Raw genomic sequence first — 44,202 nt, 5'->3', positions numbered from 1 at the left:
ATCAGCCATTACATCTGGTGGCTGACACACCGCCATCGGGAGCAAGCCCCCTCCCACATTTGAGATTCATTGTGGCTATTTGCGCGGTTTGATCCGGGCCGTTGGCTCGGCAATCAACGGATCATCCGGCCAGTAATGCTTGGGGTATCTGCCCTTCAGATCCTTCTTCACTTCGGCGTAGGTACTGCGCCAGAAATTCGCCAGATCCTGCGTCACCTGCACTGGCCGTCGCGCCGGGGACAGCAGGTGCAGCTTCACCACCTGACGCCCGCCGGCAATGCGCGGGGTGTCTGCCAGCCCGAACAATTCCTGCAAACGCACCGCCAGAATCGGCGGCTGTTCGCTGTAGTCCAAACGCACCGACGATCCCGAGGGCACTTTCACTTGCTGCGGCGCGAGTTCGTCGAGGCGCTGGGGCAGCGGCCACGGCAGCAGGTTGTGCAGGAAGCTGGAAATATCCAGGTGGGCAAAGTGGCTCAGCCGCGAGACTTTGCCCAGATAAGGCATCAGCCAGTGTTCGAGGCTGGCCAGCAACGCCTTATCGCTGATATCGGGCCACTCGCTGGTTTTGCCGGCGTCTAGTTGACGCAACAGCATCACGCGGGCCTGCCATTGGCGCAGCTCGGGCGTCCAGGGCAGCAGCTCCAGGCCTTTGCGCCGCACCAGGTTGACCAGCGCCTGGCTGCGTGCAGCCTCATCGAGGCCGGTGAGGGGCTCGCGGCTCAGCACCAACTCACCGACTTTGCGCTGGCGCTCGGCGCGCAGCACGCCTTCGCGTTCGTCCCAATCCAGCTGGTCGACAGTGCGCACCTGCTCGGCGAGCACGCTATCAAACAGCGCCGGGTCAAAATCCGCTGCCAGGTAGATGCGTTCTTCACGCTGGCCCTGGCGGCTGCCGAGGTCGGCGATCACCAGCCAAGGCTGCTTCATCAGGCTGTCGGCCTCGGCGAACAGCGCCGCGCGGCCATTGGCCAAACGGTATTCGGCGCCACCGGGGCGCCGTTGCTGGGCGACGCGGTCCGGGTAGGCCAGCGCCAGCAAGGCGCCGAGCCAGCGCGGGTGGTCGGGGTCGGCCACCGGCTGGGTGGCCTTGCCTCTTAAATAGCCCCGGTATTGCCGCGCCAACTGCTTGGCCCGTTGCACGCCGCCCTGGGTGCCGCGTGCGCGCTCTTCGCCGGACAGCAGCGCCAGGCGACTGTGCAAATCCGCGCCGCCGCCGCGCAAGATATCGCGCTCACCCAACAAGGCAGCAACGTCACACGCGGTGGCCGCCAGCCCAAGGTCCTGCCCGCGCAGCAGCAAATGGGCGATGCGTGGATGGGCCGGCAACTCGGCCATCTTCTGGCCGTGGGCGGTGAGTTTTTCATCATTCAGGGCATCGAGCCGCACCAGCAGATCCTGGGCCTGGGCATAGGCGGCCGTGGGCGGTACATCCAGCCAAACAAGCTGAGTGGGCGTGACACCCCAGCGCGCCAACTGCAAGGCTAAACCTGCGAGGTCGGCGGCGAGGATTTCCGCACTGCCATACGCAGCCAGGCCTTCATGCTGGTCCTCGGACCACAACCGATAACACACCCCCGGTTCCAGCCGCCCTGCACGGCCGGCGCGCTGGGTCGCGCTGGCGCGGGAGATGCGTTGAGTGTCAAGGCGGGTCATGCCGCTGCCGGGGTCGAAGCGCGGCACCCGCGCCAGCCCGGCGTCGATCACCACGCGCACGCCATTGATGGTCAGGCTGGTTTCGGCGATGTTGGTGGCCAATACCACTTTGCGTTTACCGGCGGGCGCCGGGTCGATGGCGGCGCGCTGGGCATTGAGGTCCAGTTCGCCATGCAGCGGGCACAGCAACACGTCACCGCGATCACCCAGGGCGTCAGCCAGTTGCTGGTTTACCCGACGAATCTCGGCTTGCCCGGGTAGGAAAACCAGCACGCTGCCGGTCTCATCCTGCAGGGCTTCAAGGAGGGTCTGCACCACGCGCGGCTCGATAAATTCGCCAGGCTGGTAAGGCCGACCCCAGCGCATCTGCACCGGGAACATGCGCCCTTGGCTGCGCAGGATCGGCGCGTCGTCCAGCAGCGCAGCCAGGCGCTCGCCTTCGAGGGTGGCCGACATCAGCAGGATTTTCAGCGGCTGCTCGTCGCGAAACAGCTCGCGGCCGTTGAGGCTCAGGGCCAGCGCCAGGTCGGCGTCGAGGCTACGCTCGTGAAATTCATCGAAGATCAGCAGGCCCACGCCGTCCAGCGCCGGGTCGTCTTGCAGGCGGCGGGTGAGGATGCCTTCGGTGACCACTTCGATACGGGTGTTGGGCCCGACTTTGCTGTCCAGGCGGATGCGATAACCGACGGTTTCACCGACCTTCTCCCCCAACTCGCTGGCCAGCTGCTCGGCGGCTGCGCGGGCGGCCAGGCGGCGGGGTTCGAGCATCAGGATGGTCTGCCCGGCCAGCCAAGGCTCATTCAATAAAGCCAAGGGTACGCGGGTAGTTTTACCGGCGCCGGGCGGTGCCTCCAGCACGGCCTCATGGCGAATCGCCAAGGCGTCACGCAGGGCGGGTAAAACATCATCGATCGGCAACAAATTCATACTGGCTCCAAAGCAGAGCGGCGAGTATAACGGCGAACTGCCGGATGCCGGTGACGGTCTCAAAAACGCCACTCGGTCCGCTTGGGAACACGGTTAAATGTGGGAGCAAGCCCCCTCCCACATTTGAACATCGGCGTCTGGCAGATTTGGCATATAGTCACTTTTCAACGCGTTCAGGAGATTTTTCATGCGTATTGCTTCCCGTGTCATCGGCGGTGTTCTGGCCGTCACCCTGCTGAGCCAACTGACCGCCTGTGGGTCGATTTTCTACCCGGACCGCCGTGGCCAGATCGACGGCAAGATCGACCCGACCATTGCCGTGCTCGACGCCATCGGCCTGTTGTTTTATGTGATCCCTGGCCTGATCGCGTTCGGCGTGGACTTCGCCACCGGCGCCATCTACTTCGAACCGGGCAAGACCGCACAGGTCGCGCCAGAGAAGCTGCAAGAAGCCATCGGCGCCGACGGCAAGGTCGACAACGCCAAGCTGCAAACCATCATCCAGAAAGAAACCGGCCGCACCCTGCCCCTGGACGACCCGCGCATGATCCAGTTCAAGGGCAGCGTGCAACAACTCGCGTCCCTGGGCCTGCAACCCGCCGCCTAAGGACTGCCCATGACCAGCAGTCCCGAACACGCAAGGCTCCTGCGCCTGGCCACCCGCGCCTCTGTCGGCGTGGCCTGTGTGCTGATTGTCACCAAAGCCATCGCCTGGTGGCTCAGTGGCTCGGTGAGCATGCTCGCCGGGTTGACCGACTCGCTGCTGGACGGCGTGACGTCGCTGCTCAATTTGCTGGCGGTGCATTACGCCCTGCGTCCAGCCGATGACGATCATCGCTATGGCCATGGCAAGGCGGAATCGCTGTCGGGCATGGCCCAGGCGTTGTTCATCGGCGGCAGTGCGGTGTTGATTGCGTTCCAGGCCTACGAGCGCCTGCAAAACCCGGAGCCAGTGGGCGCGCCGTGGTTGAGCATTGGCGTGATCGTGTTTTCCCTGGTGCTGACCGTGGCGCTGCTGATGCTGCAGCACCGGGTTGTGCGCGAAACCGGCTCCAACGCGGTGCGGGCGGACTCGCTGCACTATCGCTCCGACTTGATGCTCAACGGCAGCATCCTGGTGGCGCTGGTGTTGGCAGGCCTGGGCTTCCATCAGGTGGACGCCTGGTTCGGCCTGGGGATTGCCGCCTACATTTTGTGGAGCGCGATCCAGATCGCCCGGGAAAGCTTTGCGGTGTTGATGGATGAGGAACTGCCGGCAGAGGTCAGCCAACATATGCTGGAACTGGCCCGTGGCGTACCCGGGGTGCTGGGCGCGCATGATTTGCGCACGCGGATTTCTGGCAGCCACTGGTTTGTGCAACTGCACCTGGAGCTGCCGGGGGAGCTGACGCTGTCAGTGGCCCACGGCATCAGCGACCAGGCCGCCCATGCGATTCATCAAGCCTACCCGCGTGCCGAAGTGCTGGTGCACGCCTACCCGCAGGAAGTGGTCACAGGCACCAAGGCCTAGTACTGCACCTGGTAACCCCGACTGCTCAGGCAGTTGCCCTGGGCCTGGCGGTAGGTTTGCACCACCGCAGGGTCAGGGGCGTAGGTAACGGCCTGCGGGTCGAAGCCGCTTTGCTGCACCGCCCAGCGATAACAGTCGTAACCGTCCTGCTGCACCTGGGCCGGTGATTGGCCATTGGCGGGGTAGGCCACTACGTCATAACCATTGCCCTGCGGCGCGGGCTGCGGCGCTGGCACTTGTGTCGGCGGCTGCACCACCACGTACTGCTGGGAGCTGCTTTCGTAGGTGTAGTAAGAGCCTGCCGCGAGGAAGAACAACGCACTGCCGACCCAGACTTCCCGCGCATAGTCCGGCAGGTATTGCACGCGGATGCCATACGGCGGCCGAACCACGACATAGCGTGGACCTTGCGGGCGGTACCAGTAGCCACCGGAGAAGAAATAATCCTGGCCACGGTAGGGCACGCGGTAATTGCGGTCGGGGAAACGGTCGATGGTGTAACCGGGACGGTATTGCGGGCCTGGGCCCCAGCCATTGCCATGTCCGTCCGGACGGCCCGGCCAACGGTTGTCGCCTGGGTGGTTGTTATAGCCGCCATTATTGCCTGGACGTGAGCCGGGGCCGCCGGCTTCCCAATGCGGGTTGCCGTCGTTGCGGCGAGGTATGTCACGGTAGTAGCCCTGACGTGGCTCCTGGGTCTGGCGCACGGTATCCGGGCGACCCTGGATCGGCAGGTTGTTCGACGGTTGCGCTTGGGGCTGCTGCACTGGCCGCGCTTGCTCATTACCCTGCGGGCGAGCTTGCCACTGGCCACCACCGTTCTGGCCGCCGCGATCGAAATGCTGATTCTGTGGGCGAGGCTGATTGTGTTCCGTGCGCGCCGGGTTGTTTTCTGGCCGTGGCTGGTTGTTCTCCGGGCGCGGCGCGTTGTTTTGCGGTCGAGGCGCGTTGTTCTGCGGACGCGCTTGCTGCCCGCCCTGCTCGCCTCGTTCATGCTGACCGCCGCCTTCAGGGCGCGGTGCGTTATCACGTTCGTCAGCCATCACGTGTGTGCCGACGCCAACCATCAGCAAACCTACACCTGCCATACGCCAGATGCGCTTCATGCTATTCCTCACTGCGGATAAGGGCCTAGAACGCCCGGCCTCATAGATGAGACTGGAAATGCCTCGCCCGGTTCTGAGACAGGTTACCAGCCACGATAACTATTTTTTTAAGTAAACACGCGCGCAAAGAAAAAGGGGTGACCCGTCGGCCACCCCTTGAGATTTTCGTCCTGGCTCAACGCTTTTGGCGTTGGCTCACCTCACGCCGTCTTGTGGACAGTGTGCAGCCTGGAGGCCAACTCAACCCTGCTGGGGTGGCGGCCGCAGCGGGCCTGATTGGGCGAGCTGCTTTGGACTGTTGTCCAGGCGGTGATTCTGTTGATAACGATACCCGCCAGCACCCGACAGATGATTGCGAAGATTGCGTCAATAAACAGTGCTTGCGCAATTTTTAACCCTTCATAGATAATTCACCGCAATAGTTACGACAAAGGCCAACCCAATGAGCAAGCTTGACCGATACGACCTGAGTATTTTGGCGGAATTGCAGCGCGACGCGAGGATTTCCAACCAGGAGTTGGCCGAGCGTATCGGCCTGTCGCCGTCGCCCTGCTCACGCCGGGTCAAGCAACTGGAAGACGACGGCTACATCGCGCGCCAGGTCGCCCTGCTCGACCGCAAAATGCTCGGCCTGAGCCTCACAGCCTATGTGCTGATCGGCATGGACCGGCACACCCCGGAGCGTTTCGAGAATTTCGAAGCGGCCATCCGCACCCTGCCCCAGGTGCTGGAGTGCAGCTTGGTGACCGGGATGGACGCCGATTATCAGTTGAAAGTCGTGGTGCCGGACATGGACCACTACCAAAAGCTGCTGCTGGGGCATTTGACCCGTATTGAAGGCGTGACCAGCGTGCGGTCGAGTTTTGTGCTGAACCAAGTGCTGAACAGCACCGAACTGCCGCTGACTCACCTGCGTACTTAAGATCACTGCATATCAAATGTGGGAGGGGGCTTGCCCCCGATGGCAGTGGGTCAGCTACAGATAAGCTGGCTGATACACCGCAATCGGGGGCAAGTCGAATCGTCGCACCGCCCCTCCCACATTTATGATTGTGCTTCGACCCAGGTCAATGTTGCGTCTGTAACAACGCCGTATACTGCTCGCTTGTCTTGTTGGAATACCCCATGAACAACATCGACCCCGCCCTGTTTGAAGAATGGATGATGACCGGCCTGGTCACCATTCTGATCATCTTCATGGGCTTTATCGTCTGGGACCTGGCGAAAAAATCCAAGGCCGGGCGCTTTGGCTCGTTCATCCTGTTTTTCGTGCTGGGGCTGGGCGTGGCCGCGTTCATCATCAAGAGTGTGGTGATCGGCCTGATCGAGTCCGGCGCTCTATAGGCGCGCCGGCACTTCCTTCCACTGGCCTTGGTCGAGGCCCTCGATAGACCAGTCGCCAATGCGCACGCGCACCAGGCGCAAGGTCGGCAAGCCTACCGCGGCGGTCATGCGCCGTACCTGACGGTTACGCCCTTCGCGAATCACCAACTCCAGCCAGTGGGTCGGCACGCTTTTGCGAAACCGCACCGGCGGGTTGCGCGGCCATAGTTCGGGCTCGTCCAACTGCCGCGCTTCGGCGGGCAGGGTCATGCCGTCGTTAAGCTCCACGCCCTCGCGCAAGCGTTGCAGCTGCGCTTCAGTCGGTTCGCCTTCCACTTGCACCCAGTAGGTTTTCGCCAGTTTGTGCTTGGGGTCGGCAATCCGCGCCTGCAACTGGCCATCATTGGTCAGCAGCAACAAGCCTTCGCTGTCACGGTCCAGACGGCCGGCAGGGTAGATGCCGGGGATGTCGATAAAATCCTTGAGGGTCGCCCGCCCGCCTTCGTCGCTGAACTGGGTCAGCACGTCGAAAGGCTTGTTGAACAGGATCAGCTTGGGCTCGGCCGGCGGCGCCTTGGCCACGCGACGCGCTGCAGAGTACGGGGGTTTCACGCCAGGGCGGCGCGAATCGGGACGGGTGGCACGGGACATGGCAAAGGAACATCTAACGGTCAGGACCGACAATGCTAGTGGCCTGACCGTTAAATGACCATCCCAACCGCTTAGCGGAACGGCGGCTCGTCGAAACTGCGCAGTTTGCGCGAGTGCAGCGAGTTGAGTTCGGTGCGCAGCAAATCCACCGCCTCGATGCCGATCTTCAAGTGCTGGCTGACCGCACGCTCATAAAACGCGTTGGCCGAACCGGGCAATTTGATCTCGCTGTGCAGCGGCTTGTCCGACACGCACAGCAAGGTGCCATACGGTACGCGTAAACGGTAACCCTGGGCGGCGATGGTGCCGCTTTCCATGTCCACCGCCACAGCGCGGGACAGGTTGATCAACGGGCGTTCCTGGGCCCAGCGCAGCTCCCAGTTGCGGTCGTCGTAGGTCAGCACAGTGCCGGTGCGCAGACGTTTTTTCAGCTCTTCGCCTTTTTCGCCGGTGACGTTGGCCGCCGCTTGCTGCAAGGCCATCTGCACTTCAGCCAGGGCCGGGATCGGAATGTTCGGCGGCACCACGCGGTCGAGAATCCCGTCGCGGCGCATATAGGCGTGGGCCAATACGTAATCACCGATGGTCTGGGATTGGCGCAGGCCGCCGCAGTGGCCGATCATCAGCCAGCAATGCGGACGCAGCACGGCCAGGTGGTCGGTGATGTTCTTGGCGTTGGACGGGCCGACGCCGATGTTCACCAGGGTCACGCCGTGGCCGTCGCTGGCCTGCAGGTGATAGGCCGGCATCTGATAGCGATGCCACACCACACCGGCAGCAATCGCCGATGCTTCGCCGTGGTCCATGCTCTTGTCGATGACGACGTTGCCCGGCAGCACCATGCGGATGAAGCGCGGGTCACTGCGCAGTTGCTCCAGGCCATGCAGGATGAACTGGTCGACGTAGCGGTGGTAGTTGGTCAGCAGGATCCACGGCTGCACATGGCGCCAGTCGCTGCCGGTGTAGTGCACCAGGCGGCGCAGGGAAAAGTCCACGCGGGCCGCATCAAACAGCGCCAAAGGCAGCGGATCGGTGTTTTCCCAGTCGTACAGGCCATCGGCGATACCATCGGTGGCGGCCGACAGGTCGGTGCTCGGGAACACACGGGCCAGGGTCGCGGCCGTCACGCCGGAACCGGCCAGCTCGTCGCCCTGCTCCACCACGTACGGGTAAGGGATGTTCTGTTGGCTGACGCCCACTTCGACCGTCACGGTGAAGTCGTGCATCAGCGGCACCAGCTGTTCCAGCAGGTACTTACGGAACGCCGCAGGATGGGTGACGGTAACGCTGTAGGTCCCTGGCAACTGAACCTTGGCGTACGCCCGGGTAGTCTGTGGGACTTCGCCGTGGCAGTGGTAGGTCAGGCGCAGCTCCGGGTAGCGAAACAGCGCGCGTTGTTCGGCGTCGGGTTCGACGCGGTCCTTGAGGTACTGCTTGAGGGCCTGGTTGAGCGCGCCGGTAGCACGCTCATGCAGAGCCGCCAGCCGATCCACGGCTTCTTCAGCGGTTTGAACGACAACAAAAGCTTCGGTCACGGTAAGCATCCTGTGTTCTGACTTGCAGGCCTTTATCTTGCCTGTATCGCGGCCGCACTGAAACACCGGTGTTGGAATGCGGTAAATGTGGGAGGGGGCTTGCCCCCGATGGCTGAGTGTCAGTCACCAGATGTATTGGCTGACACACCGCTATCGGGGGCAAGCCCCCTCCCACATTTGACTGTATTTATTCAGGGGAATGGGGGTGTAGATCGCAGGACAATCGCCTCAACATCCACGCCGCGCGGCAAGGTGCCGTAAACCCGGCCGGACGACTCGCCCAGGCGGCTGGCAATGAAACCATCACTGACTGACGCATTCCCCGCCTCCAGCAGCAGCTTGGCTTGCAACGCCACGGCAATTTCCTCGGTCAACTGGCGTGCGCGGTATTGGATGTCCTGGGTGTCCATAAAGGCCGCTTTCAACTGCTCGATATGCCGCGCCAACAGCTTGTCGCCGTGCCCATCGCCCAGCTCGACGAACAGCGCTTCCAACACGCCTGGCTCCTTGGACAGTGCGCGCAGCACATCCAGGCATTGCACGTTGCCGGAACCTTCCCACGTCGAATTCACCGGTGCCTCACGGTACAGGCGCGGCAGAATGCTGTCCTCTACATAGCCGGCGCCACCCATGCATTCGGCGGCCTCGTTGATCATGGCCGGGGCGCGCTTGCAGATCCAATACTTGCCCACCGCCGTCACCAACCGCGCGAACTTGGCTTCCTGCTCATCGCCCAGGTGGTCCAGCGCACGGCCCATGCGCATGCTCAGGGCCAGCGAGGCTTCGCTTTCCAGGGCCAGGTCGGCGAGCACGTTTTGCATCAAGGGTTGCTCGGCGAGCACGCGCCCGCCCACCAGGCGATGGGCACAATGATGACTTGCCTGGGTCAGCGCCTGGCGCATCAGCGCGCTGGAGCCGACCATGCAATCAAAGCGGGTCATGGCGACCATCTCGATGATGGTCGGCACGCCACGGCCCTCTTCGCCGATCATCCAGGCCAGGGCGCCGCGAAACTCGACTTCGCTGGACGCGTTGGAGCAGTTGCCGAGTTTGTTCTTGAGGCGCTGGATATAGAACTCGTTGCGCGTGTCGTCCGGGCGGTGCCGGGGCAGCAGGAAACAGGTCAGGCCCTTGTCAGTGTGAGCCAAGGTCAGGAAACCGTCGCACATCGGCGCCGAGCAGAACCACTTGTGGCCCACCAGCTCATAGGCTTGCCCCGGGCCACCGGCGCCCACCGGGTAAGCACGCGTGGTGTTGGCACGCACGTCGGTGCCGCCTTGTTTCTCGGTCATGGCCATGCCAATGGTGGCGCCGGCCTTATGGGCGATACCGACGTTACGCGGGTCGTATTGAGTGCTGAGGATTTTCGGTAGCCAGGTGCTCGCCAAGTCAGGCTGCAGGCGCAAGGCCGGGACGCAGGCGAAGGTCATGGTCAGCGGGCAACCCGTGCCGGCTTCAGCCTGGCTGTGCAGGTAGGTCATGGCTGCGCGGGCCACGTGCGCGCCGGGCTGCGGATGGGCCCATGGCAGTGACGGCAAACCATGCTCGACAGCCGTGCGCATCAACGCGTGGTAGGCGGGGTGAAACTCCACCAGGTCGATGCGATGCCCATAGCGGTCATGGCTGCTGAACACCGGTTTGTTCTGGTTCGCCAGGAACCCGGCCTCCATCAACGGCCCACCGGCCAGTGCGCCATAGGCATCGATGCGCGCCTCTGCCCAACCGGCGCCCAAGCGGCGCGACCAGTCTTGCAGGGGCAGGTCGATGCGGTACAGGTTGGCGCCATCCAGCGAGGGCGGCTGATTGGTGACGTCGTGGGTTTCGGCGAATTGATGCAGGTTCATGAAGGGCCTCCTGAAAAGGCCACGGTCAAATGAGGCCTGAATTTCAGTTAAGCACCCTCACCGGCCTTAAAGAAGTGGCATACCCGCCGAATGCTCGGCGCTTTCGCCCTCTGCCAGCCCGAGCAAACGACGTTCCAACACCGCCTCCAAGGCCTCGAAACGCACGGGTTTGACCAGCCACTCGGAGGGCCCTACGCCGTGGCAGTGCTCACGCTCCGACACATTCAGTGACGCACTCAGGGCAATTACCGGCAACTCCGCACAGCCAGGCAGTGCACGAATCTGACAACACAATGAGAAACCGCCTTCCGGAACATCCAACAATACGGCGTCGAAACTTCCTCCCTGCAAGGCCGCCAACGCTGCCGGGCCGCTGTCGACGGTTTTCACGCGGTAGCCAAGCTTGAGCAACATGCCGCGCACCACCAGTTGGCCGACGCTGTTGTCATCCACCAGCAAGACCGCGCACTCCTGCGGTGCACGCTGCCGATTGAGCGCCTGCCTGGACTCGAACGGCGCGGGGCTGACTTTCAGTTCCAACTGGAAGCGGCTGCCCTTGCGGGGTTCGGAATGATGGGTGAGGCGCCCGCCCAGCAACTCGATCAATTGGCGGCAGATCGCCAGGCCGATGCCCAGGCCACCGTATTCGCGGGTGGTCGAGCCGTCGAGCTGGAAGAAGCGTTGGTACAGGGTGGCCTCGTCGAGGTAGGCAAAGCCGATACCGGTGTCGGTGACGATAAAACTCAGGCGCACGCCGCCGTCGCTGTGGGGCACACCCACCACGCGCAGGCGCACGGCCCCTTCGTGGGTAAACTTGAAGGCATTGTCCAGCAGGCAATCCAGGCATTGCAGCAGCTTATCGACGTCGCCGACCACCCGGTCCGGCAATTCGTCCGCGACGTCTATGGAAAACGCCAGGCCCTTGCTCTGGGCGCTGACGCTGAACTGCTGACGCAAGGTGTCGAGCGTGCCACGCAGGCTGAATGCCTGGGGCTGGGCACTGAGGCGCCCGGCTTGCAGCTCGGTGAGGGTGAGAATGCCGTTGACCATGCGCATCATGTCCCGGGCCGACCCGGCGGCGGTTTGCTGGTACTGCGCGAGGTCAGTGTCCAGAGGCACGGTTTGCATCAGCTCGAGGGAGCCGATCACCCCGTTCATGGGCGTGCGCAACTCGTGGGTCAGGGTGGCGAGGAACTCATCCTTGAGCCGGTTACTGCGCGCCAGTTGCTGGTTGAGCACTTCAAGCTTCTGGCTCGCGTCGAAGAGGATCTGCGCCTGTTGCTCGCGCATGGAGTTGATGCGGTCAGCCAAGGCCAGGGACAGCAGCGCCACTTCGATGGCCGAACCGATCTGGCTGGCGTACATGGTGAGGAACACGTTGGGCAGGTAGCCCAGCACCATCAGCGTATTCACCACCCCGCCCAGCAAAAATGCCGACCAGGCAATAATGAAATAGCGTGCCATGCGCTGGCCGCAGTACCAGGCCTTGATGGCGGCGACAAAGATAGTCACGGTGAACACCAGCGCCAGGCCGGTGGCCAGCCGCAGCGCCAGGGCGTAACTGGTCATCAGCGACAGCAGCATCACCACTGCGCCACACCCCACCAGCGCCAGCAGCAGGCGGTTGATCCAGCGACTGTGTTGCGCCGTGTGCAAAAAGCTGCGCGCGAACAGGCTGCCAAACAGCGCCGCCGAACCGATCAGGAACGGCACCGCCGCATTCGCCCACCACGGGTCGTTCGGCCAGAAAAATTCCACCGCCACGCCATTGACCGACAACTGGTACAGACCGAATGAGGCGATATACAGGATGTAATACAGATAGCTGGTGTCGCGCACGCTCAGGTAGATGAACAGGTTGTAGACCAGCATCCCCAGCAATACGCCATAAATGGCGCCGAGCACGTACAGGCGCAGCGGCTGCTGCTCCAGGTACGCGGTGCCGGCCCACAGCGTCAACGGTGCTTGGATCGAGCCTTGGCTTTGCAGGCGCAGGTACACGGTTTGCTGCTGATCCGGCACAAAATTGAGCTTGAACAGGTAATTGCTCTGGCTCACATCACGGCTGGAAAAAGGCAATGCGCTGCCGGTGCGGCTGGTTAGACGATAGGTGCCGCTGCCATCACGCTGGTACAGATCCAGATGGTTGAGCGGAGGGTAGGCCAGCTCCAAAAACCAGGTGCGCGGTGCCCGGACATCTTTGGCGGTGTAATGCAGGTCGACCTTGAGCCAGAACACCGAGCGCGAATAGCCGGCATTGAGGGTGTCTTTATCGTGGGGTTTGAACCTGGCAGCGGCAGATGGCGCGCTGACATCAGCAATTGTGAGGGTGTCGGTCGGGTCTTCGAGCACTTGCATGGCTCGGCCCAGCGGCAGGCTGCGCGTGTTCTGGTTGAACTCGATGGCGCTGGCGAGCATGGGCAGCCCGCACAACAATAAAATCAGCAAATAGCGCATAGAGCCCCAGCGTGGCCTGTCCGGTCATGTCAAAAAAGCCCCCCATTCCTTTTGAGAAGACGTACACCGGCGGTACAGTAAGTTGTTTGGATCCACTTTAGCATAGCCGCTAGAGGCCATTGGACACCATTGAATTAATTTTTTGAAAGGCTCTAGAACGAGGCTTTCAGGACCTTTCAGGGCCAGGCCAAACGCCAAAAAAACGGCGTAATCGAGGCAAAATTCAAGCATCGTCAGACGGCCACGCAAAAAGCGTTTGGTGGTAAGCTCGCGCACCATGAATATCTACAGCTCTCGCCCCGTTGTCCTCTGTCTCTCCGGCCATGATCCCAGTGGTGGCGCCGGCTTGCAGGCAGATATCGAAGCCCTGCTCGCCCAAGGCTGTCATGCGGCTCCGGCCGTCACCGCGCTGACCGTGCAGAACACCGTCAATGTCAGCGATTTCCGCGTGCTCGACCGCGAGTGGGTACTGGCCCAAGCCAATGCCGTGCTCAGCGACTCACCAGTGGCGGCGGTGAAGCTGGGCATGCTCGGTTCCACGGCGATGGTCGACACCGTGGTCGAGTTGCTGCAGGCGCACCCGCATCTGCCGGTGGTCTGCGACCCGGTGCTGCGCGCTGGCGGCGGGGGCAGCCTGGGCAAGGACGAAGTCGGCTATGCCATGCGCGAACGGCTGTTGCCGCTGTCGCTGATTGCCACGCCGAACCTGCCTGAAGCGCGCATCCTGGCCGAACTGCCGCAAGGCACCGCGGACCAATGCGCCGAGAAGCTGCTGCCGTATATCAAGCACCTGTTGATCACCGGCGGCCATGGCGATGAGCATGAAGTGCACAACCGCCTGTACAGCCGCGACGGCACGCAGCAGACCTTTACCTGCCAACGCCTGCCCGGCAGCTATCACGGCTCGGGCTGCACACTGGCCAGCGCACTGGCCGGTCGGATCGCCCAGGGCGAAGGCCTGGTCAGCGCCGTGCAATCGGCACTCAACTACACTTGGCGCACCCTGCGTGACGCCGAACAACTCGGCCAGGGTCAGTTCGTACCGCGCCGCTTGCCGCTGGATTTCTGCTCTTAACAGCACGAGGCCTGCCTGATGAAACTACGTGGCCTTTACGCCATCACCGACAGTCAATTGTTGGCCGGCAAATTCCTCGCCTACGTCGAAGCGGCGTTGGACGGTGGCGTGACCCTGCTGCAGTACCGCGACAAAAGCACCGACGAAGCCCGGCGCCTGCGTGAAGCGGAAAAACTGCGCGAACTGTGCTCGCGCTACAACACCCAGCTGATCATCAACGATGACGCCGAACTGGCCGCGCGCCTGGGCGTCGGCGTACACCTGGGCCAGACCGACGGCCCGCTGACCCCGGCCCGCGCGTTGCTGGGGTCCAAGGCCATTATCGGCGCCACCTGCCACAGCCAGATCGAACTGGCCGAGCAGGCCGCCAAGGAAGGCGCCAGTTACGTCGCCTTTGGCCGCTTCTTCAATTCCACTACCAAGCCGGGCGCCCCGGCGGCCACCGTTGAAATGCTGGCCCAAGCGCGCCAGCGCCTGCACCTGCCGATCTGCGTGATCGGCGGCGTTACCCTGGAGAACGCCGCCCCCCTGGTGGCCCACGGTGCCGACCTGCTGGCGGTGGTGCACGGCCTGTTCGGTGCCGACAGCACCCAGGAAGTCACGCGCCGCGCCCGCGCCTTCAACGAACTCCTCAAGTCTTGAATTCAGAGAGCCCGATCATGTCCCGTTCCGAAACCCTGTTTGCCAATGCCCAGAAACACATCCCCGGCGGTGTGAACTCCCCCGTGCGTGCGTTCAAGAGCGTGGGCGGCACGCCGTTGTTCTTCAAGCACGCCGAGGGCGCCTACGTCACCGACGAAGATGACAAGCGCTACGTCGACTATGTGGGTTCCTGGGGGCCGATGATCCTCGGCCACAGCCACCCGGACGTGCTCGATGCCGTGCGCCAGCAACTGCAACACGGTTTGTCCTACGGCGCGCCGACCGCCATGGAAACCGAGATGGCCGACCTGGTGTGTTCGATCGTGCCGTCGATGGAGATGGTGCGCATGGTCAGCTCAGGCACCGAAGCCACCATGAGCGCCATTCGCCTGGCCCGTGGCTTCACTGGCCGCGACAGCATCATCAAATTCGAAGGCTGCTACCACGGCCACTCCGACAGCCTGCTGGTAAAGGCCGGCTCCGGCGCGCTGACCCAGGGCGTACCCAGCTCGGCCGGTGTGCCGGCGGCGTTCGCCAAGCACACCCTGACCCTGCCGTTCAACGACATCGCCGCCGTCGAGCAGATGCTCAGTGAAGTGGGCCAGGACGTGGCGTGCATCATCGTCGAGCCGGTCGCCGGCAACATGAACTGCGTACCGCCAGCCCCGGGTTTTCTCGAAGGCCTGCGCGAGCAGTGCGACAAACACGGCGTGGTGCTGATTTTCGACGAAGTGATGACCGGTTTCCGCGTGGCCCTCGGCGGCGCCCAGGCGCATTACGGCGTCACGCCAGACCTGAGCACCTTCGGCAAGATCATCGGCGGCGGCATGCCGGTGGGCTGCTTCGGCGGCAAGCGCGAAATCATGCAACACATCGCGCCATTGGGCCCGGTGTACCAGGCCGGTACCCTGTCGGGCAACCCGCTGGCCATGGCCGCCGGCCTGACCACCCTGCGCCTGATCAGCCGCCCGGGCTTCCATGCCGAGCTGACTGACTACACCACCCGCCTGCTGGACGGCCTGCAACAGCGCGCCGACGCGGCTGGCATCCCGTTTGTAACCACGCAAGCGGGCGGCATGTTCGGCCTGTATTTCAGCGGCGCCGACGACATCGTCACCTTTGATGACGTGATGGGCAGCGATGCCGATCTGTTCAAGCGCTTCTTCCACCTGATGCTGGAAGGCGGCGTGTACCTGGCGCCAAGCGCCTTTGAAGCCGGCTTCACCTCGATCGCCCATGGCGAGGCCGAGCTGCAACTGACCCTGGATGCCGCCGAACGCGCGTTCGCAGCCCTGAAATAAACCGCAGAAAAATCGGACACCGCTTGGGCGGTGCCCGATTTGCGGTTTTCCTTACAGAGATTTCCTTGCTTTTAAGAGAATTTACCTGCAATCCGGCAGATAACTTGCCCAACCAGCAGAAAAACGAGTAAAGACTTTGTAAGCAGAGGCCTGCTTATTTCATAATGCGCGCTTATTGGATCCCTTGAGGGTCCGCGTGCCCCGTCAGAGGTAAGTCGATTCCCATGAAACGCACCGGCCGCACCCTGGTTCTGGGCTGCCTGTTGCTCCTTCAGCCGCTGCTGGCACATGCACAAGCAGGCGGCAACTCGTTGTTAATCCCAGCGATGGGTCGTTGCACCCTCAATACCCAGCCAGACAGCCAGGCCGAAGCGCTGAGCGCGTGCCAGAAACAGGCCGACGGCGGGGATGCGCAAGCGCAATACGAGTTGGGCGAGTACTTCCACGACAGCAACAACCCCGCCCGTGACCTCAACAAAGCCTTGAGCTACTTCGAGAAAGCCTCGTTGCAGGGTCACGCCCAGGCGCAATTCCAGCTGGGCACCATGTTCTTCCATGGCGAAGGCGTGCCGGCCAATAACGTTCAGGCCTACATCGTGCTGAAAATGGCCGCAGTCAACGGCGCTGAAGACGCGCTGGACACCGCCGACGAAGTCGCCGAGCACATGCAGCGCGATGAACTGGAAGTGGCTACCCAGGTGCTGGGCCAGATTTTCCGCAATTACCTGCAGGAATTGCAGAGTGCCGACGGGCGCTCGCCCTTCTCACCCCTGCCTTAACTCTTCTGTAAAGCCCGCCTGTGTACCCAGCGGGCTAATGTGCCCAGCGGACTAATGTGGCGAGCGGGCTTATGTGGCGAGCGGGCTTGCCCGCGTTGGGCTGCGCAGCAGCCCCAGTAACGCAATAGCGTTCTTTCAGACAGGCCGCAGTGGCAGCCTCAAGGGCCGCTTCGCAGCCCAACGCGGGCAAGCCCGCTCGCCACATAACCCCGCTCGTCCCAGGTCCCAGGTCACAGGTCACGGGTCACAGGTGAGGCGTATTACTTCTCAGGCATCGGCATCGGAAACGGCATGACATTGCTCACGCCCCGCGCCTCGCTGATCTTGGGTGTGCCCAAGCGCTCGACTTCATCGATGCGCACAATCGAATGCATCGGCACAAAACTGCGCACCACGCCTTCGAACTGCGCCTTGAGCTTTTCTTCGCCCGGGTCGACGACCAGCTGCGTGCGCTCGCCAAAGACGAACTCTTCCACTTCCAGGAAGCCCCACAGATCACTTTGATAGATCTGCTTGGCGTACATTTCGAACACCTGGCCCTGGTTAAGGAAAATCACCTTATAGATTGGAGCTTCACGTTTGGTCATGGTGGGCGAAACACATCGGGGATATAAAAGAGGGCGCGAACTATAGCATGGCACCCGATGCACAACGCTAGGAACCAATGGACATGCCCCCTATAATGCGCGGTTCTTTACCTCCAGTTGACGATTCCCATGGCCAAGAAGCTTTACATCGAAACCCACGGTTGCCAGATGAACGAGTACGACAGCTCGCGCATGGTCGATCTGCTGGGTGAACACCAGGCCCTGGAAGTCACCGCCCGCGCCGAAGATGCCGACGTGATCCTGCTCAATACCTGCTCGATCCGCGAGCGGGCCCAGGACCGTGTGTACTCGCAGCTGGGCCGCTGGCGTGAATTGAAACTGGCCAACCCGGACATGGTAATCGCCGTCGGCGGTTGCGTGGCCAGCCAGGAAGGCGCCGCGATTCGCGACCGCGCACCGTATGTCGACGTGGTCTTCGGCCCGCAAACCCTGCACCGCCTGCCGGAAATGATCGACGCCGCACGCTTCACCAAGCTGCCGCAGGTCGACGTGTCGTTCCCCGAAATCGAAAAATTCGACCATCTGCCCGAGCCACGTATCGATGGCCCGAGCGCCTATGTGTCGGTGATGGAAGGCTGCAGCAAGTACTGCACCTTCTGCGTGGTGCCCTACACCCGTGGCGAAGAAGTCAGCCGGCCGTTTGACGATGTACTGTCGGAAATCATCCACCTCGCCGAAAACGGCGTGCGCGAAGTGACCCTGCTGGGCCAGAACGTCAACGGTTATCGCGGCCTGACCGCCGACGGTCGTCTGGCCGACTTGGCGGAGCTGATCCGCGTGGTAGCTGCCGTAGACGGCATCGAGCGTATTCGCTACACCACGTCGCACCCGCTGGAGTTCTCCGACAGCCTGATCCAGGCCCACGCCGAGGTGCCGGAGCTGGTCAAGCACCTGCACCTGCCGGTGCAATCGGGCTCCGACCGCATTTTGTCTGCGATGAAGCGCAACCACACCGCGCTGGAGTACAAATCCAAACTGCGCAAACTGCGCGCGGCGGTGCCGGGCATCTGCATCAGCTCGGACTTTATCGTCGGCTTCCCGGGTGAAACCGAGAAAGATTTCCAGCAGACCATGAAGCTGATCGAGGACGTCGGTTTCGACTTCTCCTACTCGTTCGTCTACAGCCAGCGCCCCGGCACCCCCGCCGCCGACCTGCTGGACGAAACCCCGGAAGCGCTGAAAAAAGAGCGCCTCAATGCCCTGCAGCACCGCTTGAACCAACAGGGCTTCGAGATCAGCCGACAAATGGTCGGCTCGACCCAGCGCATTCTGGTGACCGATTACTCGAAAAAAGACCCTGGCGAATTGCAGGGCCGTACCGAGAACAACCGAATCGTCAACTTCCGCTGCGACAATCCAACCCTGATCGGCCAATTCGCCGACGTACACATTGATGCAGCGCAACCGCATTCGCTGCGCGGGTCGTTGATCGAGCAATAGTCAAATCACCGCTGCTCAACATGTGGGAGGGGCGGTGCGACGATTCGACTTGCCCCCGATGGCGGTGCATCAGTATCAAATGTACTGACTGACACTCAGCCATCGGGAGCAAGCCCCCTCCCACATTTGAACCGTGCAACATTCCGATGACGTAAGTGCTTTCGCACACCGGTCACTGGCGTTATCCTCTATTTCACTTAAACAGCCAAAGGGCGGCTAAAAGCAACCTTGAACGCACCCATAGCAGAACCCCATCGTTTTCTCCTCGAGCCCTTTGAGGCTCACCGTTTCGCCAATCTGTGCGGACAGTTCGACGAGCACTTGCGCCTGATCGAACAACGCCTGGGCATCGAGATCCGCAACCGCGGCAATCAGTTCGAGCTGATTGGTGAAGCCCCGCACACTAAATCTGCAGAAAACCTGCTGCGCCGTCTCTACCGCGAAACCAAGGGTAGTGAGCTGACGCCAGAAACCGTGCACCTGTATTTGCAGGAATCGGCTGTGGAAGACTTGGCCAACAACCCTGTCGCCGAAGCCAGCGTGGCCCTGCGCACCAAAAAAGGCATGATTCGCCCAAAGGGCTTGAATCAGCAGAAGTACGTCAAGGCAATCCTCGGTAACGATATCAATTTTGGCATCGGCCCCGCCGGTACCGGCAAGACCTACCTGGCCGTGGCCTGTGCAGTGGATGCCCTTGAGCGCGAGCAAGTGCGCCGCATCCTGCTGGTCCGCCCGGCAGTCGAAGCGGGCGAAAAGCTCGGTTTCCTGCCCGGCGACCTGGCACAGAAGATCGACCCGTACCTGCGCCCGCTCTACGACGCACTGTACGAGATGCTTGGCTTTGAATACGTGGCCAAGCTGATCGAGCGCCAGGTGATCGAGATCGCCCCGCTGGCCTACATGCGCGGCCGCACCTTGAGCAACAGTTTCATCATCCTCGACGAAAGCCAGAACACGACGGTCGAGCAGATGAAGATGTTCCTGACCCGTATCGGGTTCGGCTCTACGGCCATTATCACCGGCGACATTACCCAGGTTGACCTGCCCAAGGGCACAAAGTCGGGCTTGGGCCATGTGATTGAAGTGCTCAAGGATGTGCCGGGCATCAGTTTCACGCACTTCTCGCCCAAGGACGTGGTGCGCCACCCGCTGGTGCAGCGGATTGTCGAAGCCTACGAGCGTTTCGAACACCGCGACGATGGCCTCTCCAAGGACGTTCGCCGCGATGCTTGAGCTTGACCTGCAGCTGGCCACCCAAGCGCCCGCCCCCAGCGAAGAACAGTTCCGCCGATGGTGCGCCCTGGCCCTGCGCCAGCGCACCGCCGACTCGGAGCTGACCATTCGCCTGGTGGACGAGCCCGAGGGCCGCGAACTGAACCACACCTGGCGCCAGAAGGACTACGCGACCAACGTGCTGTCGTTTCCCGCTGACGTACCCGATGAGTTGCTGGATATCCCCCTGTTGGGCGATCTGGTGATCTGCGTCGAGGTGGTCGAGCGCGAGGCCAAGGAACAAGGCAAGGCACTAGAGGCCCACTGGGCCCATCTGGTTATCCACGGCTGCTTGCATCTCTTGGGTTACGACCATATAGACGATGACGAAGCCGAGGAAATGGAAACACTGGAACAAACGTTGCTTGCAGAATTGGGTCATCCGGACCCGTATGCAGATGACGACGCTTAAAAACACTTAACTGTAACGACAAAGGATTCAGAGTAATCGCTATGAGCGAAGACCGATCGAGCAACGGGCAGAAGTCATGGCTGGGTAAACTGACCCAGGCTTTTGCCCACGAGCCGAAAAACCGCCAGGAGCTGCTGGAGCTGCTGCGCGAGGCCCATCAGAACAAGTTGCTGGACAGCGAAGCGCTGGCCATCGTCGAAGGCGCCATCCAGGTGGCTGACCTGCAGGTTCGGGACATCATGGTCCCGCGCTCGCAGATGATCAGCATCAAGGCGACCCAGACCCCACGGGAATTCCTCCCGGCCGTGATCGACTCGGCGCACTCGCGCTACCCGGTGATCGGTGAAAGCCATGACGACGTCATGGGTGTCCTGCTGGCCAAGGACTTGCTGCCGCTGATCCTCAAAGAGAACGGCGACAGCTTCAACATCAAGGACCTGCTGCGTCCGGCCACCTTCGTGCCTGAATCCAAGCGCCTGAATGTGCTGCTGCGCGAATTCCGCGCCAACCACAATCACATGGCCATTGTGATCGACGAATACGGTGGCGTGGCGGGCCTGGTGACCATCGAAGACGTGCTGGAACAGATCGTCGGCGACATCGAAGACGAGCACGACGTCGAGGAAGACAGCTACATCAAGCCGCTGCCCAGCGGTGATTTCCTGGTCAAGGCGCTGACGCCGATCGAAAACTTCAACGAGTTTTTCGACAGCGAATTCTCCGACGACGAGTTCGACACCGTCGGCGGCCTGGTGATGAGTGCGTTCGGGCATCTGCCAAAACGTAACGAAACCACTGAGATTGGCGCGTACCGCTTCCGCATCCTGAATGCCGATAGCCGTCGTATCCACTTGATCCGCTTGACCCCTATTGCCCGTTAAGGACTGACATGCGCCGTCTCACCGCACCCGGCTGGCCCGGTAATCTGCTGGCCGTGGTGGCCGGCGCCATCACCACCCTGGCGCTGGCGCCGTTTGACCTGTGGCCGTTTGCGCTGGTCGCGGTGGGCGTGTTCTACGTGGGGCTGCGGGAATTGACACCACGCCAGGCCCTGGGCCGTGGCTGGTGTTTCGGTTTCGGCCTGTTCGGCGCCGGCACCAGCTGGATCTACTACAGCATCCACCACTTCGGCGGCGCTTCGGTGCTGCTGGCTGGGTTCTTGATGCTGCTGTTCACCGCCGCCATCGCCTGGTTCTTCGCCCTGCCCGCCTGGCTGTGGGCACGCTGGCTGCGCCGCAACGAAGCGCCGCTGGCCGACGCCCTGACGTTTGCCGCGCTGTGGGTGGGCCAGGAAGCCTTTCGTGGCTGGTTCCTCACCGGTTTCCCGTGGCTGTACTCCGGCTACAGCCAACTCGACGGCCCCCTCACTGGCCTGGCACCAGTGGGCGGCATGTGGCTGATTTCCTTTGCCCTGGCGCTCACAGCGGCGCTGCTGTGCAACCTGCCGCGTTTACTGGCGAGCAAGCGCAACGCCTTTATCGGCGCGGGCCTGGTGTTGCTGGTAGCGCCCTGGGCCATTGGCCTGGCGCTCAAGCATCACGCCTGGACCAGCCCCTCCGGCGCGCCACTGAGCGTGGCCGCGATCCAGGGCAACGTCGAACAAAGCATGAAGTGGGACCCGGAGCAGCTCAATGCGCAGCTCGCGCTGTACCGCGACATGAGTTTCAGCTCCAAGCCGGTCGACCTGCTGGTGTGGCCGGAAACCGCCGTCCCGGTGCTCAAGGAGTCCGTCGAGGGCTACCTGGGCATGATGGGCAAGTTTGCCGCCGACCGGCACACCGCACTGATCACCGGCGTACCGATTCGCCAGGAAGTGCATCACCAGAAGCGCTATTTCAACGGCATCACGGTGGTGGGCGAAGGTGACGGCACGTACCTGAAACAGAAGCTCGTACCCTTTGGCGAATACGTGCCGCTGCAAGACATGCTGCGCGGGTTGATTGCGTTCTTCGACCTGCCGATGTCGGACTTCGCCCGTGGCCCCGCCGACCAACCGATGTTGCAGGCCAAGGGCTACCAGATCGCGCCGTTCATTTGCTATGAAGTGGTGTACCCGGAGTTCGCCGCAGGCCTGTCGGCCCAGAGCGATTTGCTGCTGACCATCAGCAATGACACCTGGTTCGGCCGCTCTATCGGCCCTCTGCAGCACCTGCAAATGGCCCAGATGCGCGCATTGGAAGCCGGCCGCTGGATGATCCGCGCCACCAACAATGGCGTGACCGGCCTGATCAACCCGTTTGGGCAAATCACCGTGCAGATCCCGCAATTCGAGCGCGGGATCTTGTACGGCGAAGTGGTGCCAATGCATAACCTCACGCCGTATCTGCAATGGCGGTCATGGCCGTTGATCATTGTGTGCCTGGCGTTGTTTGGCTGGGCGCTGCTGGCGGGCCGGATGGCCAAGACGGTCTAAAGGCGAAACACAAAACAATGTGGGAGCGGGCTTGCTCGCGAATGCGGTAGATCAGTCAGAGATGCAGTGGCTGATAAACCGCTTTCGCGAGCAAGCCCGCTCCCACATTTGATTTGCGTCGCTACCTATAAAACACCCGATACCCCACCTGCCCCACTGCCTCGTTGATCAACTGCCCGCTCTGCCATACCGACTTGAATTCCGGCATCCAGCCGCCCAGTGGCCGGGCGTTATCCACGCCCAGAAACCCCACCGGCGCCGGAACCACGGTAAAGCCGGCCTTCTCAAAGCTCCACACCGCACGCGGCATATGCCAAGCCTGTGTCACCACCACCACACGCTTGATGCCCTCGGGCAGCAGAATCTCGGCACTCATCTGCGCATTTTCCCAAGTCGTGCGGCTGCGTTCTTCCTTCCAGCGCACGGTCACGCCAAAGTCATCCTGCATCGACACCGCCATCAGCTCTGCCTCGCTGGGCGGCGTGCCGTAATGCAAACCGCCCGTGGTCAACACCGGCAGCCCCGACGCCTTTGCCAGCCGCGCGGCATAGCGCTGGCGCTCCAGGCCGGTACCGGTCGGTTGGTCGGCGCCCCACGCCGGGTCACCGCGCTCGCGGCCCGAGCCCAACACCACAATTGCGTCGGCGCGCTGGGCCAGGCTCGACCAGTCTGCACGGGCCAGCGGCGCTTCTGTTTCCAGGGCGCGCGCGCCCCACTCGACCATCACCGGCAGGCTGATCAGCCACATGCCGCCCAGTCCAAGGACGAAGCAGCAACCGGCCAGGCGGGGGCGGCTGCGACGAAACCACCAGGCAAAGGCCAGCAGCAGCAAAAGAATGCCGGGCGGCAAGAGCAGTTGTTTGATGAAGTAACGAATAGGCATCGGGCATCTCCAAAGATGCCCGAAGCCTAAGGTGTAACGGGGTTTAGCGACAATCTTTACAGTGCAATGGCGCGGTGATGCCGTTCTGGTGCGGTGAATTACTGGTAGCGGGCGGACCGGAGCTTTTCCGGGCCACGACCGGCCGACAAATCCTTGAGCCACACCACCTTGGCTGAGTGCGCAGGTTCTTTGGCTGGCGGGGTTGCCACCCAAGGAGGCGCACTGCGCCGATTTCGTTCCAGATACGCTTTGATCAGTTCCAGCTCTGCGCGGCTCAGGCCACGCAGCTCAACTTCGACAGGCCGCTCATCACGCAATCGGCCCGCTGTCCTCGCTGCATCCAATGCACGACCCAATCGGTCGATCAGTCCCTCGTAGATATCCGGTTTCGTTGCGATTCGCTGCGATTCAACCATCCCCTCACCTCATTGAAGATATGACTCACTCCCCAATAAACAGCGTAGTCCCCATGGCTGCACCTGCCTGGTGCCGCGACAGACGGCCTCGCCCGCGCAATCAGGGTTTCCCTCGATAGAGTGGGGTCATGTATGCTACGGCGCTTCCTGTAACTCCACTTCCCGCAGGGTTTGGGCACGGACGCGCCGCTTTTTGGTGTCGATCAACCTGAACGTTGCACCGAAGAGGATTAGGCCACCCCTATTCAGTTCAAAAGTAGCCATGCACGAACAATATCAGCCCCGTGAAATAGAAAATGCCGCCCAGTCGTTCTGGGACGAGCAAAAGTCCTTTGAAGTCAGTGAACAGCCGGGCAAGGAGACTTTCTATTGCCTATCGATGTTCCCTTACCCCAGCGGCAAGCTACACATGGGGCACGTGCGCAACTACACCATCGGTGACGTGATTTCCCGCTACCAGCGCATGCAAGGCAAGAACGTCCTGCAACCCATGGGTTGGGACGCCTTCGGCATGCCGGCGGAAAACGCCGCGATGAAAAACAACGTAGCCCCAGCCAAGTGGACCTACGAAAACATCGCCTACATGAAGACCCAGCTGCGCAGCCTGGGCCTGGCGGTGGACTGGTCCCGTGAAGTGACCACCTGCAAGCCGGACTACTATCGCTGGGAACAATGGCTGTTCACCCGCCTGTTCGAAAAAGGCGTGATCTACAAGAAAAGCGGCACCGTGAACTGGGACCCGATCGACCAGACCGTCTTGGCCAACGAACAAGTGATCGACGGTCGCGGCTGGCGTTCCGGCGCGCTGATCGAAAAGCGCGAAATCCCGATGTACTACTTCAAGATCACCGCCTATGCGGATGAGCTCTTGTCGAGCCTCGACGACCTGCCGGGCTGGCCTGAACAGGTCAAGACCATGCAGCGCAACTGGATCGGCAAATCCAAGGGCATGGAAGTGCAGTTCCCGTACAACGTCGACTCCATCGGCGAAGCGGGCGCACTCAAAGTCTTCACCACCCGTCCGGATACCCTGATGGGCGCGACCTACGTCGCCGTGGCCGCCGAACACCCGCTGGCTACCCAGGCTGCACAGAACAATCCTGAGCTGCAGGCGTTTATCGCCGAATGCAAAGGCGGCAGCGTGGCTGAAGCCGACGTCGCCACCCAGGAGAAAAAAGGCCTGCCGACCGGCCTGTTCGTCGAGCACCCACTCACCGGTAAAAAGCTGCCGGTATGGGTCGCCAACTACGTGCTGATGCACTACGGCGATGGCGCCGTAATGGCAGTGCCGGCTCACGACGAGCGCGATTTCGAATTCGCCACCAAGTACAACCTGCCGATCAAATCCGTGGTGCGCACCAGCTCGGGCGACACCAACCCGGCCCCGTGGCAAGACGCCTACGGCGAGCACGGTGAGCTGATCAACTCCGGCGAGTTCGACGGCCTGGACTTCGCTGGCGCCTTCGACGCCATTGAAGTCGCCCTGATCAAGAAAAACCTCGGCGCCTCGCGCACCCAGTTCCGCCTGCGTGACTGGGGCATCAGCCGCCAGCGCTACTGGGGCTGCCCGATCCCGATCATCCACTGCGAAACCTGCGGTGACGTGCCGGTGCCGGAAGACCAATTGCCGGTCGTGCTGCCCGAAGACGTGGTGCCGGATGGCGCCGGTTCGCCGCTGGCGCGCATGCCAGAGTTCTACGAATGCAGTTGCCCGAAATGCGGCCAGCCTGCCAAGCGTGAAACCGACACCATGGACACCTTCGTCGAGTCGTCGTGGTACTACGCGCGCTACGCCTCGCCGCACTATGAAGGCGGTCTGGTGGAAAAAAACGCAGCCGATCACTGGCTGCCGGTGGACCAATACATCGGCGGTATCGAACACGCCATCCTGCACCTGCTGTATGCGCGCTTCTTCCACAAGCTGATGCGTGACGAAGGCCTGGTCAGCTCCGATGAGCCGTTCAAGAACCTGCTGACCCAAGGCATGGTGATCGCCGAGACTTACTATCGCCGCGAAGCCAATGGTGCCTACACCTGGTTCAACCCGGCGGACGTCGAGCTTGAGCGTGACAGCAAAGCCAAGGTCATCAGCGCCAAACTGAAATCCGACGGCCTGCCGGTGGAAATCGGCGGCACCGAGAAGATGGCCAAGTCCAAGAACAACGGCGTCGACCCACAGTCGATGATTGATCAGTTCGGCGCAGACACTTGCCGCCTGTTCATGATGTTCGCTTCGCCGCCTGACATGAGCGCCGAATGGTCGGACTCCGGCGTCGAAGGCTCGCACCGCTTCCTCAAGCGCGTCTGGCGCCTGGCGCACGCCCATGTCAGCCAGGGCCTGCCGGCCAAGCTGAATGTGGCCGCCTTGAGCGAAGAGCAAAAAGTCATTCGCCGCAGCACCCACCTGGCCATCAAGCAAGCCAGCCAGGACGTCGGCCAGAATCACAAATTCAACACCGCCATCGCCCAGGTGATGACGCTGATGAACGTGCTGGAAAAAGCGCCGCAAGCCACTGAGCAGGACCGCGCGCTGGTTCACGAAGGTCTGGAAACCGTCACGCTGTTGCTAGCCCCGATCACGCCGCATATCAGCCACGACCTCTGGAGCCGCCTGGGCCACAGCGACGCGGTCATCGATGCGCGCTGGCCGGTGCAGGACGACAGCGCCCTGGTCCAGGACACGCTGCAGCTGGTGATCCAGGTCAACGGTAAACTGCGTGGCCAGATCGACATGCCGGCTACCGCCAGCCGCGAGGAAGTCGAAGCGGCCGCACGCGTCAACGAGAACGTGCTGCGCTTTACCGAAGGCCTGACGATCCGCAAAGTGATCGTGGTGCCTGGCAAACTGGTCAATATCGTCGCTAGCTAATCGGATCGGGCGCAGGGCTTGAGCCCTGCGCCGAACAAAGCCTTCAGGGCCTCGATAAGGCCCACATGGTTTCAAGGGGAGCAACAAAATGATCAAACGCAATTTGCTGGTTATGGGCCTTGCCGTGCTGCTGAGCGCTTGCGGCTTCCAGCTGCGGGGTACCGGTACCAACGAAATCGCGCTCAAGGAACTGGACGTCAGTGCCCGCGATACCTACAGCGATACAGTCACCCAGCTGCGTCAGGTCCTGGAAAACAGCGGCGTTCACGTCTATAACGGCGCGACCTACAAGCTGTTCCTCGCGGACGAGAAACAAACCCAGCGCAGCATGAGCTACGCCAGCGCCGGCCGTGCATCCGACGTGGAACTGAGCACCGTGCTCAGCTTTGAAGTCCAGGGCCGCGACCACCTGCCTCTGATGGCTGACACCATCCAGGTGCAGAAAATCGTCAGCCACGACGGCAACAACCTGGTGGGCTCGGACTCCGAAGTCCAGCAAGTACGCAAGGAAATGCGCCGCGAGCTGGTACAGCGCATGATCCTGCGCCTGTCGATGCTGACTCCGGAACAACTGGAAACCTTGCAGCAACGCGCTGACGACAAGGCCAAAGCCGATGCCGACGCGCTGAAAGCCGCAAAAGAGTACGAAGACAACACGCCGAAACAATCGCCTGTTGAAGTACCTGTCGAGTAAGCCATACGGGGCGCCCCGCGCGCCCCGTTCGCCCTGCCTATGAAACTCGCCCCCGCCCAACTCGCCAAACACCTGCAAGGTGCTCTCGCGCCCGTCTACATTGTCAGCGGTGATGACCCGTTGCTGTGTCAGGAAGCCGCAGACGCCATTCGCAGCGCCGCCCGCCAGCAAGGCTTCGATGAACGCCAGGTCTTCAGCGCCGACGCCAGTTTCGACTGGGGTACGTTGCTGCAAGCCGGTGCGAGCATGTCGCTGTTTGCCGAAAAACGCCTGCTGGAACTGCGCCTGCCTTCGGGCAAACCGGGCGACAAAGGCGCAGCCGCCCTGATGGAATACTGCTCGCGCCCCGCCGAAGACACGGTGCTGCTGATCAGCCTGCCCAAGCTCGACGGCAGCGCGCAGAAAACCAAATGGGGCAAGGCCCTGGTGGAAGGGACGCAGACCCAGTTCATCCAGATCTGGCCGGTGGACAGCAACCAGCTGCCGCAGTGGATTCGCCAGCGCCTGTCGCAAGCCGGGTTGTCCGCGACGCAAGACGCCGTCGAACTCATCGCGGCCAGGGTCGAGGGCAACTTGCTGGCTGCCGCCCAAGAGATCGAAAAGCTCAAGCTGATGGCCGAAGACGGGCAGATTACCGTCGAAACCGTCCAGGGCGCCGTGGCCGACAGTGCACGCTTTGACGTGTTCGGGCTGGTGGATGCGATCCTCAATGGCGAACCGGCTCACGCCCTGCGCATGCTCGAAGGCCTGCGCGGTGAGGGCGTTGAACCACCGGTGATCCTGTGGGCCCTGGCCCGGGAGCTGCGGGTGCTGGCCAATATTTCGTTGCAATTCAGCCAGGGCATTCCGCTGGACAAGTGTTTCAGCCAGGCCCGCCCGCCGGTGTGGGACAAGCGCAAACCCTTGATGAGCAAAGCCCTGCAGCGGCACTCGGCGCAACGCTGGGCACAACTGTTGCTGGAAGCACAGCGCATCGATGCACAGATCAAAGGCCAGGCGGCTGGCTCGCCGTGGATGAGCCTGAGCCGTTTGTCGCTTTTGATGTCTGGGCAGCGCCTGGCATTGCCTGCTGAATAACCCTTTCTCAAAACCACTGCTGTTCAAATGTGGGAGGGGGCTTGCCCCCGATAGCAGAGTGTCAGGCACTTATCTGTCACTGATACACCGCTATCGGGGGCAAGCCCCCTCCCACATTTTGACCGTATTTACATTTCCACAAATTCGACGGGCTTTACACCGGCCTGGCTTAGGCAGATTATTTGCGCCGTTCCACCCACCCCACGAGAGCATCGACCATGAGCAAAAAGCCATCCAAGCATGGCCCCAACAAGGCCAAATCCATCATCGCCCAGCCACTGTTCCGCAGCCGTCAGGAACGCGCCGGCAAGGGCAAAGGCAGCTACCGCCGCGAAGCCTTCCAGTCTAATAGCTGGGAGGCTTCTTACTTTCTGGCTGCCTGAAGGCAAGCGCCCCTCTGGCATGATAAGGTCTGCACCTGATTTGTAATCCCTGGACCTGTGCATGCCCTCTAGTCTTTCCCGTCGTTGGCACCTTCGCCAACTGATCGCTGCCTCCAGCCTCATTCTGCTAGTCGCCTGCGCGGAAAAACCCACCGCCGCCGACGCGCAACCCCTGCCCAAGCTTCAGACCGCCCCAGTGGTAGCGCCCGCTGTCGTGGCCCCGCTGGCCGTGGACAATCTCGATATCCAACCGACCCAGACCTTTGCCGAATGGCAGGCTGGCTTTCGCGTGCAAGCCTTGCAAGCGGGCATCACCGCCGCTGTTTTCGATAACGCTTTCGCCAATGTCACCCCCGACATGGCGGTGATTCGCGCCGACCGCAGCCAGCCGGAGTTTTCCCGCCCAGTGTGGGAATACATCGACGGCGCCCTGTCGCCGGTGCGCGTGCGCAATGGCCAGGCACTGCTGATCAAGTACGCCGACATCCTGCAAAGCATCGAGCAACGCTATGGCGTCGACCGCCAGGCGCTGGTGTCGGTGTGGGGCATGGAGAGCAACTTCGGCCAGTTCCAAGGCAACAACTCGGTAATCCGCTCGCTCGCGACCCTGGCCTACGAAGGCCGTCGCCCCGGCTTTGCGCAGGCGCAACTACTGGCGGCGCTGCAGATCATCCAGCATGGCGACATCCAGGCAGACCAGATGAAAGGCTCCTGGGCCGGGGCCATGGGCCAGACCCAGTTCATCCCCACGACTTACAACACCCACGCGGTGGACTTCGACGGTGACGGCCGCCGCGATATCTGGAACAGCCCGGCCGACGCCCTCGCCTCCACCGCGCATTACCTGCAAAGCTCTGGCTGGCAGAAAGGCCAGCCGTGGGGCTTTGAAGTCAAGCAACTGCCGGCGAACTTCGACTACGCCCTGGCCGATGGCGGTATCCGCAAAAGCGTGGCTGAGTGGCTGAAGCTGGGCATCCAGCTGCCAACGGGCGCCAGCATGCCGCCGAACGTCGACCAACTGTCTGCCGCCCTGCTGCTGCCGGCTGGCTACCGTGGCCCGGCGTTCCTGGTGCTGGATAACTTCCGCGCGATCCTCAAGTACAACAACTCGTCGTCTTATGCATTGGCGGTGGGGCTGCTGTCGGAGCGCTTTGGCGGCGGCGGTGTGATTCGCGGCGATTGGCCCAAGGATGAGCTGCCACTGAGCCGCTCCCAGCGTATGGACCTGCAGACGGCGCTGAGCGCCAATGGCTATGACGCCGGCAACCCGGACGGGATTATCGGCGCCAACACGCGCAAGGCGATTCGTGCAGCGCAGCAGGCACTGGGCTGGCCGGCGGACGGCTATCCGACGGTGAAGTTGCTGGAGTCGCTGCAGAACCGCTGATTGGCAAGGCCGCTATTGTGGCGAGCGGGCTTGCCCGCGTTGGGCCGCGAAGCGGCCCCAATAGAGCCAAAGCGATTTTCTTGAAAGAATTCGGTGTCCGGTTTTAGGGCTGCTTCGCAGCCCAACGCGGGCAAGCCCGCTCGCCACAGCCACTCAGCACTGGTATCAGGGTTTGAACACCACATCCTGCTCCAGCACCAGCCGCTGCTCCCCCGCATCCAACCGCACCAACGCGCCCATCGGCAACGTGAGGTTCGGGTCGCAATGCCCGCTGCGCCAACCGGACAACACCGGAATGCACAACGGTTCGAAGGTCTGCTTCAGCAGGCGCTCCAGCGCAACACTGTCGACACCCGCCACATCCCCCACCAACACACCGGCTACCTTGTCCAGCTTGCCAGCCAGGCGCAAATGGGTCAGCAGGCGGTCGATCCGGTAGATCGGTTCGTTGACGTCCTCGATAAACAGGATGATGCCGTCGGCGTCGATTTCGTATTCAGTGCCCATCACCGCCGCAATCATCGACAGGTTACCCCCCAGCAGTCGCCCACAGGCAATGCCAGGCTCAATCGTGGTCAACGGGTAGGCAACCGGGTGCGCCAACAGGCTGCCGGCGCCCAGCTGGCCGCGTAGCAGGCTGAATAACGAGGACTCGGTAGGTTGTTGCTTGTCGCCCAACAGGTCGGCATTGAGCATCGGCCCGTGGAAGGTCACGAAACCGGCGTGGCGGCTGATCGCCAGGTGCAAGGCGGTGATGTCGCTGTAGCCTACGAACGGCTTGGGGTTGGCCCGCAGCAGGTCGAAGTCCAGGCTGTCGAGCAGGCGTGGCGTGCCGTAGCCGCCGCGCAGGCAAAAAATGGCATCGATTTCGGGGTCGGCGAAGGCGGCGTGCAGGTCACGCAGGCGCACCGTGTCGCTGCCCGCGAGGTAGCCGTCGCGCTCGTACACACCGCCGAAAATCCGTAACTCGTAGCCACGCGCGCGCATCCATTGCCCGGCTTTTTCCACATCCAGCGCGGCAGGGCCGGCGGGGGCTATCAGGCCGATGGTGCCTTCAGGCCTAAGGGCTGGAACGGCGGCAGTCATACATAACTCTCCCTAGTTAACCCGGAACGAAATGTGGGAGGGGGCTTGCTCCCGATAGCGGTGTATCAGTGACAGATAAGTGCCTGACACCCTGCTATCGGGGGCAAGCCCCCTCCCACATTGGATCTGCGGTGCTACACAGATCTTAAGAAACCAGGCTTGCCTTGACCAGCTTGGCCTGCTCGTCGGCGTGATACGAGGAGCGTACCAGCGGGCCCGAGGCCACGTTCTTGAAGCCCATCTTGTAGCCTTCCTCGGCGAACCAGGCGAAGGTGTCCGGGTGCACGAAACGCTGCACCGGCAAGTGGCTGCGGGACGGTTGCAGGTACTGGCCGAGGGTGAGCATGTCGATGTCGTGTTCGCGCATGCGCTTCATGACTTCGATCACTTCTTCGTCGGTTTCGCCCAGGCCCAGCATCAGGCCGGATTTGGTCGGAATGTGCGGCATCATCTGCTTGAATTTCTGCAGCAGGGTCAGCGACCACTGGTAGTCCGACCCCGGACGCGCGGCCTTGTACAGGCGCGGCACGGTTTCCAGGTTGTGGTTGAACACATCCGGCGGCTCGGCGGCGGTGATTTCCAGCGCCACGTCCATGCGGCCACGGTAATCCGGGACCAGGGTTTCGAGCATCACGTTAGGCGACAGCTTGCGGATTTCGCGGATGCAGTCGGCAAAGTGCTGGGCACCGCCGTCACGCAGGTCGTCGCGGTCTACCGAGGTGATCACCACGTACTTGAGTTTCAGGTCGGCGATGGCGATAGCCAGGCTTTCCGGCTCATTGACGTCCAGTGGCTTAGGACGGCCGTGGCCGACGTCGCAGAACGGGCAACGACGGGTGCAGATGTCGCCCATGATCATGAAGGTCGCGGTGCCGCCGGAGAAGCACTCGCCCAGGTTCGGGCAGGACGCTTCTTCGCACACGCTGTGCAGCTTGTGCTTGCGCAGCAGCGCCTTGATACGGTCGACTTCCGGCGAAACCGGGATGCGCACGCGGATCCAGTCAGGCTTTTTCGGCAGTTCGGTGGTCGGAATGATCTTCACCGGGATGCGTGCAACCTTCTCGGCGCCGCGCAGCTTGACGCCGGCTTCCACCTTGGCACGCGGGGCCGGGGCCGGACGCTCGGTGATGTCCAGCGTCGGGATCATGGTTTGCACTGCATCAGTAGTCATAATCAGTCGATTCCGCCCGTGAGGGTCGTCTGCTCAGCATAGTCGAGGTGTTTGACGAGCTGCGCGCGCAGCCGGGCACTAACCTCGGCAAATTTAATCGGTGTGGCGTGCTCGCTCAGTTGGGTCATCGCCAACCCCGCGTACCCACAAGGGTTGATCCGTCGGAACGGCGCCAGGTCCATGTCTACGTTCAAGGCCAGGCCATGAAACGAACAACCGTGGCGAATGCGTAAACCGAGGGACGCGATTTTCGCGCCTTGCACATACACACCGGGTGCATCGGGCTTGGCCGCGGCGGTCACGCCGTAACTGGCCAGCAGCTCGATGAGGCAAGCCTCCATGCGGCTCACGAGGTCGCGCACGCCAAAACCCAGCTTGCGCACATCCAGCAACAGATAAGCCACCAGTTGACCGGGGCCATGGTAAGTCACTTGACCCCCACGGTCGACCTGCACCACCGGAATATCACCCGGCAGCAACAGATGCTCAGCCTTGCCGGCCTGGCCCTGGGTGAAGACCGGCGGGTGTTCGACCAGCCAGATTTCATCGGGGGCCGACGTGCCGCGCTCATTGGTGAAGCGCTGCATGGCGTGCCAGACGGGCTCATAGGCCATCTGGCCGAGCTCGCGAAAGCCCAGGACCTGTGACATCACAACACCATGTGCACGAAGCCGGTGGCCCGCAGCTCACTGTTGATGTTGTAGAGCTGGTCCTGATCCGTCGCAACGATGTGCAACTGGATCGTGGTGTATTTGCCGGTGGAGCTTTGACGCTCATCCACGCGGTTGTCGTTGATCGTCGCGTATTTGCGCACGATTTCCAGAATCTTGTCCTTGCGGCCCACGCCGGTATCGCTGATCACCTTGACGGGATAATCCGTCACAGGGAATTCGATCTTGGGCGCCTTTACTTCTACTTCTTTATCGGTCATGGCGTAACGGCCTCGTAAGCGTAAGCCGTGGCGACGGGCAAAGCCCCGCGTCGGATCAACGCGGGGCTTTGCAGGTGCACACTATCAGTTGAACAAGCTGTAGAAGAATAGACGGATGCTATCCCACACGCGGCGGAAGATACCACCTTCGTCGACGGCGTCCAGCGCGATCAGGTCGGCGCTGTGCACCACCTTGTCGTCCAGCTTCACTTCGACTTTACCGATCACGTCGCCCTTGGCGATTGGCGCAACCAGTTGCGGGTTCATGGTCATGCTGGCAGCAAGCTTTTTCAGCTGGCCTTTAGGCATGGTCAGGGTCAGGTCTTCAGCCAGGCCGGCCTTGACTTGCGAGGTTGCGCCTTTCCAAACCGGCGCGGTCGCAAGCTCTGCACCCTTCTGATAGAAGGTCTGGGTTTCGAAGAAGCGGAAACCGTAGGTCAGCAGTTTTTGCGTCTCGGCCGCACGGGCCTGCTCGCTGTTGGTGCCGAAAACCACGGCAATCAGGCGCTGGCCGTCACGCACGGCGGACGACACCATGCAGTAGCCGGCTTCTTCGGTGTGGCCGGTTTTCAGACCGTCGACGGTCTTGTCGCGCCACAGCAGCAGGTTGCGGTTAGGCTGCTTGATGTTGTTCCAGAAGAATTCCTTCTGGGAGTAGATCGCGTAGTGCACCGGGTCAACCCGGATGATCGCGCGCGCCAGGATCGCCATGTCGTGAGCCGACGAGTAGTGCTCTGGGTTCGGCAGACCGGTCGGGTTCATGAAGTGGCTGTTGGTCATGCCCAGGTCAGTCACGGTTTTGTTCATCATGTCGGCGAACGCATCTTCGCTGCCGGCGATGTGCTCGGCCAGCGCCACGCTGGCGTCGTTACCGGACTGGATGATGATGCCGTGCAGCAGGTCGCTCACGGTCACTTGCGAACCGACCTTGATGAACATGCGCGAACCGCCGGTACGCCAGGCGTTTTCGCTGACGGTAACCGGGTCGTTCTCGCCGATCTGGCCGCGACGAATTTCCAGGGTCGCGATGTAGGCGGTCATCAGTTTGGTCAGGCTGGCCGGTGGCAGGCGCTGGTCACCGTTGTTCTCGACCAGCACGTTGCCGCTGGCGGCATCCATGAGGACCCAGGCCTTGGCAGCCAGTTGCGGGGAAGCCGGCACCATTTCAACCGCCCAGGCGGCCGGGGTGATGATCAGCGAAAGAAGCAGGCACGTGCGTTTGGCTAAGGTGGTGATGTTCATCCGTCTCTCGAAATTGCTTATGGAAACTTGCCCTCGCGGGCAAAACTTATTCAGACAGCCCGCTACCAGACTGTCACGTGTTCGGTTGCCCGCTCACCCCTTGCCCCTGGGTTTTTGTTGTTCAACGAGCCAACAACCACGGCTCAGGCCCGCGTGCGGGCCTGAACCATCAATGCTTTATTATTCGGCGGTGACCACGCTGGGTTGCCCCAGGTTGGCCAGGCGCACGCTGTTCTGTACTTGCGCGACTTCGCTCGGCGAGCTGATCGGGCCCATGCGCACACGGTGCAGGGTCTGCTGGTTACGCACGATGGAACTGATGAAAACCGGCGCGTTGACCATGCCGCTGAGCTTGGACCTTAACAGTTCTGCCGCATCCGGGTTGGCGAAAGCGCCCACCTGCAGGTACTGACCGCCCACTGTAGACGCGCCAGGCGCTGCATGCGGGACCACGACGGTGTCCGGTGCGTGCTGCGCCGGCGGCGGCGTCCACTGTTCGATCTTGCCGGTCGACGCGGTCACTTGCGGCTGCTGGGTTTGCGGCTCGTTGAGCATCAACGGCGCCGGCTTGCCACGCTGCGCCCAATACTGCGCAGGGTCGATACCTTCGACCTTGACGCGCGCGGTGCCGGTTTCGGCGTAACCGAGTTTCTTCGCGGCGGCGTAGGACAAGTCGATGATCCGGTCCGAATAGAACGGCCCACGGTCGTTGACGCGCAGGATCACCGTGCGGTTGTTGTCCAGGTTGGTCACGCGTACATAGCTGGGCAGCGGCAAGGTCTTGTGCGCCGCGCTCATGCCATACAGGTCATACACTTCGCCGTTGGCGGTGTTCTGGCCATGGAACTTGGTGCCGTACCAGGACGCCGTGCCCGATTGCACGTAAGTCTTGGACTCCTGCAACGGGAAGTAGCTCTTGCCCAGCACGGTATAGGGGTTGGCCTTGTACGGACCGGTGTGCAGGGTTGGCGTAGCGTCCGGGATCTTCGACACGTCGACATCCCACCACGGCGCGCCGTCTTTGTGCGCGCGGTTGATGTCCAGCCCCGGCTGGGACCGCACGGCCGTGCCGCCGGACTTGGGCGCCGGACCACGGCTGGTGGAACAACTGACGACCAGCAGGGACAACGCGGCGAACGCCACCAGCTTGAGCGGTTGATTGAACGGCGATGCCCGCATTACTTGTTGCCCCGTGCTTGGACCAGCATGTCTGACAGCTGATGCACGGCCATGGCGTACATCACACTGCGGTTATAACGCGTGATTGCGTAGAAATTCTTCAGGCCCATCCAGTATTCAGGGCCGTTTTCACCTTCGAGGCGGAATGCCGTGACCGGCATCTCATCGCGTGGCGCATTCTGACTCGACCAGCCCAACGCCCGCAACTCCCCGACCGTCTTGGCCGGTTCGATACCCTGGGTCAGGCCTTCATCGGCACGCTCCCCGCTGACCTCGGCGCGCAGCACCACCGGTTCACCGGCCATCCAGCCGTGGCGCTTGAAGTAGCTGGCCACACTGCCGATCGCGTCGTCCGGGTTGCTCCAGATATTGATGTGGCCGTCACCGTCGAAATCCACCGCATACGCGCGAAAGCTGCTCGGCATGAACTGCGGCAAGCCCATCGCCCCGGCGTACGAACCCTTGAGGCTCAGCGGGTCGACTTGTTCTTCGCGGGCCAGCAGCAGGAATTCGCGCAGCTCCTTGCGGAAGAAGTCGGCGCGCGGCGGGTAATCGAAGCCCAAGGTCGACAAGGCGTCGATCACCCGGTAGCTGCCGGTGTTGCGCCCGTAAAAGGTTTCAATGCCGATAATCGCGACGATCACCTGGGCCGGTACGCCGTATTCCTGCTCGGCGCGGGCCAGTACCGCCTCGTGCTGGCGCCAGAAGTCCACGCCCCGGGCCACGCGGGCGTCGGTGAGGAACATCGGGCGGTATTCTTTCCACTGTTTCACGCGCTCGGCGGGGCGCGAGATGGCGTCGAGGATCGCCTGCTTTTTCTGGGCTTCGCGAAACACGCCCATCAGCTGTTCACCGGCAAAACCGTAGTCGCGGGTCATTTCACCGACAAATTCGGCGACCTGGGGTGAACCATCGTAGTCACCGGCCTGCGCCTCTTGCGTCGCGCCCAGCAGCCCAATCAGGCCCATCCAGGACGCGTGCCGAGTCGCCCAGCCGCGCATTACTTGCATTGACATCTTCACCTTATTCAAACCTGTGCGATCCATTTGCGATGCGTATGAATCGACATCAAAACCCCAAACGCTGACAGCAATGTCACCAGCGAAGTTCCGCCGTAGCTAATGAACGGCAACGGCACCCCAACCACCGGCAGCAGGCCACTGACCATACCGATGTTGACGAAAACGTAAACAAAAAAAGTCATGGTCAAGCTACCGGCGAGCAATTTGCCGAACAAGGTTTGCGCCTGTGCGGTGATCACCAACCCGCGCCCAATCAACAGCAGATAAATCAGCAACAGCGCGCAAATGCCCACCAGGCCGAACTCTTCGCCCAGTACCGCAATAATGAAGTCGGTGTGGCTCTCGGGCAAAAAGTCCAAATGCGACTGCGTGCCCAGTAACCAGCCCTTACCAAATACTCCGCCGGAACCGATGGCCGCCTTCGACTGGATGATGTTCCAGCCGGTGCCAAGCGGGTCACTTTCCGGGTCGAGGAAGGTCAGGATCCGCTGCTTCTGGTAGTCGTGCATAAAGAAGAACCACATGGCCACGGCCACCGGCACGGCGGCCGCCAGCACGCTGAGGATCCAGCGCCAGCGCAACCCGCCCATAAACAGCACGAACGCACCGCCGGCCAGAATCAGCAGCGAGGTGCCAAGGTCGGGCTGGCGCACGATCAGGATGAACGGCACGCCGATCAGGATCAGGCTGATGCCCACATGCTTGAGCTGCGGCGGCAAGGTGCGCTTGGACAGGTACCAGGCGATGGTCGCGGGCATCAGGATCTTCATGAATTCCGACGGCTGGAAGCGAATCACCCCCGGAATATTGATCCAGCGGGTCGCGCCCATGGCGTTGTGGCCCATCACGTCGACCACCACCAGCAGCAACACCCCGGCGACGTAGCCGAGCGGCACCCAGCGCGCCATGAAACGCGGTTCCAGCTGGGCGATCACCACCATCGACAACAGGCCCAGGCCGAACGAGGACGCCTGCTTGATCAGCAAATCCCAGTTCTTGCCGCTGGCCGAATACAGCACGAACAGGCTGCCGGCCGCCAGGGTCAGCAACAGAATCAATAGCGGGCCATCAATGTGCATGCGCTGCAGTAACGTCGCGCGGCGACGCATCACATCCTCGCTGGAGAGGATGCGGTCAAAATTACTCTTCACTGGCCGTAACCTCGGTGGTGCTTGAAGGGGGGCCGCCATATTCGGGCTTGAGCCTGCCGTCGTCGGCCAACAGCCAGGCGTCCATCACTTGGCGCACCACGGGGGCGGCGACGCCGGAGCCGGACTCGCCGTTCTCGACCATCACCGCCACCACGATTTTCGGGTCGTCCGCCGGGGCAAAGCCGACAAACAAGGCGTGGTCACGGTGGCGCTCCTGAACCTTGGAGCGGTCGTATTTCTCGCCCTGCTTGATCGCGACCACCTGGGCCGTACCGCTCTTGCCGGCGATCCGGTATTGCGCGCCGATCGCCGCCTTGCGTGCCGTGCCACGTGCACCGTGCATTACCTGCTGCATGCCGTGGTTGACCTTGGTCCAGTCGGACGGGTCGCGCAGCACGATGTCGGGGATCGGGTTTTCATCCACAGGCCGCTCGCCTTCGACAGTCTTGGCCAGGTGCGGGCGATTCCAGATACCTTTATTGGCCACCAACGCCGTGGCCTGGGCCAGCTGCAAAGGCGTGGCCTGCATATAACCCTGGCCAATCCCGAGAATCAGGGTTTCGCCCGGGAACCACGCCTGTCGACGGGTCGCACGCTTCCACTCACGCGATGGCATCAGGCCAGGGGACTCTTCGAACATGTCCAGGGAGACTTTTTGCCCCAGGCCGAATTTGCCCATATAAGCCGACAAGCGGTCGATGCCGAGCTTATGGGCCAGGTCGTAAAAATAGGTGTCGTTGGAGCGCATGATCGCGGTGTCCAAATCGACATAGCCGTCACCGGTGCGGTTCCAGTTACGGTATTTGTGATCGTAGTTGGGCAGCATGTAGTAGCCCGGGTCGAACACACGGCTGGAGGCCGTGACCACACCCGCGTCCAGGCCGGCAATCGCCACCGCCGGTTTGATCGTCGACCCCGGCGGATAAAGGCCGCGCAGTACGCGGTTGAACAACGGGCGGTCGATGGAATCGCGCAGCTCGGCGTACGCCTTGAAGCTGATGCCGGTCACGAACAGGTTGGGGTCGAAACTCGGTTGGCTGACCATCGCCAGCACTTCGCCGGTTTTCGGGTCCAGTGCCACCACGGCGCCACGTCGACCGCCCAAGGCCATCTCGGCTGCTTCCTGCAGCTTGATGTCCAGGCTCAGCACGATGTCCTTGCCCGGTACCGGGTCGGTGCGCTTGAGCACCCGCAGCACGCGGCCACGGGCGTTGGTCTCGACCTCTTCGTAACCCACCTGGCCGTGCAGCTCGGGCTCGTAGAAACGCTCGATGCCGGTTTTGCCGATGTGGTGGGTGCCGCTGTAATTGACCGGATCGAGGCTTTTCAGCTCTTTCTCGTTGATGCGCCCCATGTAACCGACGGAGTGCGCAAAATGCGGCCCTTGCGGGTAATGGCGCACCAACTGCGCCACCACTTCCACACCCGGCAGGCGGAACTGGTTCACTGCGATCCGCGCGATCTGCTCTTCGGTCAGCTCAAACAGGATCGGCACCGGCTCGAAGGGCCGGCGCCCCTGCTTCATGCGTTTTTCGAAGATCACCCGGTCTTCCGGGGTCAGCTGCAGCACCTCGACGATCACATCGAGGATCTGCTGCCAGTCGCCGGAACGCTCGCGGGTCATGCTCAGGCTGAAGCTGGGGCGGTTGTCCGCGACCACCACGCCATTGCGGTCGAAAATCAGCCCACGGGTCGGCGGAATCGGCTGCACATGCACCCGGTTGTTTTCCGACAATGTGGAGTGATAGTCGTACTGGATCACCTGCAGGAAATACAGGCGCGCAATCAGCACGCCGATCAGCCCGACCACTAGAAACGCACCAAATACCACGCGAGCGCGTACCAGGCGTGCGTCTTTCTCGTGGTCCTTGATGCGGATCGGCTGGGTCATCGGGAGGGGCGCAGATTATTTGTGGTAAGGGTGCCCGGACAGAACTGTCCAGGCGCGATACAGCTGTTCACCGATCAGAATTCTTACCAACGGGTGCGGCAACGTCAGCGCCGACAGCGACCAGCGCTGGTCCGCCCGCGCACAGACTTCCGGCGCCAGCCCCTCGGGGCCACCGACCATGAAGTTGACCGTACGCGAATCCAGGCGCCAGCGATCCAGTTCCACCGCCAGTTGCTCGGTGCTCCAGGGCTTGCCGTGCACTTCGAGGGTGACGATGCGCTCGTTGGGGCCGACCTTGGCCAGCATGGCTTCGCCTTCCTGATGGATAAAGCGCGCCACATCGGCATTCTTGCCCCGGGTATTGAGCGGTATCTCTACCAGTTCCAGCGAAAGCTCGGCGGGCAGACGCTTGGCATATTCATGCCAGCCTTCTTCTACCCACTTGGGCATGCGTGAACCGACAGCAATCAGACGCAGGCGCACAGCCGTTCCTTATTCCTGGTCTTTGTTCAGCTTGTCGAAGTGCGCGTGGCCCACTTCCGGGCTGTGGTGCTTGCCATCGGCGGCACGGCTCTGCTCGGCGCCTTTCCACAGACGCTCCAGGTCGTAGAACTGACGGGCGTTGGAAGTCATCATGTGAACGATCACGTCGTCCATGTCCAGCAGCACCCAGTCGCTGTCGCCCTTGCCTTCTTCACCCAGTGGCTTGACGCCTTGGGCTTTGACGGCTTCGCGAACCTTGTCCAGCATCGCGCCGATCTGGCGGTTGGAGGTACCGGTAGCGATGATCATGAAGTCGGTGATGCTCTGCTTGTCGCGCACGTCCAGGACTTGAATGTCCTGAGCCTTAACGTCTTCCAGGGCGGCAACGGCCACTTTCACCAGCTCTTCGCCAGCCAGTTCCGGGCCAACGTGGGCTTCGACCGGCAGTGGCGCGCTTTTGAACGTGCCTTTGCGCTTAACTTTGCTTACGTCTTTGTTCGTCATAAAAAACTCGTTTTGCTCGTATGTTCGGGCGCTTGCTGCACGAATGTTCGTGCGTTCAAGCGCGCCTTTTCAGTTCGACGCACGGTAAAGCCCGTGCGCATCGATGTAGGCCAGGACCGCGTCAGGCACCAGGAAACGTACCGACTTACCGCTGGCCAGCAGTTGACGGATCTGGGTGGCAGACACCGCAAGCGGGGTCTGCCAGACGAATGCAATATTCCCGTTCGGCCCGGTCAGGGCCAAGGGGTCACTTACCGACCGCGCGGCCAGCAGGTTGCGCAAGGCATCCGGCGGTTCGCTGTCGGCATCCGGGCGTTGCAAAACCAGGATGTGGCAATGCTGGAGGAGTTCCTCCCAGCGATGCCAAGAGGGCAGGCCGCAAAATGCGTCCCAGCCCAAAAGCAGAAACAACTGGTCGTCCGCGGCCAACTCGGCGCGCATCAGTTCCAGGGTGTCGACAGTGTAGGACGGTTTATCGCGTTTGAGCTCACGATCGTCCACCACCAGCGGCGGTATGCCGGTTACGGCAAGGCGCACCATCTCGAGGCGCTGTTGCGGTGACACTTGTGGCGTGTCGCGATGCGGCGGCCGCGCATTGGGCATCACGCGCAACTCATCCAGCCCAAGGGCGTCCGCGACTTCCAGGGCACTGCGCAAATGGCCGATGTGCACGGGGTCGAAGGTGCCGCCGAGCAGCCCGATGCGTTTAGCCATCAAGTGCGCACATGACCGTCGCCGAACACCACGTACTTCTCGCTGGTCAGGCCTTCGAGACCAACCGGGCCGCGTGCGTGGAGCTTGTCGGTGGAAATGCCGATCTCCGCGCCCAAGCCATACTCGAAGCCGTCGGCAAAACGCGTGGAGGCGTTGACCATCACCGAAGCGGAATCCACTTCGTTGAGGAAGCGCCGGGCGTCGCTGAAATGCTCGGAAACAATAGCGTCGGTGTGCTTGGAACCGTAGGTGTTGATGTGTTCGATGGCCTCGTCCAGGTCGTCGACAATCTTGATCGACAGGATCGGCGCCGTGTACTCGGTGTACCAGTCCAGCTCGGTCGCCTCGATCACGTCCGCACCCAGCAGCGCACGGGTACGCTCGCAACCGCGCAGCTCAACGCCCTTGTCGCGATAGATGGCAGCCAGCGGCGGCAGCACGCGCTCGGCAATGCCAGCGTGCACCAACAGGGTTTCCATGGTGTTGCACGGGGCGTAGCGGTGGGTCTTGGCGTTGTCGGCGATGCGGATCGCCTTGTCGATATCGGCAGCGATGTCGATGTACACGTGGCACACGCCGTCCAGGTGCTTGATGACCGGCACCTTGGCATCGCGGCTGACGCGTTCGATCAGGCTCTTGCCACCACGCGGCACGATCACGTCGACGAATTCCGGCATGGTGATCAGCGCGCCCACGGCGGCGCGGTCGGTGGTTTCCACCACTTGCACCACTTCGGCGGGCAACTCGGCCACGGCCAGGCCCTGCTGAATGCAGGCGGCAATGGCGCGGTTGGAATTGATCGCCTCGGAACCGCCACGCAGGATGGTCGCGTTGCCCGACTTGAGGCACAGGCTCGCAGCGTCGATGGTCACGTTCGGGCGCGACTCATAAATGATGCCGATCACGCCCAGCGGCACGCGCATCTTGCCGACCTGGATGCCGGACGGCAGGTAGCGCATATCGCGGATCTCACCGATGGGGTCAGGCAGCTTGGCCACCTGACGCAGGCCTTCGATCATGTCGTCGATACGCGCCGGGGTCAGCGCCAGGCGATCCAGCAGGGCCGGTTCCAGGCCATTGGCTCGACCGTTGGCCAGGTCCAGTTCGTTGGCGGCGGTCAGCTCGGAGCGCGAAGCATCCAGAGCGTCGGCGGCCGCAAGCAGGGCACGGTTCTTCTGCGCGGTGCTCGCGCGGGCGATCAACCGCGAGGCCTGCCGGGCAGCGCGACCCAGGCGGGTCATGTAGTCAAGAACGGACTCAGTCATGGTCAGGGAGTCTTGGCAAAGAGGAAAGCGGCAGATTATAGCTGTGACGCCGCCCGACTGACAGCGGTGAGGGGCGGATGGTCGAAATGAACTGTAAAAAGTTGGGGTTCAGCAGTAATTAAGGTGCGAGTTGTTATTATTCGGTCACATTTAGCCGTATTTACCCAGACCGCCATGTCCAGCTTTTCGCCGCAACTCCCCGCCAGCGCCCTGCCCGACAGCTTCTTCGACCGCGATGCGCAAATTCTTGCGCGTGAATTGCTGGGCAAAGTCATCCGCCATCGCGTCGGCGATACCTGGCTTTCAGCGCGAATTATTGAAACCGAAGCCTATTACGTGGCCGAAAAAGGCAGCCACGCCTCACTCGGCTACACAGAAAAGCGTAAGGCTTTGTTTCTGGACGGTGGCCATATCTACATGTACTACGCCCGTGGCGGCGACTCGCTGAACTTCAGCGCGCAAGGTCCGGGCAATGCCGTGCTGATCAAGTCGGCCTATCCGTGGGTCGACGAGGTGTCCGGCCCAGCGAGCCTGGCGCAGATGTTATTGAACAACCCGGCCGCCGACGGCAGCCCCCGCCCCTCGCAGAAACTCTGCGCCGGGCAGACGCTGCTGTGCAAAGCGCTGGGCCTGAAAGTGCCGATGTGGGACGCCAAGCGCTTCGACCAGGAACTGCTCTACGTCGAAGACGTGGGCCAGGCGCCTACGCAGATTATCCAGACCACCCGCCTGGGCATCCCCAGCGGCCGTGACGAACATTTGATGTACCGCTTCGTCGATGCGGGCTACGCGCCCTATTGCACGCGGAACCCGCTGCGCCGGGGCCAGGTCGAAGGCCGGGATTATTTTTTGATTTGAATTGAGACGGCTGCTCTTGCTGGAAAACGATATCCGCCACACAGC

At 62.1% G+C, this 44,202-nt stretch carries 41 protein-coding genes; 19 read left to right on the top strand and 22 right to left on the bottom strand.

Features of this window, described 5'->3' with window-relative positions; all coding sequences use genetic code 11:
- Positions 1 to 75 precede the first annotated feature (75 nt).
- The gene (gene hrpB / locus GIW02_RS18215; RefSeq protein ID WP_236421964.1) at positions 76 to 2,583 is read right to left on the bottom strand and encodes an ATP-dependent helicase HrpB; all 2,508 of its coding nucleotides are present in this window, start codon (positions 2,581 to 2,583) and stop codon (positions 76 to 78) included.
- Positions 2,584 to 2,770: 187 nt separating this feature from the next.
- On the opposite strand from hrpB, the gene GIW02_RS18210 reads away from it, so the two are divergent.
- Both GIW02_RS18210 and GIW02_RS18205 read left to right on the top strand, forming a co-directional pair.
- Entirely contained in the window at positions 2,771 to 3,190 is a 420-nt protein-coding gene (locus tag GIW02_RS18210) for a polyribonucleotide nucleotidyltransferase (protein ID WP_236413451.1), read from the top strand.
- 9 nt (positions 3,191 to 3,199) lie between these two features.
- The gene (locus tag GIW02_RS18205) at positions 3,200 to 4,093 is read left to right on the top strand and encodes a cation diffusion facilitator family transporter (RefSeq protein ID WP_236413437.1); all 894 of its coding nucleotides are present in this window, start codon (positions 3,200 to 3,202) and stop codon (positions 4,091 to 4,093) included.
- Here GIW02_RS18205 and GIW02_RS18200 read toward each other — a convergent pair.
- Complete coding sequence (locus GIW02_RS18200) at positions 4,090 to 5,199, bottom strand: DUF6515 family protein (protein WP_236413435.1); 1,110 nt, start codon at positions 5,197 to 5,199, stop codon at positions 4,090 to 4,092. The genes GIW02_RS18205 and GIW02_RS18200 overlap by 4 nt on opposite strands.
- A 442-nt stretch (positions 5,200 to 5,641) precedes the next feature.
- Here GIW02_RS18200 and GIW02_RS18195 point away from each other — a divergent pair, with 442 nt between their 5' ends.
- Positions 5,642 to 6,121 (top strand): Lrp/AsnC family transcriptional regulator, encoded by a 480-nt coding sequence (locus GIW02_RS18195; RefSeq protein ID WP_003194418.1) that lies wholly within the window; start codon positions 5,642 to 5,644, stop codon positions 6,119 to 6,121.
- A 212-nt stretch (positions 6,122 to 6,333) separates the two neighbouring features.
- Positions 6,334 to 6,543: a DUF2788 domain-containing protein gene (locus GIW02_RS18190; RefSeq protein ID WP_025999909.1), complete on the top strand. Its 210-nt coding sequence runs from the start codon at positions 6,334 to 6,336 to the stop codon at positions 6,541 to 6,543.
- Here the strand turns inward: GIW02_RS18190 and GIW02_RS18185 are convergent.
- The 4 genes from GIW02_RS18185 to GIW02_RS18170 all read right to left on the bottom strand — a co-directional run bounded on the left by GIW02_RS18185 (position 6,538) and on the right by GIW02_RS18170 (position 13,009).
- A complete protein-coding gene (locus tag GIW02_RS18185) occupies positions 6,538 to 7,104 on the bottom strand; it encodes a pseudouridine synthase (protein WP_236413455.1) in 567 nt (188 codons plus the stop codon). The genes GIW02_RS18190 and GIW02_RS18185 overlap by 6 nt on opposite strands.
- A gap of 140 nt (positions 7,105 to 7,244) precedes the next feature.
- Positions 7,245 to 8,717: an AMP nucleosidase gene (gene amn, locus GIW02_RS18180; protein WP_163821460.1), complete on the bottom strand. Its 1,473-nt coding sequence runs from the start codon at positions 8,715 to 8,717 to the stop codon at positions 7,245 to 7,247.
- 182 nt (positions 8,718 to 8,899) lie between these two features.
- The gene (locus GIW02_RS18175; RefSeq protein WP_236413433.1) at positions 8,900 to 10,552 is read right to left on the bottom strand and encodes an acyl-CoA dehydrogenase family protein; all 1,653 of its coding nucleotides are present in this window, start codon (positions 10,550 to 10,552) and stop codon (positions 8,900 to 8,902) included.
- 66 nt (positions 10,553 to 10,618) lie between these two features.
- Positions 10,619 to 13,009, bottom strand: a complete 2,391-nt coding sequence (locus GIW02_RS18170; protein ID WP_236413431.1) for a hybrid sensor histidine kinase/response regulator — start codon at positions 13,007 to 13,009, stop codon at positions 10,619 to 10,621.
- A 277-nt stretch (positions 13,010 to 13,286) separates the two neighbouring features.
- Between GIW02_RS18170 and GIW02_RS18165 the strand changes: the two genes are divergently transcribed.
- The 4 genes from GIW02_RS18165 (at position 13,287) to GIW02_RS18150 (ending at position 16,806) form a co-directional block, all read left to right on the top strand.
- The gene (locus GIW02_RS18165; RefSeq protein ID WP_236413424.1) at positions 13,287 to 14,084 is read left to right on the top strand and encodes a hydroxymethylpyrimidine/phosphomethylpyrimidine kinase; all 798 of its coding nucleotides are present in this window, start codon (positions 13,287 to 13,289) and stop codon (positions 14,082 to 14,084) included.
- 18 nt (positions 14,085 to 14,102) lie between these two features.
- Positions 14,103 to 14,726 (top strand): thiamine phosphate synthase, encoded by a 624-nt coding sequence (gene thiE / locus GIW02_RS18160; RefSeq protein ID WP_236413422.1) that lies wholly within the window; start codon positions 14,103 to 14,105, stop codon positions 14,724 to 14,726.
- 17 nt (positions 14,727 to 14,743) lie between these two features.
- Positions 14,744 to 16,027, top strand: a complete 1,284-nt coding sequence (gene hemL / locus GIW02_RS18155) for a glutamate-1-semialdehyde 2,1-aminomutase (RefSeq protein ID WP_236413420.1) — start codon at positions 14,744 to 14,746, stop codon at positions 16,025 to 16,027.
- A gap of 224 nt (positions 16,028 to 16,251) precedes the next feature.
- Positions 16,252 to 16,806: a tetratricopeptide repeat protein gene (locus GIW02_RS18150; protein ID WP_236413418.1), complete on the top strand. Its 555-nt coding sequence runs from the start codon at positions 16,252 to 16,254 to the stop codon at positions 16,804 to 16,806.
- Between the two features lie 260 nt (positions 16,807 to 17,066).
- Here the strand turns inward: GIW02_RS18150 and GIW02_RS18145 are convergent, their stop codons facing one another.
- The gene (locus GIW02_RS18145) at positions 17,067 to 17,393 is read right to left on the bottom strand and encodes a DUF1820 family protein (RefSeq protein WP_003236992.1); all 327 of its coding nucleotides are present in this window, start codon (positions 17,391 to 17,393) and stop codon (positions 17,067 to 17,069) included.
- Between the two features lie 129 nt (positions 17,394 to 17,522).
- Here GIW02_RS18145 and miaB point away from each other — a divergent pair, with 129 nt between their 5' ends.
- The 5 genes from miaB (at position 17,523) to lnt (ending at position 22,951) form a co-directional block, all read left to right on the top strand.
- Positions 17,523 to 18,854 carry a tRNA (N6-isopentenyl adenosine(37)-C2)-methylthiotransferase MiaB gene (gene miaB / locus GIW02_RS18140; RefSeq protein WP_236413406.1) on the top strand — a complete coding sequence of 444 codons (1,332 nt, stop codon included), beginning with the start codon at positions 17,523 to 17,525 and terminating at the stop codon, positions 18,852 to 18,854.
- 228 nt (positions 18,855 to 19,082) lie between these two features.
- The gene (locus tag GIW02_RS18135) at positions 19,083 to 20,087 is read left to right on the top strand and encodes a PhoH family protein (RefSeq protein WP_236413403.1); all 1,005 of its coding nucleotides are present in this window, start codon (positions 19,083 to 19,085) and stop codon (positions 20,085 to 20,087) included.
- Positions 20,080 to 20,538 carry an rRNA maturation RNase YbeY gene (gene ybeY / locus GIW02_RS18130; RefSeq protein WP_236413401.1) on the top strand — a complete coding sequence of 153 codons (459 nt, stop codon included), beginning with the start codon at positions 20,080 to 20,082 and terminating at the stop codon, positions 20,536 to 20,538. The genes GIW02_RS18135 and ybeY overlap by 8 nt, the downstream gene beginning before the upstream one ends.
- 41 nt (positions 20,539 to 20,579) lie before the next feature.
- Positions 20,580 to 21,419: an HlyC/CorC family transporter gene (locus tag GIW02_RS18125; protein WP_005791724.1), complete on the top strand. Its 840-nt coding sequence runs from the start codon at positions 20,580 to 20,582 to the stop codon at positions 21,417 to 21,419.
- Positions 21,420 to 21,427: 8 nt separating this feature from the next.
- Positions 21,428 to 22,951 (top strand): apolipoprotein N-acyltransferase, encoded by a 1,524-nt coding sequence (lnt, locus tag GIW02_RS18120; protein WP_236413399.1) that lies wholly within the window; start codon positions 21,428 to 21,430, stop codon positions 22,949 to 22,951.
- A gap of 121 nt (positions 22,952 to 23,072) precedes the next feature.
- Here the strand turns inward: lnt and GIW02_RS18115 are convergent, their stop codons facing one another.
- Together GIW02_RS18115 and GIW02_RS18110 are read right to left on the bottom strand one after the other, a co-directional pair.
- The gene (locus GIW02_RS18115; protein ID WP_236413397.1) at positions 23,073 to 23,834 is read right to left on the bottom strand and encodes an ElyC/SanA/YdcF family protein; all 762 of its coding nucleotides are present in this window, start codon (positions 23,832 to 23,834) and stop codon (positions 23,073 to 23,075) included.
- A gap of 98 nt (positions 23,835 to 23,932) precedes the next feature.
- On the bottom strand, positions 23,933 to 24,250 hold the full coding sequence (locus GIW02_RS18110; protein ID WP_236413386.1) for a hypothetical protein: 318 nt from the start codon (positions 24,248 to 24,250) through the stop codon (positions 23,933 to 23,935).
- 262 nt (positions 24,251 to 24,512) lie between these two features.
- On the opposite strand from GIW02_RS18110, the gene leuS reads away from it, so the two are divergent.
- From leuS to GIW02_RS18085, 5 genes are all read left to right on the top strand, one after another.
- Positions 24,513 to 27,119 carry a leucine--tRNA ligase gene (gene leuS / locus GIW02_RS18105; protein WP_236413376.1) on the top strand — a complete coding sequence of 869 codons (2,607 nt, stop codon included), beginning with the start codon at positions 24,513 to 24,515 and terminating at the stop codon, positions 27,117 to 27,119.
- A gap of 88 nt (positions 27,120 to 27,207) precedes the next feature.
- Positions 27,208 to 27,813, top strand: a complete 606-nt coding sequence (locus tag GIW02_RS18100; protein ID WP_236413374.1) for an LPS assembly lipoprotein LptE — start codon at positions 27,208 to 27,210, stop codon at positions 27,811 to 27,813.
- Positions 27,814 to 27,852: 39 nt separating this feature from the next.
- The gene (gene holA, locus GIW02_RS18095) at positions 27,853 to 28,890 is read left to right on the top strand and encodes a DNA polymerase III subunit delta (protein WP_236413365.1); all 1,038 of its coding nucleotides are present in this window, start codon (positions 27,853 to 27,855) and stop codon (positions 28,888 to 28,890) included.
- Positions 28,891 to 29,108: 218 nt separating this feature from the next.
- The gene (gene arfA / locus GIW02_RS18090; RefSeq protein ID WP_003176285.1) at positions 29,109 to 29,273 is read left to right on the top strand and encodes an alternative ribosome rescue factor ArfA; all 165 of its coding nucleotides are present in this window, start codon (positions 29,109 to 29,111) and stop codon (positions 29,271 to 29,273) included.
- Between the two features lie 61 nt (positions 29,274 to 29,334).
- Positions 29,335 to 30,660 (top strand): lytic murein transglycosylase, encoded by a 1,326-nt coding sequence (locus tag GIW02_RS18085; protein WP_236421961.1) that lies wholly within the window; start codon positions 29,335 to 29,337, stop codon positions 30,658 to 30,660.
- A gap of 165 nt (positions 30,661 to 30,825) precedes the next feature.
- Here GIW02_RS18085 and GIW02_RS18080 read toward each other — a convergent pair whose 3' ends face one another.
- The 13 genes from GIW02_RS18080 to GIW02_RS18020 form a co-directional block, all read right to left on the bottom strand.
- Positions 30,826 to 31,746, bottom strand: a complete 921-nt coding sequence (locus tag GIW02_RS18080) for an LD-carboxypeptidase (protein ID WP_236419194.1) — start codon at positions 31,744 to 31,746, stop codon at positions 30,826 to 30,828.
- 145 nt (positions 31,747 to 31,891) lie between these two features.
- Complete coding sequence (lipA, locus tag GIW02_RS18075) at positions 31,892 to 32,893, bottom strand: lipoyl synthase (RefSeq protein WP_057444888.1); 1,002 nt, start codon at positions 32,891 to 32,893, stop codon at positions 31,892 to 31,894.
- A 26-nt stretch (positions 32,894 to 32,919) separates the two neighbouring features.
- Positions 32,920 to 33,567 carry a lipoyl(octanoyl) transferase LipB gene (gene lipB / locus GIW02_RS18070; RefSeq protein WP_236419195.1) on the bottom strand — a complete coding sequence of 216 codons (648 nt, stop codon included), beginning with the start codon at positions 33,565 to 33,567 and terminating at the stop codon, positions 32,920 to 32,922.
- A complete protein-coding gene (locus GIW02_RS18065; RefSeq protein ID WP_025858241.1) occupies positions 33,567 to 33,848 on the bottom strand; it encodes a DUF493 domain-containing protein in 282 nt (93 codons plus the stop codon). The genes lipB and GIW02_RS18065 overlap by 1 nt, the downstream gene beginning before the upstream one ends.
- A gap of 84 nt (positions 33,849 to 33,932) precedes the next feature.
- Positions 33,933 to 35,090: a D-alanyl-D-alanine carboxypeptidase family protein gene (locus GIW02_RS18060; RefSeq protein ID WP_236419196.1), complete on the bottom strand. Its 1,158-nt coding sequence runs from the start codon at positions 35,088 to 35,090 to the stop codon at positions 33,933 to 33,935.
- 180 nt (positions 35,091 to 35,270) lie between these two features.
- Entirely contained in the window at positions 35,271 to 36,269 is a 999-nt protein-coding gene (locus GIW02_RS18055; protein WP_236419198.1) for a septal ring lytic transglycosylase RlpA family protein, read from the bottom strand.
- The gene (gene mltB / locus GIW02_RS18050) at positions 36,269 to 37,279 is read right to left on the bottom strand and encodes a lytic murein transglycosylase B (RefSeq protein WP_236419202.1); all 1,011 of its coding nucleotides are present in this window, start codon (positions 37,277 to 37,279) and stop codon (positions 36,269 to 36,271) included. The genes GIW02_RS18055 and mltB overlap by 1 nt, the downstream gene beginning before the upstream one ends.
- 17 nt (positions 37,280 to 37,296) lie before the next feature.
- Complete coding sequence (gene rodA, locus GIW02_RS18045; RefSeq protein WP_163003192.1) at positions 37,297 to 38,400, bottom strand: rod shape-determining protein RodA; 1,104 nt, start codon at positions 38,398 to 38,400, stop codon at positions 37,297 to 37,299.
- A 31-nt stretch (positions 38,401 to 38,431) separates the two neighbouring features.
- The gene (gene mrdA, locus GIW02_RS18040) at positions 38,432 to 40,333 is read right to left on the bottom strand and encodes a penicillin-binding protein 2 (protein WP_236419312.1); all 1,902 of its coding nucleotides are present in this window, start codon (positions 40,331 to 40,333) and stop codon (positions 38,432 to 38,434) included.
- A gap of 15 nt (positions 40,334 to 40,348) precedes the next feature.
- A complete protein-coding gene (rlmH, locus tag GIW02_RS18035) occupies positions 40,349 to 40,816 on the bottom strand; it encodes a 23S rRNA (pseudouridine(1915)-N(3))-methyltransferase RlmH (RefSeq protein ID WP_236419310.1) in 468 nt (155 codons plus the stop codon).
- A gap of 9 nt (positions 40,817 to 40,825) precedes the next feature.
- Positions 40,826 to 41,320, bottom strand: coding sequence for a ribosome silencing factor (gene rsfS, locus GIW02_RS18030; RefSeq protein WP_003176298.1), 495 nt, complete (start codon positions 41,318 to 41,320; stop codon positions 40,826 to 40,828).
- A gap of 69 nt (positions 41,321 to 41,389) precedes the next feature.
- On the bottom strand, positions 41,390 to 42,034 hold the full coding sequence (gene nadD, locus GIW02_RS18025; protein WP_236419307.1) for a nicotinate-nucleotide adenylyltransferase: 645 nt from the start codon (positions 42,032 to 42,034) through the stop codon (positions 41,390 to 41,392).
- On the bottom strand, positions 42,034 to 43,299 hold the full coding sequence (locus GIW02_RS18020) for a glutamate-5-semialdehyde dehydrogenase (protein ID WP_236419305.1): 1,266 nt from the start codon (positions 43,297 to 43,299) through the stop codon (positions 42,034 to 42,036). The genes nadD and GIW02_RS18020 overlap by 1 nt, the downstream gene beginning before the upstream one ends.
- 174 nt (positions 43,300 to 43,473) lie before the next feature.
- On the opposite strand from GIW02_RS18020, the gene GIW02_RS18015 reads away from it, so the two are divergent.
- Positions 43,474 to 44,157: a DNA-3-methyladenine glycosylase gene (locus GIW02_RS18015; RefSeq protein WP_236419303.1), complete on the top strand. Its 684-nt coding sequence runs from the start codon at positions 43,474 to 43,476 to the stop codon at positions 44,155 to 44,157.
- Positions 44,158 to 44,202: the final 45 nt, after the last annotated feature.

The sequence above is a fragment of the Pseudomonas syringae genome (assembly GCF_021606685.1).
Classification (GTDB): Bacteria; Pseudomonadota; Gammaproteobacteria; order Pseudomonadales; family Pseudomonadaceae; genus Aquipseudomonas; species Aquipseudomonas syringae_R.
This window is presented reverse-complemented; position numbering and strand designations above follow the sequence as displayed.

What these genes read in the sequence shown, in the direction of transcription:
- hrpB (WP_236421964.1), bottom strand. Translation starts at nt 2,583, where the DNA reads ATGAATTTGTTGCCGATCGATGATGTTTTACCCGCCCTGCGTGACGCC.
- GIW02_RS18210 (WP_236413451.1), top strand. Translation starts at nt 2,771, where the DNA reads ATGCGTATTGCTTCCCGTGTCATCGGCGGTGTTCTGGCCGTCACCCTG.
- GIW02_RS18205 (WP_236413437.1), top strand. Translation starts at nt 3,200, where the DNA reads ATGACCAGCAGTCCCGAACACGCAAGGCTCCTGCGCCTGGCCACCCGC.
- GIW02_RS18200 (WP_236413435.1), bottom strand. Translation starts at nt 5,199, where the DNA reads ATGAAGCGCATCTGGCGTATGGCAGGTGTAGGTTTGCTGATGGTTGGC.
- GIW02_RS18195 (WP_003194418.1), top strand. Translation starts at nt 5,642, where the DNA reads ATGAGCAAGCTTGACCGATACGACCTGAGTATTTTGGCGGAATTGCAG.
- amn (WP_163821460.1), bottom strand. Translation starts at nt 8,717, where the DNA reads ATGCTTACCGTGACCGAAGCTTTTGTTGTCGTTCAAACCGCTGAAGAA.
- GIW02_RS18175 (WP_236413433.1), bottom strand. Translation starts at nt 10,552, where the DNA reads ATGAACCTGCATCAATTCGCCGAAACCCACGACGTCACCAATCAGCCG.
- GIW02_RS18170 (WP_236413431.1), bottom strand. Translation starts at nt 13,009, where the DNA reads ATGCGCTATTTGCTGATTTTATTGTTGTGCGGGCTGCCCATGCTCGCC.
- GIW02_RS18165 (WP_236413424.1), top strand. Translation starts at nt 13,287, where the DNA reads ATGAATATCTACAGCTCTCGCCCCGTTGTCCTCTGTCTCTCCGGCCAT.
- thiE (WP_236413422.1), top strand. Translation starts at nt 14,103, where the DNA reads ATGAAACTACGTGGCCTTTACGCCATCACCGACAGTCAATTGTTGGCC.
- hemL (WP_236413420.1), top strand. Translation starts at nt 14,744, where the DNA reads ATGTCCCGTTCCGAAACCCTGTTTGCCAATGCCCAGAAACACATCCCC.
- GIW02_RS18150 (WP_236413418.1), top strand. Translation starts at nt 16,252, where the DNA reads ATGAAACGCACCGGCCGCACCCTGGTTCTGGGCTGCCTGTTGCTCCTT.
- GIW02_RS18145 (WP_003236992.1), bottom strand. Translation starts at nt 17,393, where the DNA reads ATGACCAAACGTGAAGCTCCAATCTATAAGGTGATTTTCCTTAACCAG.
- miaB (WP_236413406.1), top strand. Translation starts at nt 17,523, where the DNA reads ATGGCCAAGAAGCTTTACATCGAAACCCACGGTTGCCAGATGAACGAG.
- ybeY (WP_236413401.1), top strand. Translation starts at nt 20,080, where the DNA reads ATGCTTGAGCTTGACCTGCAGCTGGCCACCCAAGCGCCCGCCCCCAGC.
- GIW02_RS18125 (WP_005791724.1), top strand. Translation starts at nt 20,580, where the DNA reads ATGAGCGAAGACCGATCGAGCAACGGGCAGAAGTCATGGCTGGGTAAA.
- lnt (WP_236413399.1), top strand. Translation starts at nt 21,428, where the DNA reads ATGCGCCGTCTCACCGCACCCGGCTGGCCCGGTAATCTGCTGGCCGTG.
- GIW02_RS18115 (WP_236413397.1), bottom strand. Translation starts at nt 23,834, where the DNA reads ATGCCTATTCGTTACTTCATCAAACAACTGCTCTTGCCGCCCGGCATT.
- GIW02_RS18110 (WP_236413386.1), bottom strand. Translation starts at nt 24,250, where the DNA reads ATGGTTGAATCGCAGCGAATCGCAACGAAACCGGATATCTACGAGGGA.
- leuS (WP_236413376.1), top strand. Translation starts at nt 24,513, where the DNA reads ATGCACGAACAATATCAGCCCCGTGAAATAGAAAATGCCGCCCAGTCG.
- GIW02_RS18100 (WP_236413374.1), top strand. Translation starts at nt 27,208, where the DNA reads ATGATCAAACGCAATTTGCTGGTTATGGGCCTTGCCGTGCTGCTGAGC.
- holA (WP_236413365.1), top strand. Translation starts at nt 27,853, where the DNA reads ATGAAACTCGCCCCCGCCCAACTCGCCAAACACCTGCAAGGTGCTCTC.
- arfA (WP_003176285.1), top strand. Translation starts at nt 29,109, where the DNA reads ATGAGCAAAAAGCCATCCAAGCATGGCCCCAACAAGGCCAAATCCATC.
- GIW02_RS18085 (WP_236421961.1), top strand. Translation starts at nt 29,335, where the DNA reads ATGCCCTCTAGTCTTTCCCGTCGTTGGCACCTTCGCCAACTGATCGCT.
- GIW02_RS18080 (WP_236419194.1), bottom strand. Translation starts at nt 31,746, where the DNA reads ATGACTGCCGCCGTTCCAGCCCTTAGGCCTGAAGGCACCATCGGCCTG.
- lipA (WP_057444888.1), bottom strand. Translation starts at nt 32,893, where the DNA reads ATGATCCCGACGCTGGACATCACCGAGCGTCCGGCCCCGGCCCCGCGT.
- lipB (WP_236419195.1), bottom strand. Translation starts at nt 33,567, where the DNA reads ATGTCACAGGTCCTGGGCTTTCGCGAGCTCGGCCAGATGGCCTATGAG.
- GIW02_RS18065 (WP_025858241.1), bottom strand. Translation starts at nt 33,848, where the DNA reads ATGACCGATAAAGAAGTAGAAGTAAAGGCGCCCAAGATCGAATTCCCT.
- GIW02_RS18060 (WP_236419196.1), bottom strand. Translation starts at nt 35,090, where the DNA reads ATGAACATCACCACCTTAGCCAAACGCACGTGCCTGCTTCTTTCGCTG.
- GIW02_RS18055 (WP_236419198.1), bottom strand. Translation starts at nt 36,269, where the DNA reads ATGCGGGCATCGCCGTTCAATCAACCGCTCAAGCTGGTGGCGTTCGCC.
- mltB (WP_236419202.1), bottom strand. Translation starts at nt 37,279, where the DNA reads ATGCAAGTAATGCGCGGCTGGGCGACTCGGCACGCGTCCTGGATGGGC.
- rodA (WP_163003192.1), bottom strand. Translation starts at nt 38,400, where the DNA reads ATGCGTCGCCGCGCGACGTTACTGCAGCGCATGCACATTGATGGCCCG.
- mrdA (WP_236419312.1), bottom strand. Translation starts at nt 40,333, where the DNA reads ATGACCCAGCCGATCCGCATCAAGGACCACGAGAAAGACGCACGCCTG.
- rsfS (WP_003176298.1), bottom strand. Translation starts at nt 41,320, where the DNA reads ATGACGAACAAAGACGTAAGCAAAGTTAAGCGCAAAGGCACGTTCAAA.
- nadD (WP_236419307.1), bottom strand. Translation starts at nt 42,034, where the DNA reads ATGGCTAAACGCATCGGGCTGCTCGGCGGCACCTTCGACCCCGTGCAC.
- GIW02_RS18020 (WP_236419305.1), bottom strand. Translation starts at nt 43,299, where the DNA reads ATGACTGAGTCCGTTCTTGACTACATGACCCGCCTGGGTCGCGCTGCC.
- GIW02_RS18015 (WP_236419303.1), top strand. Translation starts at nt 43,474, where the DNA reads ATGTCCAGCTTTTCGCCGCAACTCCCCGCCAGCGCCCTGCCCGACAGC.